The 46,505-nt window shown below is 71.3% G+C and carries 30 protein-coding genes (1 of these 30 only partly in view); 14 read left to right on the forward strand and 16 right to left on the reverse strand.

All coding sequences use genetic code 11. The annotated features are described in order from the left end of the window. Positions 1-166, forward strand: the end of a protein-coding gene (locus LNK82_RS01720; RefSeq protein ID WP_230565095.1) for an ABC transporter permease. The gene continues 674 nt to the left of window position 1, outside the view; the window shows 166 of its 840 coding nt (coding positions 675-840); the start codon falls outside the window, past its left edge; the stop codon is at positions 164-166. A 49-nt stretch (positions 167-215) separates the two neighbouring features. Then, on the forward strand, positions 216-1,094 hold the full coding sequence (locus LNK82_RS01725) for a phosphotransferase enzyme family protein (RefSeq protein ID WP_230565096.1): 879 nt from the start codon (positions 216-218) through the stop codon (positions 1,092-1,094). A 2-nt stretch (positions 1,095-1,096) separates the two neighbouring features. Here LNK82_RS01725 and LNK82_RS01730 read toward each other — a convergent pair whose 3' ends face one another. Continuing rightward, entirely contained in the window at positions 1,097-2,071 is a 975-nt protein-coding gene (locus LNK82_RS01730) for a glycosyltransferase family 9 protein (protein WP_230565097.1), read from the reverse strand. Between the two features lie 248 nt (positions 2,072-2,319). On the opposite strand from LNK82_RS01730, the gene LNK82_RS01735 reads away from it, so the two are divergent. After that, entirely contained in the window at positions 2,320-4,326 is a 2,007-nt protein-coding gene (locus LNK82_RS01735) for a carbamoyltransferase family protein (RefSeq protein WP_230565098.1), read from the forward strand. A 55-nt stretch (positions 4,327-4,381) separates the two neighbouring features. On the opposite strand, the gene LNK82_RS01740 is transcribed toward LNK82_RS01735, so the two are convergent. From LNK82_RS01740 to surE, 5 genes are all read right to left on the reverse strand, one after another. Further along, positions 4,382-5,086: a PIG-L deacetylase family protein gene (locus tag LNK82_RS01740; protein ID WP_230565099.1), complete on the reverse strand. Its 705-nt coding sequence runs from the start codon at positions 5,084-5,086 to the stop codon at positions 4,382-4,384. A 92-nt stretch (positions 5,087-5,178) separates the two neighbouring features. Further along, positions 5,179-6,204: a Gfo/Idh/MocA family oxidoreductase gene (locus tag LNK82_RS01745; RefSeq protein WP_230565100.1), complete on the reverse strand. Its 1,026-nt coding sequence runs from the start codon at positions 6,202-6,204 to the stop codon at positions 5,179-5,181. Then, positions 6,201-7,199 (reverse strand): NAD-dependent epimerase/dehydratase family protein, encoded by a 999-nt coding sequence (locus tag LNK82_RS01750; protein WP_230565101.1) that lies wholly within the window; start codon positions 7,197-7,199, stop codon positions 6,201-6,203. Before LNK82_RS01750 ends, LNK82_RS01745 begins: the two co-directional genes overlap by 4 nt. 80 nt (positions 7,200-7,279) lie before the next feature. Continuing rightward, entirely contained in the window at positions 7,280-8,173 is an 894-nt protein-coding gene (locus tag LNK82_RS01755) for a phosphotransferase family protein (protein ID WP_230565102.1), read from the reverse strand. Continuing rightward, positions 8,170-8,967 (reverse strand): 5'/3'-nucleotidase SurE, encoded by a 798-nt coding sequence (gene surE / locus LNK82_RS01760; protein ID WP_230565103.1) that lies wholly within the window; start codon positions 8,965-8,967, stop codon positions 8,170-8,172. The genes LNK82_RS01755 and surE overlap by 4 nt, the downstream gene beginning before the upstream one ends. Before the next feature lie 159 nt (positions 8,968-9,126). On the opposite strand from surE, the gene LNK82_RS01765 reads away from it, so the two are divergent. After that, entirely contained in the window at positions 9,127-10,383 is a 1,257-nt protein-coding gene (locus tag LNK82_RS01765) for an aminotransferase class III-fold pyridoxal phosphate-dependent enzyme (protein WP_230565104.1), read from the forward strand. A 51-nt stretch (positions 10,384-10,434) separates the two neighbouring features. Here LNK82_RS01765 and LNK82_RS01770 read toward each other — a convergent pair whose 3' ends face one another. Genes LNK82_RS01770 through LNK82_RS47525 form a run of 4 tightly spaced genes read right to left on the reverse strand, consistent with a single transcriptional unit; the run spans position 10,435 to position 15,195 of the window. After that, positions 10,435-11,661, reverse strand: coding sequence for a glycosyltransferase (locus LNK82_RS01770; protein WP_230565105.1), 1,227 nt, complete (start codon positions 11,659-11,661; stop codon positions 10,435-10,437). A 32-nt stretch (positions 11,662-11,693) separates the two neighbouring features. Next, positions 11,694-13,391 (reverse strand): carbamoyltransferase family protein, encoded by a 1,698-nt coding sequence (locus tag LNK82_RS01775; RefSeq protein WP_230565106.1) that lies wholly within the window; start codon positions 13,389-13,391, stop codon positions 11,694-11,696. After that, positions 13,388-14,056, reverse strand: a complete 669-nt coding sequence (locus LNK82_RS01780; RefSeq protein ID WP_230565107.1) for a class I SAM-dependent methyltransferase — start codon at positions 14,054-14,056, stop codon at positions 13,388-13,390. Before LNK82_RS01780 ends, LNK82_RS01775 begins: the two co-directional genes overlap by 4 nt. Before the next feature lie 20 nt (positions 14,057-14,076). Next, positions 14,077-15,195 (reverse strand): glycosyltransferase, encoded by a 1,119-nt coding sequence (locus LNK82_RS47525; RefSeq protein WP_230565108.1) that lies wholly within the window; start codon positions 15,193-15,195, stop codon positions 14,077-14,079. 159 nt (positions 15,196-15,354) lie between these two features. Here LNK82_RS47525 and LNK82_RS01790 point away from each other — a divergent pair, with 159 nt between their 5' ends. Next, on the forward strand, positions 15,355-16,626 hold the full coding sequence (locus LNK82_RS01790; RefSeq protein WP_230565109.1) for a nucleotide sugar dehydrogenase: 1,272 nt from the start codon (positions 15,355-15,357) through the stop codon (positions 16,624-16,626). A 122-nt stretch (positions 16,627-16,748) separates the two neighbouring features. Here LNK82_RS01790 and LNK82_RS01795 read toward each other — a convergent pair whose 3' ends face one another. Further along, entirely contained in the window at positions 16,749-17,741 is a 993-nt protein-coding gene (locus tag LNK82_RS01795; RefSeq protein WP_230565110.1) for a ParB/RepB/Spo0J family partition protein, read from the reverse strand. 1,144 nt (positions 17,742-18,885) lie between these two features. On the opposite strand from LNK82_RS01795, the gene LNK82_RS01800 reads away from it, so the two are divergent. Continuing rightward, a complete protein-coding gene (locus LNK82_RS01800) occupies positions 18,886-21,267 on the forward strand; it encodes a TIM-barrel domain-containing protein (protein ID WP_230565111.1) in 2,382 nt (793 codons plus the stop codon). Positions 21,268-21,357: 90 nt separating this feature from the next. Then, a complete protein-coding gene (locus LNK82_RS01805; RefSeq protein ID WP_230565112.1) occupies positions 21,358-22,512 on the forward strand; it encodes an alkaline phosphatase PhoX in 1,155 nt (384 codons plus the stop codon). A 54-nt stretch (positions 22,513-22,566) separates the two neighbouring features. Here LNK82_RS01805 and LNK82_RS01810 read toward each other — a convergent pair whose 3' ends face one another. Beyond that, the gene (locus tag LNK82_RS01810) at positions 22,567-24,993 is read right to left on the reverse strand and encodes a trypsin-like peptidase domain-containing protein (protein ID WP_230565113.1); all 2,427 of its coding nucleotides are present in this window, start codon (positions 24,991-24,993) and stop codon (positions 22,567-22,569) included. 189 nt (positions 24,994-25,182) lie between these two features. On the opposite strand from LNK82_RS01810, the gene LNK82_RS01815 reads away from it, so the two are divergent. From LNK82_RS01815 to LNK82_RS01830, 4 genes are all read left to right on the forward strand, one after another. Further along, positions 25,183-25,563, forward strand: a complete 381-nt coding sequence (locus tag LNK82_RS01815) for a hypothetical protein (protein ID WP_230565114.1) — start codon at positions 25,183-25,185, stop codon at positions 25,561-25,563. A gap of 146 nt (positions 25,564-25,709) precedes the next feature. Further along, positions 25,710-27,296: a hypothetical protein gene (locus tag LNK82_RS01820; protein ID WP_230565138.1), complete on the forward strand. Its 1,587-nt coding sequence runs from the start codon at positions 25,710-25,712 to the stop codon at positions 27,294-27,296. Positions 27,297-27,305: 9 nt separating this feature from the next. After that, positions 27,306-28,829 carry an alkaline phosphatase D family protein gene (locus LNK82_RS01825; RefSeq protein WP_230565115.1) on the forward strand — a complete coding sequence of 508 codons (1,524 nt, stop codon included), beginning with the start codon at positions 27,306-27,308 and terminating at the stop codon, positions 28,827-28,829. Between the two features lie 48 nt (positions 28,830-28,877). Beyond that, entirely contained in the window at positions 28,878-30,569 is a 1,692-nt protein-coding gene (locus tag LNK82_RS01830) for an RICIN domain-containing protein (RefSeq protein ID WP_230565116.1), read from the forward strand. A 9-nt stretch (positions 30,570-30,578) separates the two neighbouring features. On the opposite strand, the gene LNK82_RS01835 is transcribed toward LNK82_RS01830, so the two are convergent. The 3 genes from LNK82_RS01835 to LNK82_RS01845 form a co-directional block, all read right to left on the reverse strand. Then, positions 30,579-31,265, reverse strand: coding sequence for a response regulator (locus LNK82_RS01835; protein ID WP_230565117.1), 687 nt, complete (start codon positions 31,263-31,265; stop codon positions 30,579-30,581). 9 nt (positions 31,266-31,274) lie between these two features. Continuing rightward, positions 31,275-32,435: a sensor histidine kinase gene (locus LNK82_RS01840; protein WP_230565118.1), complete on the reverse strand. Its 1,161-nt coding sequence runs from the start codon at positions 32,433-32,435 to the stop codon at positions 31,275-31,277. A gap of 130 nt (positions 32,436-32,565) precedes the next feature. Further along, on the reverse strand, positions 32,566-36,084 hold the full coding sequence (locus LNK82_RS01845) for an RICIN domain-containing protein (protein ID WP_230565119.1): 3,519 nt from the start codon (positions 36,082-36,084) through the stop codon (positions 32,566-32,568). A 164-nt stretch (positions 36,085-36,248) separates the two neighbouring features. Here LNK82_RS01845 and LNK82_RS01850 point away from each other — a divergent pair, with 164 nt between their 5' ends. Beyond that, positions 36,249-42,410, forward strand: a complete 6,162-nt coding sequence (locus tag LNK82_RS01850; protein ID WP_230565120.1) for an RHS repeat-associated core domain-containing protein — start codon at positions 36,249-36,251, stop codon at positions 42,408-42,410. Positions 42,411-42,455: 45 nt separating this feature from the next. Here LNK82_RS01850 and LNK82_RS01855 read toward each other — a convergent pair whose 3' ends face one another. Next, positions 42,456-43,424 carry an ArsR/SmtB family transcription factor gene (locus LNK82_RS01855; RefSeq protein WP_230565121.1) on the reverse strand — a complete coding sequence of 323 codons (969 nt, stop codon included), beginning with the start codon at positions 43,422-43,424 and terminating at the stop codon, positions 42,456-42,458. Positions 43,425-43,695: 271 nt separating this feature from the next. On the opposite strand from LNK82_RS01855, the gene LNK82_RS01860 reads away from it, so the two are divergent. Then, complete coding sequence (locus tag LNK82_RS01860; RefSeq protein WP_230565122.1) at positions 43,696-45,621, forward strand: alpha-L-arabinofuranosidase family protein; 1,926 nt, start codon at positions 43,696-43,698, stop codon at positions 45,619-45,621. 356 nt (positions 45,622-45,977) lie between these two features. Then, positions 45,978-46,505, forward strand: a 528-nt coding sequence (locus LNK82_RS01865; RefSeq protein WP_230565123.1) for a glycoside hydrolase family 27 protein, incomplete at its 3' end; no start/stop codon positions are given.

The following is a 46,505-nucleotide window of genomic DNA, read 5'->3' on the forward strand; positions in this document are numbered from 1 at the left end:
CTTCATCGCGTTCTTCCCCGCGTCGGTCATCCTCGGACGTGCGGGTGACGGACCGGCGCCCGCGTTCGTCGCCCACGCGGTACCCTTGATCGACTTGATTGCCTTCGCCGCGGCGTGCTGGTGGTGGCTCCACAGCGTGCGCGGCTACCAGAGCAAGGGCGGCTGACGGGCGTGCGCCCCGGTGCCCGAGGACAGGCAGGAGGGACACCCCCGGTATGGCGGACGTCGACGAACAGGTCCACGAGGTCGTCGAACTGGTGCGGCGCGAGCGCGGTCTGACGCTGGCGCTGGTCGGCAGGTTCGCCAAGGGCGACGAAGGCGCCTACGAGGTGACCGGGCCGGACGGCGCCCGGTTGGTGCTCAAGTGGTTGCCCTGGGGGCGGGAAGCCCGGCACGCCGAGGAGCACGTGGAGCCCGCGCTGGCGCGGCTGCGGGCGGCGGGCTGCCCGATTCCGCGGCAGGTCGCCGCCGGGCGGGTGGGCGAGTTGTGGTTCGAGCTGCAGGAGTACGTGGCGGGCAGCCCGGTCGAGCACGTCGACGGCGTCACGCTGGAGCAGTTGATCGCGGTGGTCGACCACGAGCGGGGCGCGGGTTCGAGGACCGGTGGGGACTGGTGGGACCTCGTCCTGGGCGGGCTGGTCGAGGACCGTTCGCCACTGTGCCGGCCTTCGGCGCTGGTGGGGTGCGAGCCGCCGGTTGCCGAGCTGCTGTCCCGCCTGCGCACGTCGGCCGCCGCGGCGCCGCTGCCCGAGCGGACGCCGGACGACCTGGTCCACTTCGACTTCGGGCCTGCCAACGTGCTCGTCGACGGCGGTCGGGTGACGGCGGTGCTGGACTGGCAGTCGTGCCGCACCGGTGACGCCTCCTACGACCTGATGACCGTCGACTGGGACCTGGCGGCCTGGCCGAAGGCCGAGCCGGGGGTCCGGGACCGGCTGGCGGAGGAGATCCTCCGCACGACCGACCGCGGCGCGCCGGCCGTCTACGCGGCGCACTGCGTGTTGCGCAACCTCACCTGGGCGAGCGGGACCGAGTGGTCCGAGCACGTCGTGACCACCGGCCACGAGTTCCTGGACCGCTGGGCCGGCGCCTGAGCTCACCGGGCGGGTGAGCCCGCGAGCACACCGTCCAGCTCGGTCAGGACCTCGTCGACGGTGATGCGCGCCAGTCCGGGGTCCACCTCGTCGGCGAAGGCGTCCCCGGTGACGCCGTGCCACAGCACCCGGTGACGGGGCTCCCGTGCGGGCGGACCCCACACCGCGGGCGCCGACGGGCCGAACAGCAGGACGGACGGAGTTCCCAGTGCCGTCGCCAGGTGCGCGGGACCCGAGTCGGGCGCGACGACGGCGACCGCCGCCGCGACGACGGCGACGAGGTCGAGCACGTCACCGGTCTCGCCGGCGAGCACCGCGCCGTCGTCCACGCCTGCCTGCCGGGCGATCTCCCGCGCCTGCGCCACCTCTTCCGCGCCGTGGCCGGTGATGACCGGCCGGTGGCCGTTGCGCCGCAACCAGCGCGTCACCTCCACCCACCGCTCCAGTGGCCACCGACGCGCGCCGTACGCGGCTCCTGGTGCCACGAGCACCGCGCCCACCGCCAGTTCGGGAGGTCGACGGTCCGGCGCCGGGAGGCGGAACCGGCTGGGATCGGCGGGAATCCCGGACTCGCTGAGCATCCGGCACCACTTGGCCATCTCGTGCTCACCGGGCCGCCACGCCGGGCCCGCCACCCCTGCCTCGGCGTTGCCGAAGGCGATGTGCCGTGCGGCGGGAAACCCGCTCAGCAGCATCCGGTGGCTGCCCGGTCCACGTCCCTGGAGGTTGACCACCACCGCGGCCTCCTCGATCGGCGGACGTGTGAACGGTGTGCACGTGATCGTGTGGCGCCGGGTGTCGACGACCTCGTCGACGGCCCCGGTCAGCTCCGCCAGCGGCGCCCACACGGCCGGGGTGACGAGCACCCGGTGGTGGTCGGGAAAGCTGTCGGCCAGCGCCCGCAGCGCGGGCACGACCACGAGCAGGTCCCCGAGGCCGTACGGCCGGTAGGCGAGCAGCACCGGTTGGCGCGGCATGGCGATCCCCGATTCGGTCGGCAGGTGAGGGCCGGTTTCCGCCCGTGCCCGTCACGGCATTATGGGCGAGCCGCCCGCGGTCGCGAAAGGTACCGCCAATGGACGTCGTACACGGTTGCGGCGCTATTTCCACTGCTGCACGATGGACCGTGCCCGGTGTTGCTTCCCCCTTTCCGTTTCGGTCGGGACGTGTGCGCTGCCTGCCGTCGCCGGTCCGGGCACCGCCGAACAGAGGAGAGTTCGCCACGATGCTCGTTCTCGGTCTGAGCTGCTGCTTCGGGGATCTGGAACATGACTTCATCCCTGGTCTGCCGACGTGGTTCTACCACGATTCCGCCGCCGCGCTCGTCCGCGACGGCGTGCTGCTGGCGGCAGTCGAGGAAGAGCGGCTCAATCGCATAAAACACACCAACAAGTTCAGCAGGCGGGCCGCGCGCGCCTGCCTCGACCACGCGGGCGTCACATTCGAGGAAGTCGATCTGATCGCGTTCTTCTTCTGCGAGGACCACACCGACCGGGAACTGGGCGTGCAATACGTCGAACACCCCGAAGTGCCGGTCCGCTGGTGCCGTTCGCTGATCGTCGAGCAGCTCGGCGCGGAGTTCGGCGCGACCGTCGACCCGGAGCGCGTCGTCTTCGTCAAGCACCACCTCGCGCACGCGCGGTCGGTCTTCCACCACGCCGGGTTCGACGAGTCGCTGGTGGCGGTCGTCGACGGCAACGGGGAGGACGAGTCGCTCACCTTCTTCCACGGCCAGGGGCACGAGCTGCGGGCACTGCACTCGCTGCCCGTCGCCAAGTCGATGGGACACCTGTACCTGCAGTCCGTGGAGCTGTTGGGCTACAAGCGGTTCGACGAGTACAAGGTGATGGGGCTCGCCCCTTACGGCGACCCTTCGAAGTACCTGCCGGTGTTCGGCCGGCTCTACGAGCTGCTGCCCGACGGCGGGTACGAGTTCGACTGGCGCCGCCTGCAGCGGCACTTCCTCGACGCCGGTTTCGTGCCTCGCCGCAAGGGCGAGCCGTTCGACCAGCGCCACCGCGACTTCGCCGCGGCGTTGCAGCAGACGTTGGAGACGATCGTGCTGCACGTCGTCCGGCATTGGCGCGAGACGACCGGGCTGCGGCGGCTGTGCGTGGCCGGCGGGGTCGGCCACAACAGCACGCTCAACGGGCGTCTGCTCTCCTCCGGACTGTTCGACGAGGTCTTCGTCGACCCGGCCGCGCACGACTCGGGCGCCGCGGTCGGGGCGGCGTTCGAGGTCGCCCGGCGGCACTCGCCGCGAACGTTCAGCCCCGAGCCTCTCCGCACCGCCTACCTGGGGCCGGAAGCGGTGCCCGGCGGCGACGCGGTGAAGGGGTTGGAGCGCTGGTCGGCGCTGGTGGAGTTCGAGCAGGTCGACGACATCGCGGCCACCGCGGCCGAGCTGCTCGCGAGCGGTTCGGTGATCGGGTGGGTCCAGGGGCGCTCCGAGTTCGGGCCGCGCGCCTTGGGCAACCGGAGCATCCTCGCCGATCCGCGGCCGAGGTCCAACCAGGACCGCGTGAACGAGATGGTCAAGCTGAGGGAGTCCTACCGGCCGTTCGCACCGGCCGTGCTCACCGAGCGCGCGGCCGACTACTTCGACCTGCCGGAGACCAGGGCGCGGTTGGACTTCATGTCCTACGTCGTCAGGGTGCGCCCGGAGGTCAGGGACGAGCTGGGCGCGGTGACCCACGTCGACGGGACGGCACGCGTGCAGACCGTGCGGCGTGCGGACAACGAGCGCTTCTGGGACCTGATCCACGGCTTCGGTGAGCTGACCGGCGTGCCCGTGGTGCTCAACACCTCGTTCAACAACCACGCCGAGCCGATCGTGCAGACCCTCGACGACGCGGTGCGCTGCTTCCTGACGACCGGGTTGGACGCCCTCGTGATCGACTCCGTCGTGGTGCGCCGCAAGCCGGACGACTGGCGCGCGTTCCTCGGGCTGCGGGTCGTGCTCGCGCCGACCGCGTCGGTGATCAGCCGTCACGACGCCGGTCCCGCCGGCCACCGTGCCCGGCACGAGGTGCGGTTCACCTACACCGGCGGCAAGACCAAGCCGATCACCGCCGAGGTGGCCGAGTTCCTGCGCCACGCCGAACCGCCCACGCCGGGCGGGTTCGTGGCGGACGGCGCCGTGGCGGACGACGGGCGCGAACTCGTCGCCCGGCTGCGTGAGCTGTGGCAGGACCGGTTCGTCGACATCGTGCCCGACGACGACCTGCGCTGACCGCGAAGCTGACCGCGACCGCGGGTGGGACCCGGGAAACGGGTCCCACCCGCCGTCAGCCCTCGTTGGGATCGGTCAGGCGGAGGATCTTGAACGCCTCACCGTGCCCGAACCCGAGCCCGGCCGCCTGCCTGGCGAGCTTGCCGGTGATCCGCGCCCGGAACGCAGCGGTGTCCGATTCCTCGGTCCCGGGGTGGATCCCCATGGAGTTGCGGTACTGGCTGCGGTGCGCGAGCAGCGCCGCCAGCTTCGCGTCGAGGTGGTCGTCCACGTCCTCGACGTGGTCGGGCTCGTCGGCGTCCCACAGCAACATCGCCTCCGCCCGGTGCGGAGGCAGCCGCATCTCGGGGAAGTAGGTGTGGTCCGCCGCCGCGACCAGCGCGTCCGTCAGCAGGAACCCGGCTTCCCGGTGGTCGGTCTGGATCAGGTACCGCCGCCACGGGTCGTGCCCGAGCAGCACGGTCGGCCGGCACAGGCGGATCCAGTGGGTCAGCTGCCAGCGCTGGCGCAGCCCGGCGGTCAGCTCGCCGTCCAGCCAGCCCAGGAAACCGACGTTGTCCGCTTTCCCTCCCAGCGCCACCATGGCGTCCCGCTGTTCGGCCTGGCGGCGCGAGGCCAGCTCCAGGGGATCCGAGGCCGGGTCCCAGGTGCCCTTGGACCCGTCGGTGCAGATGACCGTGTGGATCTCGCTTCCCGCGGCCGCCCACTTGGCCAGCGTGCCGCCGGCGCCGTACTCGACGTCGTCCGGGTGCGCGCCCACGGCCAGCACCCTGGCGGGTGCCGGGAGTCCGTGCGACGGTCGACCGGGGGTTGTGCTCTGGTGGGGCATGGTCCTCCTGTCCGGTTCGAGGGTCAGCCGATGGCCGCGCGCCAGCGGTGCAGCGCGGCGACGTTGCCGAGGGTGTCGTCGAGCGAGACGACCGGCGACTGCGTGCGTCCCGTGGCGAGGCACTCGGCCACGTGGTCGGCCTCGCCCGCGAACAGCGGCAGGTCCGCCACGGCCGGGATCACCTCGCTGCCCCCGGCCGTGAGCAGCCGCACGGCGCCGCTGTCCGCCGGCTGGTCGGCGGTCAGCACGTCCGCGGGTCGACCACCGGACCAGGGATCCGTGACGACGAGCGCGCCCGCGGTCCCTTCGACCCGCAGCCCCCGTTCGGCGGGCGCGGTCAGACCGGTGCTCAGCTGGGCGACGACACCGGTCGGGAAGCGCAGCAGCGCGGACGCCGACTCGTCGACCCCGGTGGGGCCGATGTGCCCCGCCGCGGCGAGCAGGTCGGGCTCCGCGTGCGACCGTCCCTCGACCGCACCCGCGATCAGCCGCGCCACCGACATCGGGTAGCACCCGAGGTCGTGGATCGCGCCGCCGCCGAGCGCCGGGTCGAACAACCGGTGGCCGGGGTCGCGGGCGGCGTCGATGGTGAACGACGCGCGGATCAGCCGCAGTTCGCCGAGCACGCCCTTGGCGACCAGATCGGCGACGAGCCGGGTTTGCGGGTGGAGCCGGTACATGAACCCCTCCATGAGGAAGGTGCCCGACCGGGTGGCCGCCGCCACCATCGCCCGTGCTTCGTCGGGGTCCACCGCGAGCGGCTTCTCGCACAGCACCGCTTTGCCCGCCTCGATCGCCCGCAGCACCCACCGCCCGTGCTCGGTGTGCGGAACGGCGACGTGGACGGCGTCGACGTCCGGGTCGGCCAGCAGCTCTTCGGGGGTGCGGTGCGCGACGGGCACGCCGAACTCCGCGGCGAACCGAGCCGTCCGCGTGGGATCACGTCCGGCCACGGCGTGCGGACGGCTCGCCTCGGCCCTGGCCAGGTCCGAGGCGAACAGCGTCGCGGCGTACCCGGTGCCGATGATCCCCCAGCGGAGCCGGGTCACGGCGTCACCTGGTCGGTGGCGTGGACGAGGCCCGCCGTCCTCGTCTTCTCGGCGACGACGTCGGCGAGGATCTCCGAGAGCGTGCGGCTGGGCCGCCACCCGGTGAGGGCGGTGAGCCGGGTGGTGTCCGGAACTCTCCTGCGCATGTCCTCGAAGCCCACCGGGTACGCCTCGTCATACGGGACCAGGCGGACTGCCGACGAACTGCCCGCCGCCCGGACCACCTCCCTGGCCAGGTCCAGGATGCTGATCTCGTGCTGGGAGCCGACGTTGAAGACCTCCCCGACCGCACCGGGACTGTCCAGCAGCAGCAGGAAGGCGTCGACCACGTCGGCGACGTGCGCGAAGCACCGGGTCTGCTTCCCGTCGCCGTGCACGGTCAGCGGGTCGCCGCGCAACGCCTGGTCGACCAGGCTCGGGATCACCATGCCGTAGGAACCGCTCTGCCGGGGGCCGACGGTGTTGAACAACCGCACCGTGACCGTCTCCAGGCCGCGCTCGCGGTGGTAGGCGGCGGCGAGGATCTCGTCGACCGCCTTGGCCGTGCTGTACGCCCACCGCGCCACCGTCGGGCTGCCCAGCACGCGGTCGGCGTCCTCGGACAGCGGGAGGTCGCCGTTCTTGCCGTAGATCTCCGAGGTGCTGACCACCACGACCTTGCGCCGGTAGCGGTGGGCGGCCTCGATGACGATCTCCGAACCGCGGATGTTCGTGGTGAACGAGTGCAGCGGCTGCTCGATGATCAGCCGCACGCCGACCGCCGCCGCGAGGTGCACCACCACGTCGCACCGGTGGACCAGCTCGTCGACGACCAACTCGTCGAGCACCGACCCGCGCACGAACTCGAAGCGCGGATCGCGTGCCGCCGCGTCGAGGTTGACCGCGCGGCCGGTCGACAGGTTGTCCAGCACGGTGACCTGGTCGCCGCGCGCCAGCAGCGCGTCGACCAGGTGCGAGCCGATGAAGCCCGCGCCACCGGTGATCAGGTACCGCAATGGCCCGCTACCGGCCGATGACGCAGTCGTTCGACTGTCTGGTGCCATGCTCCACCTCTTCGGAAGGCCGGGGTGATGTTTCAGGTGCGCGCCGCCCGGGCGACGGCGCGCGCGACGAACGACTCGTAGAGGTCCGGTCGGTCGGGAGCCTCCTCGGAGATCGGGGCCCAGCCCACGGCCGCCGCGATGTCCCAGTAGGGGTCGTACTCCGAGTTGTCCCCGGACACCGCCCGGTAGGCGTCCAGGAACCGCTCGGCGACGTCCGGACCGACCGTGCACAGGTTTTCCCGGCAGTGGCCGATGTCCGCGTGCGGGTGTCCCGTGCTCGTGTTCGCCCAGTCCACGACGCCTTGGACGGCGTTGTCGTGCCAGAGCACGTTGCCGGGGTGGTAGTCCCGGTGGATGAACGAGCTGCCCTGCGGCACGGGTCCGGTGTGGATGGCGATCGCCCGCTCCCACATGGCGGGGTCCTTCGCCCAGAACGGCGGGCGCAGCCGCACGTCCGCGAAGTACGGGCGGTAAGGGCGCAGGGCGCTGTTCACCGGTGTGCTGTGGATGTCGGGTAGCGGTTCGGCGAGCCCGCGCAGGTAGTCGGCGAGCTCGGTGGCCGGCGGCGGCTTGCGCGGCCGGCCCGGCAACAGCGTCATCAACACGGCGGGCACGTCGCACTCGTCCCCCGTGACGTCGGCGGCGACGAGTCGGGGCGCCGGCACGGATCCGCCGTCGAGCAACCGGAGCGCGTTGGTCTCGTAGCCGGGCGGATCGCCCTCCGAGGCCAAGTACTCCGGCCGGACGTAACGCCGCAGCACCAGCCGGATCACCGCACCGGACGCGGTGCGTGCGGTCAAGGCGTGCACCGCTGACGTGCTTCCGGCCAGCGGTCGCACGTCGAGCACGTCCGATCCACGTCCGACCGCCTTGCGCACCCAGTCCAGCGCGCGTGCCGGCGGGGCGTCGGTGAGCTCCGGCTTCACGACGCCTCCACAACCGCTGCCCGGGGATCCGTGAAGTCGGCGGGAACGAGCGACCTCGCCAGGCGCAGTGCCGTGACGGTGACGTGCCCGGCGGCCAGCAACGCGGCGTCGGTCGGTTGTCCGCCCGGCGGTGGGTCGACGCCGGGGCGCATGTCGAGCAGCGCGACGCCCTCGTGGTCGACCAGGTCGAGCACGGCCACAGGAGCGATCGCGGTGTCCCGCACCGCGCGCAGCCGGTCCGACGGCACATCCGGCACGTTGACGTTGAGCACCAACGGCTCGTCCAGCGACAGCAGGGTCGGCACGAAGTCGACGACCACCCCGACCGCGGTGCCCCAGTGCCGGCGCCGGACTTCCTTGTTCGGGTCCACACCGAGGTGCCAGTGGCCGTCCAGGCTCACCGCCAGCGCCGGGACTCCCCCGATGGCCGCGGTCAGCGCGGCGCCCACGGTGCCGGAGTGGAGCAGGCCGACACCGATGTTCGGACCGCTGTTGATCCCGGAGAACACCACGTCCGGACGCGGTCCGCAGACGCCGGTCAGGGCGACCAGCACGGCCAGCGCGGGAGGACCGGCGACGGCGTAGGCCGGGACCCCGGACACGCCGGGCAGTTCGACCACTCGTGGGCGGAGATCACCGGTGCGAGTGCCCGGGTTGATCGCCGTGCCCGCGCCGCTCCAGTCCGTGGCCGGAGCGACGACGACCACGTCGTCGAACTCCGCGGCCAGCGCGTCGGCGAGGGCGTGCAGGCCAGGTGCCGCCACGCCGTCGTCGTTCGTGATCAGTGCGCGCATGGATCCCCGTTCCTGGGCTCGTCGACATCGGGCGAGTGCCGGTGGGAACGCGGGCTCGACCTGGTCCGCGCGGCGTCCCGCTCCTCGATCGACTATTCAGAACACCGCGCCGCCGCTGCAATAGTTCACCCGGATCGGCAAGCGAACCGAGGAGGCGCCGTGGACCTGATCAGTCGTCAGCCAACCGTGGAGTGGGCGGGTGTCACCGATTCGAGGCGGATGCTGGCCCGTGCCGAACGCGTGGACGCCGGCTTCACCGGCAGGCCGGGCGTGCTGGGGCGCGACTTCGCCGAACCCGTGTACCCGGTCTTCGCCCGGCGGGCGCGCGGCGCGCGGGTGTGGGACGTCGACGGCAACGAGTACCTGGACTTCATCCTGGGGTTCGGCAGCGTGGTGCTCGGCCACGCCGACCCCCGCGTGGAGTCGGCCGTCAAGTCCGAACTGGCCGACGGCCTCGCCCGCAGCCTGCACACCCCGACCCAGCTGCGGCTGGCCGAGCTGCTCGTCGAGACGGCGCCCGGCGCCGAGATGGTGTCGCTGCACCGCACCGGGTCCGACGCGACCGCCGTCGCGGTCCGGCTCGCGCGGGCGGCGACCGGGCGTGCGCACGTGCTGCGCTGGGGCTACAACGGGTGGCACGAGTGGTGCGCGCCGCGGACCAACGGGCTCGTCCCCGGTGCCGCCGACCACGTCGAAACGTTCGTGTACAACGACATCGCCGGGCTGCGCCGCCGGGTCGCGGAGATCGGTGACGCCCTGGCGTGCGTGGTGATGATGCCCTACGAGATCGAGGAACCCGCCCCGGGCTACCTCGCCGCGGTCGCGGAGCTGACGCGGTCCCGCGGCGCGCTGTTCATCCTGGACGAGGTGCGCTCCGGGTTCCGGATCGCGCCAGGTGGCGCGCAAGAGCACTTCGGCGTCCGTGCGGACCTCGTCGCCTACAGCAAGGCCATGGGCAACGGGTACGCGGTGTCCGCAGTGGCCGGTCGCCGCGACATCATGGTCCACTCCAGGCGGATCTCCAGTTCGTCCACTTTCTACCGCAGCTCCGACGCGATGGCGGCGGCGGTGGCGACGATCGACGTGGTGCGCACCGGCGAGACGTCCGCGGTGCTGTGGGAGCTCGGCCGCCGGCTCCAGGCGGGCATCGCCGCGGCAGCCGCCGACTGCCGGATCCCGGCACGGCCGATCGGCTTGGCCCCCACGCCGTGGCTCGAGTTCCACTACGAGGACGATGGGATCAACCAGGTTGCGTCCCAGGCGTTCTACGCCACGACGCTGCGCGAAGGGTTGCTGCTGCACCCGAGCCACCACTGGTTCGTCTGCGAAGCGATGCGGGAGCGGGACATCGACCAGGCGGTGGCGGCGATCCACGCCGGTTTCTCCGCTGCTGCCGCTGCTGTTCGACAGCTGTGACACGACGAGGCCGTGCGGGGCCGAACCGCGCCGCACGGCCTCGTCGGTGGCTCAGCCCGCACTCGCGCAGAGCTGCCCGTCCTCGGCCTTCGTCCGCACGCGGTCGAGCATCGCCAGCCACCCGTCCCGCAGCAACCGCGACGCCTGCCCCCAGCCGGGCAGCGACCGCACCGCCTCCCTGGTCGCGGCCTCCAGCGACCGCCGCTGCTCCTCCGAGCGCAACAGGCGGACCGTGCCGTCGATCGTGCCCTGGTCGTCCTCGGCCACGACCATCGCCGCCCGCGCCTCGTCCGGCAGGCCCTGCGCGCCGATGGGCGTCGTGACGACCGCGCACCCCGCCGCCAGCGCCTCCAGGATCTTCACCTTCACCCCGCCCCCGATCCGCAGCGGGGCCAGGAACACGTCGGCCGCGGCCAGGTGCGGCCCGACGGACTCCACCGGGCCGGTGACGGTGATGCCGGGACGGCGCGACGCGGCGGCGACCAGCCAGCCGGGCGGATTGGCGCCCGTGAGGACGAGGTTCGCCTCGGGCACCCTGGACAGGATCGCGGGCCAGATCCGGTCGCAGAGCACCCTCGCGGCGTCCGCGCTCGGCTCGTAGCCGAAGTTGGCCAGGTACAGCACTCGCGGGCCGGGCCCGAGCCGCGGGAGCGGGTCCGCCACGTGCACCTCCCGACGGACGTGGTCGGCGCCGTCGGGCGTCCACCGCACCACCGCGTCGGGCAGCCGTGCCTTGATGTGGAGGAGGTCGTCAAGGCTCACGGCGCCACACGCGTCCGCCTGGGACCACGCGGTTTCCTCCACCCGGCGGTCCGACGGCGAGGGCTCGGCGGCGGCGAGCAGGCAGCGCTGCTCCTCCAGCAGGTACTCCACGTTCTGCGTGCCGAGGAACACCGGCACCCCGCAGTCCCGAGGGACGTGTTGCATCAGGTAGTAGCCCTCCACGTGCACCACGTCGAAGTCCGTCGCGGCCAGCTCCGCCGCGATCAGCGCGCGCATGCCCGGGCAGCGGTGCCTGCGCACCTTCTCCGGTGCGGTGTCGGAGTCGACGGGCCGCGAGGCGGGCAGGATCGAGACCGAGGCGCAGTGCCTGACCGCCTCGGCCTCGTGCGCGCGGTCCTGCTCGTAGGTCTTCGACACCACGAACAGGTGCACGTCGACGTGCTCGGCGAGCTGTCTGATCAGCTCGGCGTCGCGCAGCCGTCCACCGCTGTGCGCCGGGAACGGCAGATGACAGGTCAGGTACAGCACTCGAAGCCGCTCTCGGCGCCAGGCCATCGTCCCTCCTCTGTGGAAATCGGTGTCCCGCCTCAGCGGAACCGGACCAGGTGCGACCCGACCGCGATGGCGTCCACACCCATCTCCCGGCACATGTCGACGGCCTCGGCCGGCGTGTTGGCGATGGGTTTGCCCGCGCTGTTGAGCGACGTGTTGATCACCAGCGGCAGTCCGGTCCGCCGCTCGAAGGCCCGCAGCAGCGCGGCGTAGTGCGGCGCGCCGTCCCCGTCGACCACCTGCGGTCGGGCGGAGCCGTCCACGTGCACCACGGCGGGCACGGCGGGACGAACCTCCGGTCGCACCTCGGCGGCGACGATCATGAAGGGATTGGGCGCCCCGGCGAAGAACCGGCTGTAGTGCTCGCGGAGCACGCTCGGCGCCAGGGGCCGCCACACCTCGCGGCCCTTGAGCTGGTTGATCCGCACCAGGTGCTCCCGCTTGCGCGGGTCGCCGAGCAGGCTGCGCGCGCCCAACGCCCGGGGCCCCACCTCGCCGCGACCCTGGCACCAGCCCAGCACCGCGCCCGCGGCCAGCAGGTCCGCGGTGCGCTCGGCCAGTTCGAGGACGCCGAGCTCCTCGGACTCCAGCCCCCGGTCGCGCAGCACGGTGGCCACCTCCTCGTCGGTGAAGCCCGGTCCGAGGTACGCGTGCGTCATCGGCTCCGGGGAGAACAGGTCCGGGCGCGCGGTCCTGCTGACTTCGAGCGCCGCGCCGAGGCCGACCCCGGCGTCGTGCGACATCGGCTGGACGAAGATCCGCTGGAACGGGCCCTCGCGGGCGATGCGCCCGTTGGCGGTGCAGTTGAGCGCCACCCCGCCGGCCAGCGCCAACGACGACAGCCCGGTCGCGTCGTGCAGCTCGCGGCACAGCTCGAGGATCGTCGTCTCCAACGCGTCCTGCACCGACGCGGCGAAGTCGGCGTACGCCATCGGCTCCCCGGTGAGGCCCGATTCGTACGGGAAGCAGTGCTCCGCGAAGTACTCGAGCAGTTGCGTGGTGCGTTGCGGGGGCAGGGCACGTCCACGTTCGGTGCCCCCGGGCACACCTCGCCATTCCGGGCCGCGCTCGGTGTGCCGCAACGCCACGTCGTACTTCGGCCGGCCGTAGGACGCCAGCCCCATGAGCTTGCCCGCGGTGCCGTCCTTGGAGTACAGGCCCGCGTACTGGGTAGCGATGCGGTACCACAGGCCCAGCGAGTGCTCGATGCCGTGCTCCCGCAGCACCTCGAACCCGTCCGGACCGCCGCGGAGCAGCGTGGTGGCGGTGTCCTCCCCGCGGTTGTCCATGACCAGCACCGCGGCCTCCTCGAAGCCGCTGGGCCAGAAGGTGCTCGCCGCGTGCGCGATGTGGTGCGGGACCGGCACCAGCGGCGGACGCGTCCCGTCACCGAAGACCGACTCGGGGAACAGCCGGTCGGGGTCGTCGTAGGGCAGGACCTCGGGACGCTCGGCCTCGGTCAGGTCCATCCAGGCGGCCAACCGGTCCATGTCCGAACCCAGCGCGACCGCGTCGAGGTCTTCGAGCTTGTACCCGGCGTGGTCCAGGCAGGCGCGCAGCGCCTCTACCGGTGGCTCGTCGATCGCGCGCTTGCGGCGGCTCACCCGCTCCTGCTCGACCACGACGACCACCTCGCCGCCGCGCACCAGGCAGGCGGACGAGTCGTGCGCGCCGTGGTTGAGCCCGGCCACCAGGAAGTCCGCACCGCGCGCGCCGTCGTTCAGTTCGCTCATGGGTTCCTCACCGTCGTGCCGTCGGTTGGCTGGTCCGGCCCACCCGGCGGCGTGCGGCGGGCGGACAGGAAGTCGAGGACGTGGTCGGTCTCGGCGAACTCGCACCGGGCGGGCAGCCCGGCGAACGTGGTCCGCTCGAAGTGCCGCGCCACGGCGGACAACCGCAGCGGGTCTGCGCACTTGGACGTGTTCCACCCCACCACCAGGAGCCCGCCCGGCGACAACACCTCCCGGCACTGCTCGAGCGCCAACTCCTGGGCGGGTCCGGTGTCGACGCCCCAGCCCAGCACGCCGTTGAGCAGCACGCAGTCGAACCAACCGGCCGGGAAGCGTTCGGACACCGCGCAGATGTCACCGGACCAGTGCCGGTCGCCACCCCACGCCGCGGCCTCCGGGTCCTTGTCCATCGTCCAGAACTCCGTGTCGCCCCACGGGTAGTCGAGGTGGTACGTGCGGGTGTCCGGCACCCGGCTGGTGCCGACGAACAGCACCCTGCGGTGCCGCGCCGCGGCGATGCCGGGCAGGATCCGGCGTTCGAGCAGGCGGCGGTCGGGAACCCGGCGCATCGCCCACCCGGCGACCGCGGGCACGACGGGTGCGTGGAACCGTTGCGGTGTCAGGAGGTCCACCGCTCGGACCACCCGGTGGTAGGTGTCGATGTGCATCGTGGTCGGCTCCCAGCGGGTCAGCGTCGGTGCAGTCGTTGGTAGATCCCGGCGATGCGCCTGCCGACGGCGTCGATGCCGTACTCCGCGGCCGTCGCCCGGGCGATCTCCTCCGGGGAGCCGACGTCCGCGCGGTCGACGAGGTCGGCGATCGCGTTCGCCATCAACCCCGGTTCCCAGAGCGGCACCAGCCGCCCGTTGCGCGGGGTGATGTAGTCCTGGGGGCCGCCGCAGCGGGTGGCCACCACCGGGGTTCCGCACGCGAGGGCCTCGATTCCGGCGACGCAGAAGGTCTCGAAGTCGCCGGCCACCACGGCGACGTGCGCGGCGGCGACGAGCGGCGCGAAGTCGGCCTTGTGCTGCCGACCGTGGAACCGGACGGCGTCGGCCAGCCGCAGGTCGGCCGCCATCGCGCGGAGGCGGCCCAGCTCGGGGCCTTCGCCGATGACGTCCAGGTGCGGGTCCAGGCCGCGATCGCGCAGCAGAGCGGTGGCTCGGAGGACTTGGTCGACGCCCTTGTAGTCGACCAGGCGACCGGTCGTGATGAGCCGCAGGCGGCCGTCCTCGGTGGCCGTCGGGCGCAGCCCGGGGTGGAACACGGTGGTGTCGACGGGGTTGGGCACCACGAGGACCCTTGCCCGCGGGGTGAGGTCCTTGATGGCCCTGCGCAGCTCGCTTCCGACCGCGAGGACGGCGTCGGCCCCCTGGTAGACCGCCGCCGCCGACCTGCGCTGCCCCGGAGGCAGTGGCCGGGGGTCGAGGTCCATCACGCGCGACCACTGCTCGGTGACCACCAGCGGAACGGACAGCCGCTTCGCCGCGACCAGCGCCGGGACGCTTTTCGCGGCAATCTGCGCGTGCACGAGGTCGGGTTCGAATCCGCTTCGGCGAATCCGCCGCACCGCGTCGAGAACCGCTCTCACCCGACCGATCGGTCCCGTTCGAGCACGCCAGGAGGCGGTGAAGACGGGAATTCCGTCCACGCGGGTCGGCGGCGCCGGTCCGGCCACCGGCGGCGCGATGTGCAGGACGGCGACGTCGTGGTGTTCGGCCAGGCCACGCACCTGCTCACGGACGAAGACGCCGTCGATCGGGTGTTGTGGAGTGGGGTACCAGGGCGTTGCCACGAGAACCTTCACCGGCGCTCCAGTTCAGTTCTGCGAATTCTCGGCGAGCACTTGTTCAGCCACCGTGGAATCCACCGTAGCCCGAGCAACGGTGTATGACTATCCCGTCGAGCGCTACGCGCTTCTGCTGTCGCAGTCGCACTCCATTCGCCGAGGGGAAAAGGCTGGATCATGCACATCAATAGCGAGCGGGTAGTGGTGATGGGTCTGGGGTACGTCGGGTTGCCGTTGGCGGTGCGCGCCGCCCGGGTCGGGCACCGGGTGGTCGGCTTCGACCCGGACGAGTCGAGGGTGAAGTCGTTGGCCGCGGGGAAGTCCTACGTCGAGGACGTCCCGGACGCCGACCTGGGGGAGCTGATCGGGAGCGGGTCGCTCCACCCGACCTCCGACGCGAGCGACTGCGCCGGCTTCGACGTCGCGCTGGTCACCGTGCCGACGCCACTGCGGGAGGGCCAGCCCGACCTGAGTTACGCCGAGGCCGCGGCCCGGACGCTGGGCGAGCACCTCCGGCCCGGCGCGTGCGTGGTGGTCGAGTCCACCACCTATCCCGGCACCACCGAGGAGGTCGTCGCGCCGATCCTGGAGAAGGAGTCCGGGCTGACCGCGGGCGAGGACTTCGCGCTCGGCTACAGCCCCGAGCGCATCGATCCGGGCAACCGGGACTGGACGCTGGTCTCGACGCCGAAGGTCGTGTCCGGTGTGGACGCGGCGTCGCTCGACCGGGTCCACCGGTTCTACGACACCCTGGTCGAGCAGACCGTCCCGGTGGGGTCGACCAGGACGGCGGAGCTCGCGAAGCTGTTGGAGAACACCTTCCGGCACGTCAACATCGCACTGGTCAACGAGATCGCGATGTTCTCGGACGGGCTCGGCGTCGACGTGTGGGAGGCGATCGACGCCGCCGCGACCAAGCCGTTCGGGTTCATGCGGTTCACCCCCGGCCCGGGTGTCGGCGGGCACTGCCTGCCGATCGACCCGTCGTACCTGTCCTGGCGCGTGGAGCGCACGTTGGGCAAGAGCTTCCGGTTCGTCGAGTTGGCCAACGACGTGAACCGGCACATGCCCGACTACGTCGTCGGCCGCATCACCGCGGCGCTCAACCGGCGCGGCCTCGCGGTGCGGGGCTCCCGGATCCTGCTGTTGGGCTTGGCGTACAAGAAGAACACCGGTGACGCCCGCGAGTCACCCGCCGTGCGCGTCGCGCAGCTGCTCGTGGACATGGGGGCGGACGTGGCCGGCGCGGACCCGCACGTGGTCGAGCCGTCCCCGCTCGACGGGGTGGTCCGCCGGGTCGACGGCACGGCGGGCGAACTTGCCTCCGCCGACCTGGTCGTCCTGCTGACCGACCACGACGAGTTCGTGCCGGACGAGATCACCCGGCACGCTCGGCACATCTTCGACTGCCGGCGCCACCTGTCCGGTGAGCACGTCGAGCAGCTGTGACGCGGAGCCGGGTCGGGGGGGGGGGGGGGGGGGGGGGGGGCGCGGGGGGCGGCCCCCCCCCCCCGGGGGGGGGGGGGGGGTGTTCGAACCCCGGGCCCCCCCCCCTGAACCCCCCCCCCGGCTCAGCGGGACTCGCTGGTGATGGTGTTCCTGCGCTCCTCCAGTTGCTCCGAGAACTCCTGCCACGCGCCGGAACAACGTTGTGCGAGCACGGCGATGCCGTCGAGCCAGTGCGGTGGCACGCTGCTGAGCAACCGCTCCCGCACGTCCGCGTCGACCATCTGGAACTCGAGCCAGCGCAGCAGTGCCCGGCCCGGCTCGCTGAACCGCAGCGAAGGGTCCTGGCGCAGGCGTTGGAACAGCACGCGCGCGTTCGGCTCGGTGTGGATCGAGTCCCCGGGCCTCGGTCGGGGCACCTGCACGTCCGGCGCCGCGGCGGGGCGGCCGGTGGGCACGGGGCTGATGCCGCTGCGCACCCGCCTGCGCACGTCGGAGGCCGTGCCCAGCGAGATGCCCGCCTCCTGCGCGATCTGCCGGAGCGAGGCGTTCGGGTTCTCGGCCAGCAGTCGACCCGCCTCCTGACGTCGAGCCGCCGTGTCGACCGGGCGCACCCGCCCGTCCCGGCCGATCCGCGCGGCGGGCTCCGGCACGTCGGTCCAACCACGGCGCTGCGCGGCCACGGTCTTGGGGTCCAGCCCCACCGCTTCGGCGATCGCGGCGTCGGACCACAGCGGGTTCGCCTTGGCGACGCGGTGCGCCGCCGCCGAGCGGTCGACCAGGGACAGCGGCAAGCCGTGCGTGATGTTGATCTGAACGGCGAGCAGGAACGAGTCGTTCGCGTCGCCGTCGTAGAAGTGCACGTCGATCTCACGGTCACCGCGCAACACCGCCGCGCGTAACCGGTGCCTGCCGTCTATCACCCGCAACGACCCTCGCTGCACCAGAATCGGCGGCAGCGGCTCGCTCAGGTTGGCCAGCAGTCGGACGTGCTCGTCGTTCTCCCCGTCGACCCGGGGCGAGTCGGCAAGCACCAGGGTGGCGATCGGCACCCTGGTGGGCGTCCGGCCGGTGGTGGGCGATGTCCGCGGCACGTCGTGCCTGGTCTGATTGCTCACGGCGTCAAGGTCGGCGGCGTTGGTCATGGCTGAGGCACTTCCACTTCCTCGTCGTCGTAGGGCAGGCCGGCCCAACCGATTCCCTCGCGATACCTGTTCAACGGCGCGAGGGCGCGGTCGTCCTGCCACCCGTTTCTCTTGTTCCGAGTTCCGCTGGGCAGCCGGTGGCGTTATTCGGCGAGATGTCCCTCGCCGGCCTGGTGCTGATTTCGTGCGAAACGATCACGGCCGGGTGCTCGTCGATCCGGGATCGCGACGACAACCTGGTGCCGCACCTCCAACGGGAGGTCGGTCCGACGGTCCGCGGAACCAGGGTGGCGCCGGCTCGGTCAGCTCCGGATCTCGCGGTGCTCGCGGTCGGCACCGGCTCTGACCAGGCACGTCCGAGCTGTGATGATCACCGGGTCGCGGCGGCCCGACTCTCGGCAGGCCGCGGTCGACACCCTGCGCGCGGCGAGCCACCCCGGTCGGCAAACTCAAGATCACGTGCAACGACCACGTGAAGTCAACCCCCCTTGACCACATTCCGGTATGTCCGATTTGACGTTACCTCACGTCTAAAAGGAGAGACAACCCGGTTCGAGCGGCGGTCTGGATATCCACCCTTTCGGAGTCACTTCGCAGAAAGCTCGTCAACAGAGCGAAGTCGACCTCGAGAAGCGGTCGACACAGCAGTGACCACTATGAGTCGATCATACCACGATCGCCGCCCCGATGGCCGGGCCGTTCCCCGAACAAGCAAGCGGGAGGCCGTTCGGCCAGCTTATTCGATCGCGGTTCGATAATCATTCGACCATGATTCGACAGTTGGCCCGTAGGCGTCATCCGATCGACCTTGACAAGCGACGTTCCGGACGCAGTAGGTTCGAGATCGTCTGAGCACGTGGGGATTCAGTCAGCTTTTTATCGGAGGCGTTGTGCCGCCGCGGGGCCAACCCACCGCTAAACACGCGCCGCGGTGCCCCGGTGGGGCGGGGTTTATGCGATGTCGCACGTCGTCGCGGACGGCGACGTGTTCCGCGTCCACCGCCGCCGTCCCCCGACGGGCTCACCGAGCACCATCCCGCCGGCAACCCGACGGGCCCCGGTCGGCGGATTCCGTCGTCCGAACCCCGTGCCGGCCGCACGACGACAGGAGCAGACCTTGCCGTACACGCCACCGCTGACGCCGTTCATCAACCACGTCGCGGACCCGCTCGACCTGCCGTCGCGGGCGCCAGGCGACCCCGGGGCCGCCCGCGTGGTCCGCGCGACCGTGCTGGAGTCCGGGAACGGCCAGGTGACCCTGCGCGCGGAGACGTCCGCCGGCGACCACCTCTTCGCCGCGGTGACCGCGACCGACGACTCGGTCATCCGCGTGCGGCTGGCGCCGACGGCGGAGGTCCGCACCCGGTCCCAGCCCGCCATCGCCCTCGTCGAGGAACGCATCGCGCGGAGCGCCTCCGTCACCGTCGACGACGGGCTGGTCACCGTCGACGCGGGCGGGCTGGTGGCCGAGATCCGACTGGACCCCTGGCACCTCTCCTTCCTCGACGCCTCCGGCCGCGTTCTCGTCGCGCAGAACGGGGACGCCTCCGACGTCAGCTACCGGTTGCGAGTGCTGCCGTTCGGCCGGTCGACCACCGGTGACGGGCGGGTGATCGCCTACCACGAGACCTTCACCGCCGAGCCGGACGAGCACTTCTTCGGCCTGGGCGAGAAGTTCACCGCCTTCGACAAGCGCGGCCAGCGCGTCGTCAGCTGGAACTACGACGCGTTCAGCTCCGAGTCCGAGCGTTCCTACAAGAACGTCCCGTTCTACATCTCCAGCCGCGGCTACGGGGTGCTGGTGAACAGCGGAATGGCGACCGAGTTCGACCTCTGCCACTCGATCCACACGTGCGCGCAGATCATCACCCCTGACGACCTGCTCGACTACTTCGTCATCGCCGGACCTCAGGTCCCGGACGTCCTCCGCCGCTACCACCGGCTCACGGGCGCACCGCAGGTGCCGCCGAAATGGGCCCTGGGCACGTGGATGTCGAACGGCTTCTTCCGCTCAGACCAGGAGCGGACGCTCGACGTCGCCCGCCGGATCCGGGAGCGGAACCTGCCGTGCGACGTGCTGCACATCGACGCGTACTGGCAACGGCACGGGCTCTGGTCGCACATGGAGTGGGACGCGGAGCAGTTCCCCGATCCGAAGGAGCTCTTCGCCGGCCTCGAGGAGCTCGGCTTCCGCACCTGCCTGTGGATGAACCCGTACGTCAGCGTGGAGACCGAACTGTTCGCCGAAGGGGACGCCAAGGGTTACTTCCTCAAGCGGCCGGACGGCTCGACCTACGTCGCGGACGTCTGGCACGGCTGGCAGGCGGCGTGCGGCATCACCGACTTCACCAACCCGGCGGCGACCGCGTGGTTCCAGGAGTTGCTCCGGCCGCTGCTGGACCAGGGGGCGACCCTGTTCAAGACCGACTTCGGCGAGGGCGTCCCGGTCGACGCCGTCGCCGCGAACGGGCTCACCGGCGAGGCGCTGCACAACGTCTACTCGCTGCTGTTCAACGACGCCGTCGTCGACGTCACCGAACGGGTGGCCGGGCACCGGGTGGTGTGGGCTCGGTCGTCCTTCACCGGCGGGCAACGGCACTGCGGCCAGTGGGCAGGCGACACGAACGCGACCTACCCGGCGCTGGCCAGCACGTTGCGGGGCGGACTCTCGTACGCGCTCAGCGGCGTGCCCTACTGGAGCCACGACGTCGGCGGGTTCACCGGCGCGCCGACCCCCGACGTCTTCGTCAGGTCGGCGCAGTTCGGCGCGTTCTCGCCGCTACTGCGGTTCCACGGCAACGAGACCCGCTTCCCCTGGGACTTCCCCGCCGAGGCGGAAGCGCTGGTCGCCGAGGCGCTCCGCCTGCGCTACCGGCTCATGCCCTACCTGTACTCGGCCGTCGTCGCAGCCGCCGAGACCGCCGTGCCGGTGCTGCGTCCCCTCGTCGCGGAAGGGCTCGACGACCCCGGCGCCTGGTCCGCGGACCTGGAGTACCTGTGGGGTCCCGACATGCTGGTCGCTCCCGCGATCAACCGGGAGGGAGAGCGCACGCTCTACCTGCCGCACGGTGACTGGGTGGACCACTGGACCGGCGAGGTCCACGCCGGTGGCGTCCACCTGCGGACCCGCAAGCCGCTGGGGCAGATCCCCCTGTACGTCCGGCGCGGCGCACTGATCCCGATGGTGCAGCCGGGGGACAGGGTGGGCGACGGCCCCTTCGACGACCTGGTGCTGAGCTACTGGGGTGACGCCGACGCGCACACCGTCGTGCGCGACGAGGGGCCGTCGACGGAGGTCCGGGTCACCCGGGACGCGGCGGGCCGGGTCGACGTCGTCACGAACGGACCGGCCGCGGTGCGAGGGCTCGTCATCCCGCCGATCGCGGGCTCACCTGACACCGGCGCGGTCTTCGTCAACGGGATCCGGACCGAGCGAGGTCCCGCCGGGGACTGGTCCGGCATGGCCGGCGCCACGCTGTTCACGGTCGTTCGCGCCTGACCGCGACCCTGCGTGAGGTCGTCGGGGTGCCGGCGGCAGGCGAACCCGGGTCATCCGGGAGGGAAACCCCAGTCTCGTAAGGAGAGCAGCGTGGATCGTCGCACATTCCTCCGCACGGCCGTCGTGGGTGCGGGTACCTCGATGGCCTTCGGGTTCACCCTGTGGCCGGAGGCCCTGGGGTACCCGGCGAAGGCCGGACCGGGCCCGTACGGGCCACTGGGAGCGGCCGACGCCAACGGGATCATGCTGCCGCAGGGGTTCACCAGCCGGGTGATCGCCCGCTCCACCGAGACCGTGCCGGGCACCGACCACGTCTGGCACCGCGCCCCGGACGGCGGCGCGTGCTTCGCCGACGGCGCCGGGTGGATCTACGTGTCCAACGCGGAGCTGGACGGCCGCGCGGGCGGCGTGAGTGCCGTGCGCTTCGACAGCGACGCCAACGTCACCGACGCCTACACCATCCTCTCCGGCACCACGCGCAACTGCGCGGGCGGGGCGACGCCGTGGAACACCTGGCTGTCGTGCGAGGAGACCAAGCGGGGCTACGTCTTCGAGACCGACCCGTTCGGCGTGGAGCCCGCGGTGCGCCGGGACGCGATGGGTCGGTTCGCGCACGAGGCCGCCGCGGCCGACCCGGACCGCGAGGTGATCTACCTGACCGAGGACGAAAGCGACGGCGGCTTCTACCGGTTCGTCCCCGCCACCTGGGGCGACCTGTCCTCGGGCACCCTCCAGGTGCTCACGGAGGTCGGCGGCGCGCTGTCCTGGGCCACCGTGCCCGACCCGGACGGCAGCCCTGCCCTCACCCGCAAGCAGGTCGCGGGCATGAAGGTGTTCGACGGCGGCGAGGGCTGCTACTACCGCAACGGCACGTGCTTCTTCACCACCAAGGGCGACAACCGCGTGTGGGCCTACAACGCGGTCGACAACACCATCGCGATCGCCTACGACGACGACCTCGCCGGCGACCCGCCCCTGACCGGCGTCGACAACATCACCGGCGCCACCGTGGGTGACCTGTACGTCGCCGAGGACGGCGGCAACATGGAGATCTGCGTCATCACCCCGGACGACGTCGTGGCCCCGTTCGCCCGCGTCACCGAGCAGAGCTCGTCGGAACTCTGCGGCGTCGCCTTCAACCCCGCGGGCAACCGGCTGTACTTCTCCTCCCAGCTCGGCACCACCGGCACCAGCAGCGGTGGCATCACCTACGAGATCACGGGTCCCTTCCGCACCTCCCTGTGAGCCGGCCCCCTGCGACCGGGCGCCGCGGGCCTGGTTCTCATGGTCGACGCGTTCTCAGGTCGACCCCGGTCGACCTCGACCGATGCGGTCGGCGACTTCCCGCAGGCGACGTCGGCTCGCACCCACCTCGTCGGCCAGATCGCGGAGGGCGTCGGTGAGCTGCCCGAGAGGGGCGAGGCTCGAGGAGAACGCGGGAGCGTGAGCCGACACCGTGTCGAGGAAGCTGATCAGCTGGTAGGCGATCCTGCGCGCTGCCTCGACCTCGTGCACGTGGTGCCGCTCGTCGCGGGTGTCGAGGTCGGAGAGCCGGTCGACGATGTCGTGCAGCGCGCCGAGCCGTGCCGCCACCACCGGCAGGGTGTCGGCGCCGACCGCGATGGCATCGGCCAACGCGGGCTGGAACTCCTCCAACAACTTCTCGATCTCCGCGGCCCGTGCCGCCGCCCGTCTGAGAGCTGCCACCGGAAGCCGGGAGTGGGCCTGCAAGTACAGCTGCCACAGCCGCCGCAGCGCGTCGTCGGTGGTGGCCTCGCCGCGGACGGCGGCGAGGATCTCGCTCTGGTCCCGACGTGGCGGACCGTGCACGGCTTGCGCGGCGGTGATGAGGCCGCTGGGGTCGGGCACGGCGACCGCGACGCCCACCAGCAGCTCCCAGTCGAAGATGTGCTTGTAGGTCGCCATGGTCGTCCTCACCGTCGCCCACAGCTTCGGATCGGTGGGAGCCGCACGACCGAGCATGGTCAACGCGTGCACGATCTGGTAGTCGCGTGCGCGTGGCAGCGTCGTGGTGAGCAGGTCCGGGTCCTTGTGGATCTCCGTCCTCACCAGGTGTTCGGCGAGGCCGCTGGGGCGCAAGGGCTCCCAGTAGTCACGGCCGGCGTCGTCGTCGGAAGTGCGGTCGTGGACGAAGCGGGCCATCCGGTTCGACCAGCCGACGTCGTCGACCCTGGAGTAGCACTTGAGCAGCGCCACGGCGTCATCTTCGTCCCGGGCGCCGTAGAGGCAAGCCAGGGCCATGTAGGCGGTGAGGCTGTCCTCCGCGACCTTCACGTCAGCCTGCTCGGCGGCGCGACGCCAGTAACGCCGCTCGTGCGTCGCCATCAACTCGGAGGTCGGATCTCCGGGCTTGGCGGGCAGCTCCGCCGCACCCAGCAGCGCGGTGAGAGCGGCGACCTGGCAGCCCATCGGCGACCTGGCCGAGGGCTCAGCACCCTCGTCACGGACCTTCCGCGCCGCCACGGCCCAGTCGACGCCGCGACCGCGGGGAACCGCGGGCATGAGTTCCGCCAGCCTGGTGAGTGCACGGTCGAAGCACTTCTCGGCAGCCAGGGGGGACAACACCCAGGGCGCCAGCCGCCGGTCCTCCGCGTCGTCCAGGATTTCCTCGACGGCGGCGGTGCTGCTCCGCAACAGCCGCCACCAGGCACCGGCGGAACGGGCCAGCAGCAACAACTTGACCGGGTGTTCCCACTCGTTGCGCGCCAGGTGCTCCAGCAGCACGGTGATCGGCTCGGGCTTGGTCTCGGCGTAGTCGACGACCAGCAGGGTCGGGCGCCGCAGCCGTTCCAGGTGGGCCAGGTCGTCCCGGACCTCCAGTCGTGCGATGTCGGTCTCGGCGACGAACGCCGCCGCGTCGCCCTGGCGCGCGAACAAGCGCACGAGCTCGTGCGCCAGACGGGTCTTGCCCGACCCGGACGGGCCGTGGAGCACGCACGCGGCGAACCCGGGCTCACGCGCCCAGCCGAGCAGGTCCACCAGTTCGTCACCGCGCACGACGAGAGGCAGCGCCGCGCGGGAAGGGTGCAGGAGCCCCATCGGGGAGCGCAGTGCGGGCGGGGCCGGCGCGGTGATCTCGGACAGGTCGACCGGATCGAGGAGCGGCTCGCCGCCCAGGTGCGCCCTCAGCAGGGGTCCGCATCGCCGGTCGAGCAGCAGGCGTTCGACGGGTAACGCGGTGAGCCGGTCGACACCGGCCTGCTGCACCACCCCGATCACCGCGCCCCGGCACACCACCGGGCCACCTGACATACCCGGCCAGGGACTGCCCCGTCCCGGGAAGACGGCGCTGGCGACGGTGATGTGCAGCGCACCGCTGCCGTCGGCCGTGGCGGGGTTGACGTACCCGTCGGCGTGCTCGAAACCCACGGGCGGATCTCCGGGTTCCGCGCGGAACTTCGGAAAGCCGAAGACCTCGACCTTGAGCCTGGGCGCGTCCGAGGCCGGGGCACCCCACCGCGCCACCGGCACCTGCCCCAGCGCGTGCCCTGGCACCAGCCGCAGCACGGCGACGTCGAGACCTTCATCGGACCACAGGACCTCGGCCGGCCACCACGGCGCGCTGCCCGATCCGACCTCGACAACACCATCGGCACCGCACACGTGCCGTGCGGTGACCACCAAGTCCCCTCCGACGCGGAAGCCGGTCCCGTCGGTCGACGACGACCGCAACGCCACGACGCAGCTCCGCGCCGACCACACCACAGAGCCTCCACCGGCGAGGGCATCCTCGGCGAATGCCCATCCACCAGTAACGAGCGCGACCGAAGCACAGGGATACCTCGCCCTGTGCGGCGGTCATCACCATCACGCGCGCGACCGCGACGAAACGCACTCCGGGCACCAAGGCGACGACTATGCTTCGCGCCGGGAATTGCCTCGAAAAGGAGCAGCATGAAACGCCTCACCGCGTGTGCCACCCTGACCGCCGTGGCCCTGTTGGCGGCCCCGACCGCGGCCGTCGCCGAGCCGACGTCCCCCTTCAGCGGCACCTGGACCAACCGGGGCGGCGTGGTCGGTGATCTGACCTGGTACAACCGCTCGGTGGGCGTGTCCGGCGACGTGCTCGACTACGAGACCGCGGGCAGCACCACGGTCCAGTTCGAGTTCTACCAGGCGTCCAAGCTGCTCAGCGTCCAGACGCGGACGGCCTCCGACGGCGTCAAGCCCTTCGGCTGGACCGAGCCGGGCCCGGCCGGCGGCTTCACGCGGGTCGACATCACCCTCATCCACAGCGGTGACGAGCTCTTCATCGCCGGCATCCGCCGACCGTGAACACCTGATTTCGTTCTTCTGCAACGAAATCAGCCGCCTTCCGAATCGGATCCGGGGCGAACGGGTCCGTCCCGGCGGACCCTTTCCAGCGTGGCGGAAAGGCTTGTCGGCGGTCGTGGCCCGTTCTTAGCGTCGAACCCGTGTCGATGCAGAGATCGCTTGTCCCGCTCGTCGTGGCGGTCACGCTCGGATCAGCCCTCACGCCGGCGGCGGCGGCGCAGGCGCCGCCGGCGGCTCGCGCGGATGTGAACGGTGACGGTGTCGCCGACCTCGTGATGTCCACGGGCGCACGGCTGACCTACAGCGGCGACACCTACCTCATGCCGCACGACCTCGGCGGTTCCGTCCAGGTCGTGCCGGGCGGGACGGCGTTGCCCGGCGCGCCGGCGGCGCTGGTCAACCAGAACACCGCGGGCATCGGGTCGGGCATGGAGGCCGACGACCGGTTCGGCGCCGCCGTGGCGACCGGGGACTTCAACGGCGACGGCCTCGCCGACGTGGCGATCGGCAACCCCGGCGAGTCGCTGAACGGCCTGGCCGGCGCCGGCGCGGTGTCCGTCCTCTACGGCCGCAGCACGGCGCCGTACCTGCGGACCATCGCCGGCGCCCTGAGCACGATCACGCAGGACACCGCGGACGTGCCCGGCGCGGTGGAGGCCGGTGACCTGTTCGGCGCGTCGCTGGCAGCCGGGGACTTCAACGGCGACGGGTACGCCGACCTCGGGGTCGGTGCGCCGGGCGAGGCGATCGAGACCAAGGCCCGCGCCGGTGGCGCCTGGGTCTTCTACGGCGGCGGCGGTGGGCTCACCACCCGCAACGTGGCCGGATTCCACCAGGACGACCCGGACCTCGCCGGCGCGGCCGAAGCGGGCGACCTGATGGGGTGGGCGCTGGCCGCCGGCGACGTCACGGGCGACAACCGCGACGACCTCGCCGTCCTGTCCGCCGGCGAGGTGATCACGGGGACGACCGGCGCGTGGGGCTCGGTGCACCTGCTGCACGGCTCGGTCAACGGCCTGGCCGCGACCGCGTCGTCGTACGTGAGCGTGGGCGTGGCGGCCACCGCCGGCAAGTGGCGCAGCGTGGTGATCGGCAAGTTCCACGGCGGCGCCAACGCCGACGTGGTGGTGCAGGCCGACCACCGGCGTGGCGGGCCGGCGTTCTCCGGCGCGCTGGTCGCCGTGCGCGGATCCCGGACCGGGCTGACCGGCAGCGTCCAGGTGATCGACCAGGACACCGCGTCGGTTCCGGGAGGGACCGAGGCGGGCGACTACTTCGGCGGCGCGCTGGCCGTCGGCGACCTCGACGGGGACAAGGTCGACGACCTCGCCGCCGGCGCGATCAAGGAGAACACCCGCGCCGGGAGCGTGTTCCTGTTCCGCGGCTCCCCGAACGGGCTGCTGGCCACCGCCCCGACCGCCTTCGGCCAGAACGCGGCGCCGATCAACGGCGACGAACAGCCCGGCGAGGGGTTCGGCTACGGCCTGCGCATCCTCGACCTCACCGGTGACGGCACACCGGAACTCGTCGTCGCGTCCCCGTGGGACGGCGGGTCGGCGCAGACCGGAGCCCTGTTCCTGCTGACGATCCGGCTGTCCGGCGACGCCCTCGCGGTCACCGGCTCCCGACGACTCACCCGCGCGGAGATCGGGACCCCGTCCGGGTTCGGACCGGGCGCCCCGATCGCGGGTGGCGCGCACGTGCTCAACGACAACCTCGACTCGCCTCGCTAGGGGACGGACATGACCCAGTTCAACCGCCGCGTCTTCGTCCTCGGTGGCATCGCCACCGCCGGTGCGCTGGGCTGGAGCGGCAACGCGTCGGCCGCCCTGGCGTTCCCGTTCACCCTCGGCGTCGCGTCGGGCGACCCGCTGCCCGACGGTGTGGTGCTGTGGACCAGGCTCGCGCCGACCCCGCTCAACGGCGACGGGCAGGGCGGGATGCCCAACCAGTCCGTGGACGTGGAGTGGCAGGTCGCCACCGACGAGCTGTTCACCGACGTCGTGCAGAGCGGGACGGTGACCGCTTACTACGCCGGCGCCCACTCGGTGCACGTGGAGGTCCACGGACTCCAGCCCGATTACGCGTACTACTACCGGTTCCGCACGGGCGGTCACCTCTCCCCCGTCGGCACGACCCGCACCGCGCCCGCGTTCGACGTCGTGGGCCGCGATCTGCTGATGGCGTTCACGTCGTGCGCGCACTACGAAGACGGTTACTACACCGTCTACCGGAGGATGGCCGAGGACCGGCCGGACCTCGTCCTGCACCTGGGCGACTACCTCTACGAGGGAGGCAAGGGCACCGACGGGGTCAGGCAACACCTGGGCGGGGAGATCGTGAGCCTCGCCGACTACCGGCGGCGCTACGCCCAGTACAAGACCGACGCCGACCTCCAAGCCGCGCACGCCGCCGCTCCCTGGCTGGTCGTTCCCGACGACCACGAGGTGGAGAACAACTACGCGAACATGACGCGCGCGAACAACTCCCCGGTACTGACCGCGCGGGAGTGGGAACAGCGACGAGCCGACGCCTACCGCGCGTACTACGAGAACATGCCGCTGCGCGGCGGGGCCAAGCCCAACGGCGCGGACATCCTGCTCTACCGGCGGGTCCGCTGGGGCGGGTTGGCCACGTTCCACCTGCTCGACACCAGGCAGTACCGCCACGACCAGGCGTGCGGTGACGGGTGGCGGTACTGCCCCCCGGCCGGTGACCCGGCGCGCAGCCTGCCCGGCACGACGCAGGAGAACTGGCTGCTGGACGGCCTGGGCCGGCGTCACGGCATCTGGGACGTGATCGGTCAGCAGGTGTTCTTCGCCCGCCAGGTCGACGCGGGCGACGCGGGCAACATGGACGCGTGGGACGGCTACCCGGCCTCGCGCGACCGCATCCAGAAGGGCTGGGTGCAGCGCGGCGTGCGCAACCCGGTGGTGCTGACCGGGGACGTGCACCGGGCGTGGGCCAACAACCTCAAGATCGACTACACCAACCCCGGCGCACCGGTCGTGGGCACGGAGCTGGTCACCAGTTCGGTCTCGTCGGGAGGTGACGGCGCGGACAGCACGGCGATCCCGCACGGCGCCTACAACCCCCACCTGAAGTTCCACTCCCAGCACCGGGGCTACGTCCGCACCAAGGTGAGCCAGACCCGGATGGAGGTGGACTTCCGCGTGGTCCCGAAGGTCACGACGCGGGGCGCGGCGGCGTCGACGCAACGGTCCTTCGTCATCGAAGAAGGCCGCCCGGGCGTGCAGAACCCCTGACCACCAGGTGGTCGGTGAACCAGATCGAGATCCCCGAAGGGAGTCACGATGCTCGCACTCGTCGGGCTCGTCACCGCCGCGCTGCTGACCCCCGCGACCGCTCCCGGTGGTGTCGCCCTCACCGACGGGACGTCGTCGTACCCGCGCGTGATCAGGCTGGAGCACGCCGACGCCGCGCATCGAGGCCGGATTCTCGCCTCGACCAACACGACCGACAGCGGCACGATCCACGAGAGCACCGACGGCGGTGCTTCGTTCCACCCGATCGCGGCCATCCAGACCCGACCGGCCGCGGGCGAGTGGTCCGGCAGCTCGACGCTGTTCGAGTTCCCCCGGCAGCTCGGCGCGGACCCGGCCGGCACCCTGATCTGGGCCACGTCGATCAACACCTTCCGCGGTGGGCGCGACCGGCCGAACCCGAACTCCCGGATCGTGGCGTGGAAGAGCGCCGACCACGGCCGCGTCTGGCACCAGGTGAGCAGGCCGCTCGTGACCGGGACCGCGGGCCACGGCGTGTGGGAACCGGAGTTCGCGGTGACCGACGCCGGTGAGCTCGTGGTCCACTTCTCCGACAAGACCCAGCAGCCGAGGTACGGGCAGACGCTGGCCCGCAAGCGATCCACCGACGGCGGTGAGACCTGGGGGCCGACGGTCAACACCGTCGCGGTGGACGCCCATGACGACGAAGACCTCGCCAAGGAGGACTCCCCCGGGATGCCCGTGGTGCGGCGGCTGCCGAACGGCACGTCCGCCATGGCCTACGAGTACTGCAACATCGAGCCGGTGGGAGGGGCCGGCCACGGGTGCCGGATCTACACCCGCACCTCGCCCGACGGCTGGGACTGGGGCGCCCCGACGGATCGCGGGACGATCGCGAGGACCGCCGACGGCAAGCACTTCGCCCACGCGCCCACGCTCGCCTGGGCGCCGGGAGGAGGCCCCGACGGGCGGCTGCTGCTGATCGGGCGGCTGGTGCGCGGCGCCGACACCGAGGGCGATCCCGACACCGGTCCCGCCCCGGTCCTGCACCCGCAGAGCGGGAGCACGATCTTCGCCAACACCAGCAACGGGCTGGGCCGCTGGTACGAGCTGGACTCACCCGTGAAGATCACGGACTTCGGCGCCGACGAAGCGCACACGACGTGCCAGAACTACAGCTCACCACTCCTGCCGTCCGCGGACGGCAAGAACGTGCTGCAACTCGCGACCGACCGGGTGGACGACCACTGCGGGGCGTTCTTCGCCACGGGACCGACCCACGGCTCGTTGGACAGCGGCGGCATCAGCACCGCGGCGACCTACCGGATCGTCAACCTCAAGAGCGGGAAGTGCCTCACCGCGGAGGGGAACTCGACCGCGGACGGGACGCGGGTCGTGCAGCAGCCCTGCGACGACGCCAGGCCGGCCCAGGAGTTCAAGGCGGTCGCCCGGGGAAGCGGCCTGTTCACCGTTGCGAAGGCAGGCTCGTCACCCGCCAAGTGCGTCGACGTGCCCAACGGCAACACCTCGGTGGACCCCGGCGACCGGATCCAGCTCTGGAGCTGCAACAACACCGGGGCGCAGAACTGGAAGCCGTCCCGGACGGGCCGCTCCACCTACCTGTTCAGAGCGCAGAACAACGACGACCTCTGCCTCGACATCCCCCGGGGCACGCTCGACAACGGCGTCCAGGCGCAGCTCTGGAACTGCACCGGCGCCGGCCCTCAGCTCTGGCACCTCCAGGTCCGCGGCACGTCGTGACCCCACGACTCAAGCCTGGTCGCGAGGGGTGATCAGGCCGGTTTCGTAGGCGATCACCACGGCTTGCGCCCGGCTGGTGAGGCCGAGCTTCACCATGGTGCGGTTGAGGTGCGTCTTGATCGTGGCCTCGCTGACGGTGAGCACGTCGGCGATGTCGTGGTTGGTCCGGCCGGTCGCCACGAGCCGGAGGATCTCCAGCTCCCGCGGGGTCAACTGGCCCAGGCTCGGAGGGGCCGGCGTCGGGACGCGGCGCGGCTGCCGGACGTACGCCTCGACCAGCCGGTGCATGACCGACGGCGCGAACAGCACGTCCCCGGCGGCGACGGCCTTGACCGCGGCGATCACCTGGTGCGGCTCGGTCTCCTTCAGCAGGAAGCCGGACGCCCCGGCGCGCAGCGCGGCGTAGACGTACTCGTCCAGGTCGAACGTGGTCAGCACGATGACGCGCGGTTTGGGGTCGGGCGCGTCGGCCAGGATGCGCTGGGTGGCCGTGATGCCATCCGCGCCGGGCATCCTGATGTCCATCAGGATCACGTCGGGACGGGTCTGGGCGGCGAGCGCGACGGCTTCGTGGCCGTCCGCCGCCTCGCCGACGACGTCCAGGCCGGGCGCGGCGCGCAGCAGGGCGGCCAAGCCGGCGCGGATCAGCACCTCGTCGTCGACGACCAGGACCGTGGCCTCGCGTAATCCCCTCATCACCGACACTTATATCGTCGGCGCCGTCGGGTCGAGGGTCGTCGGCAGCGTGAGTTCGACCACGAAACCGCCGTCCACTCGGAGGCCCGCGGACAGTGTTCCCTGGTAGAGCGCGGCCCGCTCGGTCATGGTGATCAGGCCGAGCCCCGCGCCCGAGTCGCTCGCCGACGGTGTTCCCGGCTCGTTGGCGACGCGGACGGTGAGCCGGTCGGCCTCGCGGCGCACCTGCACCACCGTGGCGGCGAGCCCGGCGTGCTTGATGACGTTGGTGAGCGCTTCCTGGACCACCCGGTAGGCGCACAGCTGGAGTCCCGGCGGCAACCGCTCGACCTCCGCCGGCGTCAGGTCGAGCGTGACCGGCAGGCCGGTCGCGCGCAGGCGCTCGACCAGCTCGGGCAGGTGCGCCAGGTTCAGCGCGCTGTCGCCGGGCTCGTCGGCGGTGCGCAGCAGCATCAGCAGCCGGCGCATCTCGCGCAGCGCCTCCCGGCTGGTGGCCCCGATGGTGTCCACCGCGGCACGCGCGGTCGTCGGGTCGTCGTCGAAGACGTACCCGGCCAACCCGGTCTGCACGGCGATCACCGACATGTGGTGCGCGACGACGTCGTGCAGCTCCCGCGCGATGCGCAACCGCTCCTCGGTCAGCGCGCGCTCGGTGCGCAACTCCTGCTCGGTCCGCAGCTGCTCGGTGAGCACGGCGAGCTGCCGGTTGCGCAGCGCCAGCTCACGCCCCACGTTGCCCATGGCCCACGCGACCGTCGGGATCACCACGGCCTCGGCCACCGCGATGTACCAGGGCAGGCCCGCCACCAGTGCCGCCCACAGCAACGTCAGCACGACCGCCGCGGTGCACCGGGCGGTGACCCTCGGCGGGCGCAACGCCGCGACCGTGTAGAGCAGGAGCACCGGTCCCCAGAAGTTCAACGCGAGCTGGTCGTAGCCCAGTGCCAGGAACGCGACCAGCGCCGAGGTGCTCGTCGCCAGGACGAGCACCGGCGCACGCCTGCGCAGCGCGAACGGCAGGAAGATCGCCGCGGTGAGCCCGTAGGCCACCGGGTCGGCGCCCCAGCTCGTGGGCGCGTACTGCCGGCCGACCAGCCAGGCCGTCGCGACCATCGCGACGGCCGCCGCGGTGTCCAACGCCGGGATGGTCACCCTGCGGCCCCCGCGCATGGAGCCAGCATAGGCGCCGCGTGACCGCACCCGGACTACGAGGTGGTGTCGCCCGCGGGCCCCGGGCCGTGGTGGCCCCGGGACCGGCAGGGGTGCGACTCGTCGCGGTAGGAGCCCACTACCCGGAACGTCAGGGTTCCGGACGCAGGTAGAAGAGCTGGTTGGACTTCGTGGCGTCGCCGCACGTCCACTGGATCAGGGCGGCGCCGTTGCCCTGGCTCGCACCGCTGATGTCCAGGCACTTCGAGCTGTGCGCGGGCCGGGGCCGGACCGCGACGTCCACGCCGCTGCCCTCGACGTAGTCGAAGTGGAACTGCTGGTTGGCCTGCGGGAAACCGGCGCCGTTGCAGGTCCACTGCAGCACGGGCACGTCGTCGGTGTGCTGCCACGTCTTCACGTCCGCGCACAGCTTCGACGAGACGACCCGGAGCATGAAGTAGTCCGTGGCGCCCTGCCGCTCGATGGTGAACTGCTGGTTCTTGTTGCCGATCACGCAGTCGGACTGGGTCAGCGCGGTGTCCTTGGCCGTGTTCGCGACGCCGATGCACTTCTCGCTGTGCTTGGGGTGGATCCGGTACACCTTGCCCGGCTCGACGTAGAACGGCGTCGTCGTGTCCCCGATCCGGCCTTCCCAGTCGGCGCGCTTGTCCGCGAACGACGTTCCGGTCGACGTGAACGTGTAGACCCGGCGGTTGCCGTCGCCCGTCGCGTACAGCGCGGCCACGTCGGCCTTGCCGTCGCCGGAGAAGTCGCCGGCCGACACGACCGCCGCGTTGGTGTCGAAGGACGTGCCGGTCCACCAGACCTGGTCCGTCCAGGCGCCGTCGCCGGGGGTGAGCACGTTCAGCCGGGCGGTGTTGCCGCCCCGGTCGGACATGACCACGACCTCGTCCCGCCGCGCGCCGTCACCGTTCACGTCGGCGGCGAGGAAGGTCGCGCTCGCGCGGTTGAGGTTGCCCGCCCCGCTGTCCCAGCGCACGACCGGGTCGGCGAAGCCGTGCTGGACCCACAGCTCGGTCCGCGCGCCGTCGTAGCCGCGCAGCTGGCCGAGGTCGGCGCGGCCGTCACCGTCGAAGTCGCCCGCGACGAAGCTCGTCGTGGTCACGTCCAGCTTGGCCGCCCCGCTGTCCCACCGCAGCGCCGGCTCGCCGAACCGGCCGCCGGTCGCGGTGTGCACCCAGAGCTTGGTCTGCTCGCCCTGGTAGCCCTGGAAGGCCGCGATGTCGTCGTCACCGTCGCCGTCGAAGTCACCGGCGACCACCTTCAGGTACGACAGCCGGTAGGTCGTGCCCGACCAGGACTCGCCTTCCACCACGAAGCGGTTGCCGTCCGAGCGCAGCAGGTAGAGCCGGACCCGCCGGTCGGGGTCCTCCCGGAAGACCGCGACGTCGCCGCGCCCGTCACCGGTGAAGTCGCCGCGGACGTTGATCGTGCGGTGCGCCGGGAAGCCGCCGTTCACGCCGCTGTCCCAGCCGATGTGCCCGGCCGTGAACCCGGCGCCGGTCGAGATGAAGTTCCAGGCGGCCGTGCGGCCGTCGCCCTGGTCGAACACGGTCGTCACGTCCGCGCGCCGGTCCCCGTTCGTGTCGCCGCGGACCGGCGGAGCAGTGACCGCGCGGGGTGTGGCGGTGAGGTTCCAGCTGGTGAGGTCGGGGCCGGCGTGACCGGCCCGGTCGACGGCCCGCACGTACAGCGTCCGGTTGATCCCGATGGTCCCGCCGGGCGAGTCGGACCACAGGGTGATCGGCACGCTCGCGCGCCCGTCCGCCTCCGCACCGACCCACGACAGGACGCGGTCGGGCTGGAAGCCGTACCGGTACCCGGCGATGTCGGTGTCGGCGGCGGCGCGGTGGAAGGTCACGACGCCCGTCTCCCCCACCGCGCGGACCGCCGTGCCGTTCGGGTAGTCGACCGACGTCACGCTCGGCGCGTCCGGCTTGTCCGTGTCGACGGTGAAGTAGCAACGCGTGGTGTCCGGGCTGGTCAACGCGGCGTCCTTGGCCCTGGCCCGGTAGTTGAACACGGTGCCGGGCTGGTCCTCCGGCAACGAGCCGGGCGTCAGCGACGGCCAGCTCACCGCGCCTCCGGAGCCGATCACGGGAGTGGTCGACGTGGCGATCACGGTGTCGTCCCGCAGGATCTCCAGGATGCCGGACACGTTGTCGCCCTCGGGGTCGGACAGGACGCCGGAGAACGTCGGCGTGCCGGTGTTGAACGGGGTCGGGTCGGTCGCCGTGCCGCACGGCTTGGGCGGCACGGTGCCGACGCCGGTCGGCACGCGCGGCCGGGAGTTGTACTCGACGTTGATCCTGGCCGTGTTCGCGTAGAAGTACTTCCACTGGTCCTGGCTGCCCTCGACGTCCGCGTCGATCCGCAGGCCGAACGCCACGGTGTCCTTGTTGGCGGTCGCCGCGTCCTGCACCACCTTGGTGAGCGCGGCCGACGAGAACTCCATCGGGAAGTCCGGCTTCGGGCACGCCGTCGACTCGTTGGCCGTCCCCTTCGCCGAGGCCAGGTAGGTCGACCAGTGGCCGCCGGAGTTGTTCCAGGTCAACGGGACCTCGGGGTCGATCGCCTTGGTGCTCCACAGGTCGACCGAGGTGGCCGCGCAGGCGGCGGAGTGGTCCATCGTGATGGAGAACCACGCGCGGGTGATCTTCGACCCGGCGATGGCGCCGGAGTTCATCTGGAACAACGACCGGTACAGCCCGGCGGTGCCCCAGGTCTTGCCGACCTTGGCCTTGTTGGTCTCCTTGGTGCTCCAGTACGACGTGCCCGGCGAGTCCTTGTTGACGTAGGTCCACCGGTTCTGCCCGGCGCTGAACGACGGGTCGATGTAGAGCGGGTAGGTGGTGTCGGGGCCGGTCAGCATCGCCGGGTCCGGCGTGACCACCAGCTCGTCCTCGCCGACGCGCAGGTCCATCGCGCGTTCCCGGCCCTTCGGCGCCTTGCCCGCCGCCGCGACCCGTTGACGGGGTGAGTCCCACATCATCGGGGTGTCCGAGGCGAACACGACCCGCCCGGTGTCGTCCACCGCGGCCGTCGCACCGTCGGCGCCGGGTCTGATGGTCAGGCCCTTGGTCGCCGTGCCGTACCTGATCGCCCGCAGCGCCGGGTTGGCCGCCGCTACGGCGTCGCGGACCACCAGCACCTGGGAGAACCCGTCGGAGTCGGCCCGCACCCGCAGGTCCACCCCGGGCAGCACCTCGGGATAGGTCGCGGTGTCACCGTCGAGTCGCGGCGCGGGCAGGGTGGCCTGCCACGACAGCGCCAGTTCCCGGCCGTCGCGCTCGACCGTCACCAGCGGCCCCGCTCCGCCACCGGAGAGCCGGAGGCCGGTGACCGTCGCACGTGGACTGATCGAACCGTCGGCGGCACGGGCGAGCGAGGTGTCGATCGGCACCCAGGCCCCGGCCTTCCTCGTGCGCACCGGCGCCGCGTACTGCTCCAACGTCCTGGTGCCGGACGGGTTCGCGAACACCCGCGTGGTCTCGGTGCGGAGCTCGACCAGCTCGACCGGCTCCCGGGCGGGCGCCGGTGCGGTTCCGGCCGCCTGCGCGGGAGGCGTGCAGAGCCAGACCGTGACGCAGAGGGCCAGCGCCAGGTGCACGGCCGACCTGCGCGGTGCCGATCTTCGGGGTGAGGACATCAGCGCTCCTAGGCGTGAGGGATCACTTGGACGTTATGGGGGCGCGTCGTGCGGCGGAAAGCGTTTCCAGCAGCGTTGAAACGCTGTCGCGGTGAAAACGCCCGTTCCTACGCTCGGCTGTCGCTGTGGTTTCGGTTCTGCGTTCGATGCCGAGGAGGCGACTGATGAGAAGACCTGTGCGCCGGTTGATAACCGGCGTGGTGACTTTGGCGGTGGCGACGACCGCGGTGGTGTCCACACCGGCCCTGGCCCAGCCGGGCGCCGCCGTGTTCCAGCCCCACCGCGAGCCGTCCGTTCCGGGGCACGACGCCCGCGCCGTGCCACCCGAACCGAACGTCGCCGACGCGGCGGCGGTGACGAGGACGCCGGACGTGACCTGGCCCAAGGCGGGCGTCGCGGAAGTGGCGCTGGACGGGCTGCGCACGGCGGGCGACACCGCCCGCGCGGGCGATCTGCCGATCTCCCTCAGGCGGGTGAACGGCGACGTGCCGACGGCCGCCGCCGCACCCGGCAAGGTCCGCGTCGAGGTGCTCGACCAGCGGTTGGACGGCCCGCTGCTGCGGATCAACCGCGCCGACGGCGTGCGGCAGGACGGTCCCGTCGAGGTCGAGGTGGACTACTCCGGCTTCGCGCAGGCGTACGGCGGCGACTGGTCGGTCCGACTGAGGCTGGTGGCGCTGCCGGAGTGCGCCCTGAGCACACCGGAGCGGGACGAGTGCCGGGCCACCCCGCTGGCCACCCTGAACAACGGCTCCGGGCGGCTGACCGCGCGGGCCACCGCGACGCCGGAGGCGAAGTCCGGGCTGTACGGCGTGATGGCGGGCGACTCCTCGGGCGCCGGGGACTACAAGGAGACGTCGCTGTCGCCGTCCTCGACCTGGGTGGCCGGCGGCTCCTCCGGCGACTTCGGCTGGAACTACCCGATGGCCGTGCCGCCGAACGTGAACGCCGCGGCGCCCCAGCTGAACCTGTCCTACTCGTCCGGCTCGATGGACGGCCGCACGTCGGCGGCCAACAACCAGCCGTCCTGGGCCGGCGAGGGCTTCTCCTTCGAGCCGGGCGGGTACGTCGAACGCCGGTACGTCGCCTGCTCGACGGACATGAAGCCGGTGGACAACACCAACGCGAACAACACCAGGAAGACCGGCGACACGTGCTGGCGCACCGACAACGCCACGTTCACGCTCAACGGCAAGGGCGGCGAGCTGGTGCTGGACGACGTCACCAAGAAGTGGCGACCGCGCAAGGACGACGGCACCGTGGTGGAGCGCTTGACCGGCGGGAAGAACCCGGACGACAACGGCGAGCACTGGAAGATCACCACCCGGGACGGCACGGAGTTCTACTTCGGGCTGAACCAGCTGCCCGGCTGGAGCACCGGCAAGGAGATCACCGAGTCGGTGTGGACCAACCGGGTGTACGGCAACCACGCGAACGAGCCGTGCCACAAGACCGCGTTCGCCGACTCGTCCTGCGTGCAGGCCTGGCGGTGGAACCTCGACTACGTGGTCGACCGGCACGGCAACACGATCAGCTACTTCTACGACACCGAGACCAACAACTACGGGCGTGAGCTGACCGCCACCAAGGTCTCGTCCTACGTCCGCGCCGGGCGCCTGGCCCGGATCGACTACGGCCAGCCCAAGGACAAGATCTTCACCACCAAGCCGGTCGGCCAGGTCGTGCTCAAGGCCGCGGACCGGTGCATCCCCGGAATCCCGGCCGCCGACTGCGTCGCGGCCAAGCCCGCGAACTGGCCGGACACGCCGTGGGACCAGGCGTGTGCCAGCACGACGAACTGCAAGGACAAGTACTCGCAGACGTTCTGGACGCAGAAGCGGCTGGAGAGCGTGACCACCAAGGTGTGGACCGGTTCGGCGTTCCGCGACGTCAACACCTGGAAGCTCACCCACAACTTCCAGGCCCCGGGTGACGGCACCAGGGCCGGCCTGTGGCTGTCGTCGATCAGGCAGACCGGCCTGGCCGGCACGCCGGTCGAGCTGCCGCCGACCACGTTCGACGGCATCCAGCTGAACAACCGGGTTGACGCCACCAACGACATGGTGCCGCCGATGAACTGGTGGCGGATGAAGAAGATCAACACCGAGTCCGGCGGCCAGGTGGTCGTCACCTACCAGCCGCCGAACTGCGCCCCGACCGGGACGCGGCCCGCGCCGGACGCCAACACGCTGCGGTGCCACCCGCTGAAGTGGTCACCGGACACCCCGGACGGCGTGGCCAAGGAACGCACCGACTGGTTCCACAAGTACGTGGTCGGCGGCGTGACCGAGAAGGACCTGACCACCGGCGTGGTCGCCGAGGAGACGACCGTCGAGTACGCCGGCACGCCCGCGTGGCGGCACGACGACGAGGACGGCCTCGTCCCGGCCGAGCGCAAGACGTGGTCGCAGTGGCGCGGGTACGAGAAGGTGCTGGTCAAGAAGGGTGACGCGGGCGGCGAGCAGTCGCTGACCGAGACCCGGTACTACCGCGGCATGGACGGCGACAAGACCGCGGCGGGTGGCCGGAAGTCGGTGCAGGTCCTCGACTCGAAGAAAAGTCCCTGGCCCGACCGCGACCCGCTGTCCGGCTACGAGCTGGAGGAGATCACCTACACGAAGGCCGGTGGCGTCGAGCGGTCGCGGTCGATCACCGACCACTGGGTGCAGGGGCCGACGGCGACCCGCAAGGCGGCCTGGGGCACGACGGAGTCGTTCCAGACCGGCGAGAAGAAGTCCCGGCAGACCAACCTGCTCTCCGACGGCACCTGGCGCGAAACCGGCAGCGATAACACCTACGACCCGCGCGGGGTGCTCCAGCAGACGTTCGACCTGAACGACACCGGCACACCGGACGACGACACCTGCACCCGATACAGCTACGCGACGCAGGGTTCCCTGGTGGAGTTGCCGTACCGCAAGCAGACCGTGTCCGACGGCTGCGACGTGCCGGTCACGCCGGCGAACGTCACCGACGACGACCGTTTCTACTACGACGGCAGCGAAACCCTCGGCGCGGCACCGACCGTCGGTGACGTCACCCGCATCGAGGAACTCTCCGGCTGGGACGGCGGGACCCCGACCTACGTCACGACGACCCGCGCCAAGCACGACGGCTACGGGCGGCCGATCGAGGTCCTCGACGCCAAGAACCGCAAGGGCACGACCACGTACACGCCGGCGACCGGCGCGCCGACGAGCATCGCGGTCACCAACGCGTCGGGCCACCGCACCGTCACCGAAGTGGACCCCGCGTGGGGCGAGGAGACCTCGGTCGTCCTGCCCGGCGACCGGCGTTCCCGCACGACCTACGACGCGCTGGGCCGCGTGCTCAAGGAGTGGCTGCCCGGGGCGAACCCCGACACCCGTCCGGCCGACCGGGAGCACGCCTACCTGTTCCGCAACGACGGTCCGAGCGTGGTGACCACGAAGGACCTCCAGCCGGACGGCTCCTACGACACCGATTACGAGCTGTACGACGGCGACATGCGCCTGCGGCAGACCCAGGCCCCGGCGCCGGGCGGTGGCCGCACGGTCATCGACCACCTCTACGACTCGCGCGGCCTGGAGGTGAAGCAGAACGGGCCCTACCTCAACGACGCGCCGCCCGGCTACGACATCCTCATCCCCGATGACGACCTGCTGACGTCGCAGACCATCACCGAGTACGACGGCGGTGACCGGCCGACGGCGTCGATCTTCAAGGTCAAGGGCGTCGAGAAGTGGCGCACGACCTACTCGAACAGCCCCGACCGGCAGGACGTCGACCCGCCGACCGGTGAGACGCCGGAGACCAGGATCCTGGACGCCGACGGGAACGTGGTCGAGCTGCGCCAGTACAAGGGCGAGACGCCCACCGGCGACTACGACCGGACCACCTACGGCTACGACGCCGAGGGGAACCTGCTGTCGGTCACGGATCCCGCCGGGAACGCGTGGCGCTACACCTACGACGTGCGCGGCCGCAAGACCAGCAGCCTGGACCCGGATCGCGGCCTCACCGAGTACGGCTACGACGAGGTCGGCCAGATGACGAGCGTCAAGGACGCTCGCGGCGTCACCCTCGTCTCCACCTTCGACGACCTCGGCCGGCAGACCGGGTTGTACGAGGGGTCGACGTCGGGCAAGAAGCGTGCCGAGTGGACCTTCGACACGGTGGCCCCCGGCATGCCGGCCACCTCGACCCGATGGGTGGACGGCGCCGCGTACACCTTCGCGGTGACCGGGTACGACCCGTCGGGCAAGCCCACCGGGTCGAAGATCACCATCCCGGCGAACGAGGGCAAGCTCGCGGGCACGTACGAGTTCTCCAGCACGTACACCGTCGACGGCGAGATCGCGACCCAGAAGCTGCCCGCGGTGGCGGGTTTCGCCGAGGAGACCTTGACCTTCGGGTACGACAACTACGGGTTGCCGACGACGTTGAGCGGCAAGACCTCCTACGTCACGGGGACCAAGTACACCCCGTACGGCGAGATCGAGAACGCGACGCTGTCCACCGGCGGCAAGGCGGTGCGGCAGTCGTTCGAGTACGAGGACGGCACCCGCCGGTTGTCCCGCTCGGTGGTGCAGAGCGATTCGAGCGCGAGCCACCTGTCCGACGTGTCCTACCGGTACGACGCGGCCGGGAACATCAGGAGGATCGCCGACGCCGCCGACGCGGACACCCAGTGCTTCGCCTACGACCACCTGCGCCGGCTCACGAACGCGCACACGCCGAAGTCCGGCGAGTGCGGTTCGGGAGAGCTGGGCGGGCCGGCCCCCTACGGCACGTCGTGGACGTTCGACAAGGTGGGCAACCGGTTGAGCGAGACGAGGACCGGCGCGGACGGCAAGTCCACCACGTCGGCCTACACCTATCCCACTCCGGGCCAACCGCAGCCGCACACGCTGCGCAAGGTCACCACGGGCGACAAGGTGGACGAGTACGCCTACGACGCGGTCGGCAACACCACCTCCCGCAAGGGCCAGGCGCTCGACTGGGACGCCGAAGGCCGCGTGGCCGAGGTGACCGAGGGCGGCAAGACCACGTCGTTCCTCTACGACGCGTCCGGCGAGCGGCTGATCCGGCGTGACGCCAACGGGACCACGTTGTACCTCGGCGCGACCGAAGTGCGCCTGAACCCCGACGCCACCCTGTCCGCCACTCGCTACTACAGCCACTCGGGACACGTGGTCGCCGCCCGCACGTCGGACGGCAAGCTGACCTGGCAGGCCGCCGACCACCACAACACCGCGCAGCTGTCGATCGACTCGGAAACCCAGGCGGTGCAACGACGGCGGACCACCCCGTACGGCGAGGTGCGCGGCGCGGCGCCGTCGGTCTGGCCGGGTGAACGCGGGTTCGTCGGTGGGACGAACGACCCCACCACCGGTCTGGTGCACCTCGGCGCGCGCGAGTACGACCAGTCGACCGGCCGGTTCATCTCCGTGGACCCGGTGATCGACCACGAGGACCCGCAGCAGTTGCACGGTTACGCCTACGCGAACAACAGCCCGGTCACCTACACCGACCCGGACGGCCGTTGGGGCTTCAGCATCAAGACGATCACCAAGACCGTCTTCAAGCCGATCGTGAAGACGGTCGTGCAGCCGGTGACGTCGTGGGTCACCAAGTACACCCCGATGATCCACAACGCGGTCGAGACGCTCAAGGCCGTCACCGTGCCGGTCGTCAAGAACGTGATCAAGAAGATCCCCAGCGTGCAGAAGGTCACGCAGACGATCCGGAAGGTGGTCAAGGAACGGAAGGACTCGGTCAGGAAGTTCTACAAGAAGCACGTCAAGCCGAAGGTGGACCAGGCGAAGAAGAAGATCAACCAGTACAAGAAGTCGGCCAGAGCCGCGTTGAAGAAGGCCGACAAGTACGTCGACAAAAGTCGCGAGTGGACGGTGAAGCACATCAAGCCAGGCGGGAAGATCTGGGGCTACGTCAAGCTGGGACTCGGCGTGGCCGCCTTCGCCGGCTGCCTGATCTGCGGTGCGGCGGTCGCCGGGATGAGCGCGGTCGACATGAAGAGGGCGTACGAGGAGAAACGGGTGGACAAAGTGGCGTACGAGGCGATCGGCATCGTCACCTTCGGTGGCGGCACGAAGATCAAGTTCGCGTTGGACGCCGCCCGGAACACCGCCCGGGTGCAGGGCAGCATCTTCACCGGCACCGCACGACTGCACCGGGAGGCGACCGCGGCGGTGAAACGGCTGGAGACCATGGAAGCAAGGGTGGCCGGCACCGATATCGGGATGCTCGCCAAGGACGGCATCACGCTCGCCGCCAGCTTCACCAACGTCGACGACGACAAACACCACTGGAGCGGAAAGCTGTGACCCCGGAGGGGGCTCGGGTACCCGATGCCCGAGCCCCCTCCTCCGCTAGGCGGAGCCGCCGGCCAGCAGGGCGAGGCCGAGCGAGGTGATCGAGTGCAGCACCGACTGCCCGTTCTGGCGGCTGGTGACCAGGCCGGCGCCGCGCAGGGCCGAGGCCTGCTGGCTCGCGGTCGGCAGGGTCGTCGCCGTGCGGCGGGCCACTTCGCTGGTCGTGCAAGGGCTTTCGCCGATGGCCGCGAGCACCTTGGCACGGGTCCGGCCGAGCAGGGAGGCCAGCGAGGCACGCGTGCCGCCGAGCGCGGACCAGCCGAGTTCGTGCTCGACCGGGTACACCAGGATCGGTTCGTAGTCACCGTCGAGGAACGTGATCGGCAGACCCTGGCAGAAGAAGGACGGCGCCAGTTGCAGGCCCCTGCCACCCAGGTGCAGCTCACGGTCGACCGGGTAGCCGATCTCCAGCACCGGGTAGTGCCACCGCGCCGTCGGGTGCAGGTCTTCGAGCAGGCGTTCCCAGCCGCCGTCCGCCATCAGCGCCGTCTGCCTGGCGCGTTCCTGACCGATGCGGCCGGCCACGTGCGTCCAGTACGGCGCGAGGCAGGCTTCGAAGTACCGCTCGACCGCGTCGGCGAGGCGCACGACGGCCTCCGCACGACCCTCGGCGAGCGCGGTCGTCCACGACGGTGGGCGACGCACACCCACCAGGATGGACAGGTCCTGGCGGAGTCTTCGTCTCGGCGTGAGGCGCAGGGCCTCCAACCCTTCGGCCAGGGTGAGGTCGTCGGTGACCGGCGTGAGGAAGTCCGCCGCGTACCCGGACCGCGGCACGAGGTCGGTCAGCAGCCGGGTGTCCGCGGGCGCCTTGGGCCCCGCGGATCTCCGCCACTCCTCGAAGGTCACCTCACCCGTCCGCGTGCGCAGCCGGTACAGGCTGAGCAGCGTCTCCCACATCGGGTGCGGTGCGGCGCTGATCCTCGTCCTGGCAAGGTCTTCGGGCGTGAAGTAGATGCGCAGCACTGCTCCCCCCGGAGCGCTCCGTCGAACGTTGCGTCGGGTGATCCCCCCACCCGGCGTCCGACGCTAGGGCACGGCGGGGCTTCGGCGGCATCGGTGGACGGAAAAATACCGCCAGAGTTTAGGCGCATACCGCCAATGATTGACGACGAATGGCGCACCCTCGATTCGTGCTCGCGCGCGAAGCCGTTCGTGCGAACGCCGCCCTGCCGAACCTTTCCACGCAGGCCGAAACGCTTGTCCGGCGTGCTCCGGCCTCCCTAGCGTCCGGCCCGTGGTACCACGCAGATGCCTCGCCGCGGCCGTCGTCGCCGCCACCGCCCTCGCCGGGCCCCCAGCCACCGCGGCGTCCGGGTCGGCCGCCGAACCCGTCCTGATCAACGTCGCGGTCGACCGGGACGAAGGGCCGGTCCGGGCCGAGCTGCTCGGCGCCAACCACCGCCACACCGGCCTGGGCTACGGGATGTGGGACCCGGCGGCGGACGCGCCGAGACCGGAGGCGGTGCAAGCGGTCCGGCGAGCGGGCCTCAAGATGATCCGCTACCCCGGCGGCACGGTGGCCAACACCTTCCGCTGGAAGCGGGCCATCGGGCCGGCGGCGCACCGCGGGTGCCAGGTCGACGGCCGGGACTGGACCCGTGCGAACAGCACGTACGGGCCGATGGAGCACATGCGGTTCGTGTCCGAGGTCGGCGCGCAGGCGCAGATCATGGTGCCGTTCGCGGTCATCACCCCGGAGAACGCCGCCGACTGGGTCGAGTTCATGAACGCGGAGGTGGGGACGAACCCGAACGGGGGCACCGCGTGGGCGCAGGTCCGGGCGGACCACGGGCACGCGGAGCCGTACCGCGTGCGGTACTGGGAGCTGGGCAACGAGCACTACCTGCGGGACCAGCGCTACTGGATGCACCAGGACCCGGCGGTGGCGGTCGAGCAGTACATCACCGGTGGCACGGTCCAGCTCACCGCGGAACCGCTGGGCAAGGACTGCGCCCACCCGGCCGGCGGAGTCGCGGCGAGCGGTGCGGCCGGCGAGGTGTTCGAGGTCAAGCACGCGCCGGTGGTCGCCGAGAGCGTGCGGGTGACCGTCGACGGGGTGGCGTGGCGACGGGTGGCCGACCTGGCGTCCGCCGGACCTGACGACCCGGTCTTCGCGGTCGACCGCCCCGTCGACGGGCACATCAGGTTCGGCGACGGCGTCCACGGCCGCCGCCTGCCGCCCGGTGGGCACGTATCGGCGTCCTACCAGTCGACGCACCGCGGGTTCCCCGCGTTCTACCGGGCGATGAAGCAGGTCGACCCGACGATCCAGGTGTGTTCGAGCTGGGGCACGGTCGCGTTCCCGAAGAGGATGAAAGCGCTGGGCCACGCCGCCGAGTACGACTGCCTCACGGCACACCCGTACACGAACTTCGCCGCCGAGAAGGATGCCGCCGGCAACCCCAGGGACGCCTGGTCCAACCCGCTCGACGGGCACGACCAGCACATGATGGGCGCGTGGACCGAGGTCGAGGGCATCCAGGCGCTCAAGGCCGCGATCACGGCCAACGGCAGCAAGGCCTACGTGGGGTTGTCCGAGTTCGGCGCGCTGTGGGGACCCGATCCGGGCCTGCCCGCGCCCTACTACCGGTGGAACACCTCGATGACCCACGCGCTCTACATGGCTTCGCAGTGGGTGCGGTGGCTCTACCACGACATCCGGTTCGCGGAAGGCAACGACCTGTTCACCACGCCCGCCCGGTACGGCCTGTTCTTCGGCGCCGAGCCGGTGTTCACGTCGGAAGCGGTCACCCGTGAGGTCGTCAAGCCGCTCTTCGAGGCGGGCGGGCGGCGGCTGACCCGGACCGTGACCGGCAACCCGATCCGCGTGGTCGACCCCGCGCACTGCGGCAACGGCGACGACGGCTGCTACGAGGCGCTGGTCGTCGCGGCGACGCGCGGCGCGGACGGCCGAACCTACGTCATGGTCGTGAACCGACTGCCCGGCGAGTCCGACGCCGTGACCGCACGCCTGACCTTCACCGGCGGGTCCACCTCGGGCACGGCCCACCTGCGCGCGACCGACAGCGCCGCGTTCACCAGCTACAACGACGAGGCGGTGACCGGCGTGACGATGCGGACCGCGACGCTGCCGGTGACCGGTGGCGGTCTCACGCACACCTTTCCGCCGCACTCCGTGACGCTGCTCCAACTGGGCTGACCCGGCCGGGGCGACGCGGCGACCCGACTCGATCGTTGACAGACAGTCAGCCGATCGGGAAACTCCTGTGATACGTCAGTGCGTGCGCTGGATGACCTCGGCCGCGCGAACCGCAGGAAGACGCCGGCGGGTCACCACCTCCGAATGCCGACGTGCCATCGCACAGCCCGAATTGTTAACGCTAACATGGCCGCTGCCCCACCGCGCCCGGGAATCCCCGCCGATGACCGGCGACCTGTTCGCGCACCAGTCGTGACGATCCGGTTCGGACAGCCGCCGCACCGATGCCGACCCCTTCGCCTCCCCCCGGCGACCCATCGCCAATCCATGGAACGATCCATCAACAAGGGAACACCATGATCCGATCGCTCACATCCCCACGCCGCGGGCGGTTCGCCGCCCTCTTGGCAGCCGCCGCCCTGGTGCTCGCAGGCACGGTCGCCGCGACCACCACGGCCCCTCCGGCCGAGGCCCTGGACAACGGCGTGGCGCGCACGCCGCCGATGGGCTGGAACTCGTGGAACACGTTCGGTTGCAACATCAACGAGGCGTTGATCAGGCAGATGGCCGACGCGATGGTCAGCTCCGGCATGCGTGACGCGGGCTACCAGTACGTGGTGGTGGACGACTGCTGGATGAACCCCAACCGGGACTCGGCGGGCAACCTCCAGGGCGACCCCGGCCGGTTCCCGAGCGGCATGAAGGCGCTCGGCGACTACATCCACGGCAAGGGGCTCAAGTTCGGGATCTACCAGGCGCCCTTGGCCGAGACGTGCGCCCAGTACTTCGACTCCTACCCCGGTTCGACCGGGGCGCTGGGCCACGAGGAGCAGGACGCCCGCCAGTTCGCGGCGTGGGGCGTGGACTTCCTCAAGTACGACTGG

The sequence above is a fragment of the Saccharothrix luteola genome (genome assembly GCF_020859565.1).
GTDB lineage: Bacteria > Actinomycetota > Actinomycetes > Mycobacteriales > Pseudonocardiaceae > Actinosynnema > Actinosynnema luteola.

Coding starts and splice junctions, on each gene's coding strand:
- LNK82_RS01735 (WP_230565098.1), top strand. CDS start 2,320: ATGCTCGTTCTCGGTCTGAGCTGCTGCTTCGGGGATCTGGAACATGAC.
- LNK82_RS01815 (WP_230565114.1), top strand. CDS start 25,183: ATGAAACGCCTCACCGCGTGTGCCACCCTGACCGCCGTGGCCCTGTTG.
- LNK82_RS01830 (WP_230565116.1), top strand. CDS start 28,878: ATGCTCGCACTCGTCGGGCTCGTCACCGCCGCGCTGCTGACCCCCGCG.
- LNK82_RS01835 (WP_230565117.1), bottom strand. CDS start 31,265: ATGAGGGGATTACGCGAGGCCACGGTCCTGGTCGTCGACGACGAGGTG.
- surE (WP_230565103.1), bottom strand. CDS start 8,967: ATGCGCGCACTGATCACGAACGACGACGGCGTGGCGGCACCTGGCCTG.
- LNK82_RS01725 (WP_230565096.1), top strand. CDS start 216: ATGGCGGACGTCGACGAACAGGTCCACGAGGTCGTCGAACTGGTGCGG.
- LNK82_RS01820 (WP_230565138.1), top strand. CDS start 25,710: ATGCAGAGATCGCTTGTCCCGCTCGTCGTGGCGGTCACGCTCGGATCA.
- LNK82_RS01730 (WP_230565097.1), bottom strand. CDS start 2,071: ATGCCGCGCCAACCGGTGCTGCTCGCCTACCGGCCGTACGGCCTCGGG.
- LNK82_RS01770 (WP_230565105.1), bottom strand. CDS start 11,661: ATGGCCTGGCGCCGAGAGCGGCTTCGAGTGCTGTACCTGACCTGTCAT.
- LNK82_RS01850 (WP_230565120.1), top strand. CDS start 36,249: ATGAGAAGACCTGTGCGCCGGTTGATAACCGGCGTGGTGACTTTGGCG.
- LNK82_RS01840 (WP_230565118.1), bottom strand. CDS start 32,435: ATGCGCGGGGGCCGCAGGGTGACCATCCCGGCGTTGGACACCGCGGCG.
- LNK82_RS01775 (WP_230565106.1), bottom strand. CDS start 13,391: ATGAGCGAACTGAACGACGGCGCGCGCGGTGCGGACTTCCTGGTGGCC.
- LNK82_RS01825 (WP_230565115.1), top strand. CDS start 27,306: ATGACCCAGTTCAACCGCCGCGTCTTCGTCCTCGGTGGCATCGCCACC.
- LNK82_RS01790 (WP_230565109.1), top strand. CDS start 15,355: ATGCACATCAATAGCGAGCGGGTAGTGGTGATGGGTCTGGGGTACGTC.
- LNK82_RS01780 (WP_230565107.1), bottom strand. CDS start 14,056: ATGCACATCGACACCTACCACCGGGTGGTCCGAGCGGTGGACCTCCTG.
- LNK82_RS01845 (WP_230565119.1), bottom strand. CDS start 36,084: ATGTCCTCACCCCGAAGATCGGCACCGCGCAGGTCGGCCGTGCACCTG.